Genomic DNA, 57,671 nt, shown 5'->3' on the forward strand with positions numbered 1-57,671 from the left:
ATGCTGGTTGATGAGCTGTTCGGCAGAAACAAAGGTACGATCGGCAGTGGTGTGCGCGTCGGCTGCAACGGTGATGCGATAACCGAGGCTGGCACCCACTTTGAGCGTGGTATCGACACAATAATCGGTCGCACAGCCACAGATCACAAAAGAAGTAATGCCATGCTGTTCCAGCTTTGCCGCCAGGTCGGTCTGCCAGAAGCCGTCACAGGCGGTTTTGTTGACGTAGAGAGCGTTAGCCGGTTGCTGAAGCTCCGGTACGATGCGCCAGCTTGCGCTATTGGCTTCCAGCCCGGGGCCGACGTGCTGAATGAAAATCACCTGGTCGGCGGCGGCGATTAGCTGATTAATACGTGCGCAGCGTCCGGCACGATCAAAACGCGGTGTCGCCAGCACACCGTCCTGCATGTCCACCACCATCACTACATTGTTGCCCATCATTGCCTCCTTTATATGCCTGCGTGCCAGTGTGGCGCTGAAACTCATCACAGGCAAAGCAAATCTGTTTTGCATTTCACCTGACAGGCGAGGCATGCTGGTTATCTGATTAACGATGGAGGTGTGCTGTGTCTGTGGTCCCTGCAATTTTCCCCTGTGAGCGCGATCGGGCGCAGTTCCAGCAATTTGCTGAACTGCCGGGTATTGAACTGTATCAGGCGCACATCTCCCGCTATGCCTTTGAACCGCATACCCACGAAGCCTTTGGCATCGGTACTATTGAGTCTGGAGCGCAGCGCTTCCGTTATCGCGGTACCCACTACACCGCGCCGCAGCATTCTCTGGTGATGATGAATCCTGATGAGTTGCATACCGGCGAGTCAGCCTGTGAGGAGGGCTGGCGCTATCGGATGATCTACATTCAGCCGGATGAGATGGAGAGACTCACCGGTGACCGTAGCTGGTGGTTTAGCGACGCGTTGCGTACCGATATACGCCTGGCGCAGCCCTTTTCTTTGCGGCTGGCGGCCTTATGCCAGGCTGGAACGGCTCTGGAACGTGAAGGTTTGCTGATCGAGTTGCTGGAGTTGTTGCGTCCGCTGGCTCGGCACGGGCAATCCCGCCAGGCCGAGGGGGAACACCGTTTCGATCAGGTGAAAACCTATCTGCGGGATAACCTTGCTGAGCCGGTCAGGCTGGATGAACTGGCGGCATTGGCGGGGCTATCACCGTGGCATTTTCTGCGCAGTTTCCGCCAGCAGTTTCATGTGACGCCACATCAGATGCTGATGGCATTTCGTCTTTATGACGCCAAATTGCGTCTGGCTCAGGGGGAGAGTGCGGCGGCGGTGGCAGCTGCCGTTGGCTTAACCGATCAGGCCCACCTGACGCGAGCCTTCGCCCATCGTTATGGCATTACCCCTGGCCGCTACCAGAAACAGGTCTTTCCCGCGCGCTAACAGCAATCTGCTACAAGCCTTTGCTGCGCTGTTCCGTCACACTGTGGCGGAATGGCGATAAAGGAAGAGATTATGTTAGCTGGAATATTGTTCGCGCTGGCGGCGGGATTGATGTGGGGGCTGATCTTTGTCGGCCCGCTGCTGGTGCCGGATTACCCCGGAACGTTGCAGTCCGCAGGGCGCTATGTCGCGTTTGGACTGATTGCGTTACCCCTCGCCTGGCTGGATCGGCGGCGTCTGCGTCAGCTGGCGCGCAAAGACTGGGTGGAAGCGCTGAAACTGTCGCTGGTGGGTAATCTGATGTATTACGCCTTTCTTGCCAGTGCCATTCAGCGTACCGGTGCACCGGTCTCCACCATGATTATTGGCACCTTACCGGTGGTGATGTCGGTAACTGCTAACCTCTGCTATGGGCATCTGGAAGGGCGCTTGCCATGGCGGCGTTTAACGCCCGCTTTGCTGATTATTTCTTTGGGGCTGGTATGCGTCAACGCCGCCGAGTTACAGGCGCAGGGGGCGGCGCTGGACTGGCCACGTTATCTTACCGGCCTGTTGCTGGCAGTGCTGGCGGTGGGCTGCTGGACCTGGTATCCGTTACGTAATGCTCGCTGGTTGCGCAGCCATCCTCAGCACAAACCCGGCAGCTGGGCGACAGCGCAGGGGCTGGTCACGTTACCCCTGGCGCTGGTGTTTTATTTGCTGGTGTGTGGGCAGATCCACTGGCAACAGCCGGGATTCGGGCTGCCGTTTGGCCCGCAACCCGAGGTGTTCCTGCTCCTGATGCTGGCGATTGGCCTGTTCTGTTCATGGCTTGGGACACTGTGCTGGAACGCGGCCAGTCAGCGTCTGCCTACGGTCATCATGGGGCCATTGATTGTGTTTGAAACCTTGTCCGGGCTGTTCTGGACTTTCCTGTGGCGACAAAGCTGGCCACCCGTGTTAACTGCGGTGGGGATCTGCTGTCTGATCATGGGGGTTATCGCGGCAATGCGTATCAAACCGCAGCCTGTGGTGACATCGTTGGAAATTTAAGCATATGAGGATGCCGGCTCCGATGCTGGTATCCTGAAATACCAGCATTTTTAAGAATAAGACCAGCCCGAAATCCTCTCTGTTTGCCATTTCTGCGCTAAAAAAACCGCGTCTTATAACAATCTCCCGTCTCTGTGTGGCCATTTCTACATTTAAATGGCATATCCGTACCCTGATATCAGGTTGAAATTTGTCCTGATGCTGGCTGTATTTACCCGGTAAAAGGGTTGGTGAGCGTACCCGCGCGTGCGAACCAGGGGTAAAACCCGCAGTCATCTGGGGCTTTTTAGCGCCTTTTGGCACTGATATTGTGCTGCCGGAACCATCATTTCCTTAAGGCGTTGCAGATTCGTTGAGATTCTTTCGCCATCGCTGTGCGGGAAACTGTTTAAGTTTAACGATGAATAGTGAGGTGATATTAATGCTACAGGCAGGGGGGATCACTTTATTGTTTAGTATTGATAACGTTTCTCTTCAGGATAATTCCTGGCATTGAAAGCACGAATAGTTCTTTGGCAGTGGAAGGGGGTGATCGCCAGATTCTGGCGCAGATCCAGTTTAAAAAAGAGTATGGTGAGAAGGATTTCACAGGGGTTGTTCATCAATGCTAAACAGAATAGTCTGCATTCAGTGCAGAGCATTAATGTTGATTAAGTAATAATGAAAGCCCCAATCTCACCGTAATGAGATTGGGTCGGGCGTAAATAGCTTGAATAGCGAGACTTTTGCTGATGTGAATCAATTTTACCGCAAAAAAAGAAGCAATTCCCTGATGAAACTCATCAGGAAAGCATGGTGCGAATTGTTATGTTACGAACACTGAATTAAATGACCTTCATCTCTTCTGGTAAGAACAAATCCCAGCATTAAATCAAATTACAACGGCCGCGATAGTGTTAGCGATTATCTGTACCTGAGGGATAGTGATAAACGCTACGGCTAATATCCAGCAAACGGCAGCTGCGACGGGTTCCAATGTCGAAGGTGGTTTGCAGAAAGTTAACCGCCTGGCGCTTTTCATTGGTGGTGAAGAAGTTTTTCAGTACGCTTTGCAGCATCTCCTTATCAGAACTGAGTGCCTGTAGTTCGCGGGTGAGTATCTGGAGCTTGTCCTCCAGTTCTTTGATTTTTCTACCTTCTTCGGAAGAGAGTCCGGAGAACTTTTTCTTCCAGCTATAGAAAGTGGCCTCGGAAATGCCAAGCTCCTCACAAATCTCCCTGACTTTCACTCCCGTTTCAGAAGCTTTAATGGCATTTGTGATTTGCTCTTCGCTATATCGTGACTTTCTCATAAATGCTATTACCTTTCTTATCAATTAGTGGATGAGAATTACTGTATTAATATCTGGTACTGCAAAAACACTATTAATGCAGTATTAAAGTGCGCGATTAGAATTGCGAGGATTAAATTAAGTTATTTGTAATAAATATCATCATGGGATAAGTCTTATTTTATTCTGATTGCCGTTGAACACCTTCCTGGTATTGGGTTTTTGATATAGATTTATTTCATCCCAACTGCGGAAAAATTCTACATTCATTGGAAAATCAGCATGACCTGCTTGCAAAAGTGACAGGATGTGCCAGTAAGCTTTTAGTCGAAATTGAGACTGAAATCGTTTACATCCGCAGGGTTTCGCGCCGGATTTAATCGGAATTTTCCTGAATTCATTCTCTGAATCCTGATGCGAGTCTCATTTTTCGGACCAGCATGGTCTGAAGTTATTAATTTAAGTCAGGCCCACTAAGACTTGTTTAATTCTTTTCAAGGACGTTGTACCGCTTGCAGTAGCAGTAAGTAATACTAAGGACGAGTTGATGAAATTAAGCGTAATGTCAAATGCCGCCTGGATGATGTCTGAGAAGATCGTCTCTGTTTTTGGCGTCATATTTGTTACCTCCTACGTGGCAAAATCCTTTGGCCCAACGGTGTTTGGTCAAATGGCGTTTTCGACCTCACTTTTCTCTATGGTGCAGACCGTAGCGATGTTTGGCACCGAAACGATACTGTTCAAAACCATCAGCAAGAGTGCGCCAAAAGGCGTACGGCTGATGAACGTGGCACGTACGTTACGGTTAGCGTTATTGGTGCTGACCTCGCTGCCGGTGTTGATTTGGGTCTGGTACAACATGCAGGAAAACTTCCTTGCGTTTGCGCTGGCCTCGTTCATCGCCTCGGTATTTGTCACCCAGGACACCTTCAGCGTGTATAACAATGCGCGCCTGGCTTCACGTCTCAATACCATTGCGAACTCTGTCGGTCTGCTCCTCGGCTTCGCGCTAAGTTTCGGCATTGCCTGGTTCCGGCTGAGCCCGTTATGGCTGACCCTGTCGATCGTGGCCGTGACGCTGGTTCCCTACGCCATCAAGCGCTACAACTTTTACCGCGAGAACCAGGAGCAATCACCGTCGCGCGTGAAACGTGGCCCTTATCTGCGTTATCTGCTGTATGCCGGCCTGCCATTGGCGATCTCCAGCATCTTTATTTCGGTACAGGTGAAAACCGCGCAGATGTTTCTGGTTGGTATCGCTTCAGCACGCGATCTGGGGTTGTTCGCTGCGGCCAATACCATTTCGGCTTCGTGGACCTTTATTCCACTGGCCATCATCACTTCCAGCTTTTCGGAAATATTCAGAGAGCGCGGCGAAGCGGCAATTAAGCTTACGGCGCGTCTGAATGGGTATGTGTTGGGTGTCTCACTGATTCTGTTATTCATCATCGCCTTATATGGTGAAAAAATAATCATTGCTTTATATGGTCACGATTACACGCAGTCAGGAAGTCTCATTACGTTGCTGTCGATAGCCTCCAGTTTCTCGGCGATGGGGACCGTCGCGTACCGCTATATCGTTAAAGAGGGTGGATTTAATTATCTGCTCAGGAAAATTCTCTGCCTGGTCGCCATCGGCCTTCCGATGTCGTGGTGGCTGATCCAGGGGTACGGCATTATGGGCGCTGCCTGGAGCGTTTTCCTGACGGAACTTCTGTCCCTCACCGTAATGAATTACTTCTTCAGAAACGGCGTCATTTACAAGATTCAGGTTTCCTCACTCAACTACAAAACCTACAAATGAGGTCAGATATGCTTAAGTTGAAAGATGAACTGAGAAAAAGTGTGCGGTATTTCATCAGGAAAATGCCCTGGGCTTATCAGGATCGGATTTTTTACTTTCGTAAATTCAGGCGATTACCCAATCTGCGCGAACCGAAAGTATTTAACGAGAAGATCCTGTACCGTAAGTTTGTTTATGGCGATTACCAGAATTATGGGCGCCTGTCGGATAAATATTCGGTACGTGACTACGTTGCCGAGAAGGTCGGCAGTGAATATTTGATTCCATTGCTGTATGAAACCAGCGATCCGCATTCCCTACATACGCTGCCGAGCTGGAAGAACACGGTGATCAAGCCGAATCACGGCTCCAATATGGTGGAAATCCTGCTGGAAGAACCGGATGCGCTGAAAAAGCAGCAGATCATCAGCAACTGCCAGCGCTGGCTGAAAAAAGACTATGCCGATGAGGCGCGTGAGATTCATTACCGTTACATCAAGCCGCGCATTCTGGTGGAGAAATACATTGGTGATGGCAAAACCGCGCCGGTTGATTATAAGTTCCATATGTTTAATAAACGCGATGGCAACTTCGAGTTTGTGTTGCAGGTGATTTATAATCGATGCAATCCACTGATATCAATGAATTTTTATGTGAATAACTTGAATGAGGCCTATCATAAAATCCGTGATACCGGATTGGATATCTCGTCGCAGTTGGCAGCACTGCAACATGCCTTAGCGTTAAGTAAGAAACTGGCGAGTGACTTCGATTATGTTCGTGTTGACTGGTATATCCACGAACAGCAGGTTTACTTTGGCGAGCTGACTTTTACGCCTGGCGCTGGGATGGTTACCGGACTGGATCGTGGGCTTAATCAGATGATGGGTGATATGTGGATTCAGGACCGTCTCGGTGCGAAGACGCCGGGCGGTGCGGTGGGGGATGTCAATATCCCGGCCGTGTTGAAGAAAATTTGAAATCACACAGCAAAATAAAAAACCCCGCGATGCGGGGTTTTTTATTGGTGGAAATCAGGGCATTGGCCAATCGGCAGGGGTCTGACTCATCACCTCGACGAAGGCGTTTTTGGTGATTTCCATAAAGTTATGCAGATTTTCCATGCTCAGGGTGATTCCCAGCAGGCCGGTGACAAACCAGCAGGACATGCCCAGGCCGATTCCGCCGCACATCAGCGCCATCACATGGTGGCTGTTCTGACGAAAACGAATTTTCAGGGTGCTGGCGAAAAACATCATTATTGCGCTCAGCAATTCCCAGCGCATAACGATAAGACTGGTGGTTAAAGTAGCCATCTGCAACGAACCTCTATGAATCAGTAACATCCCTGACATTCATCGGACATCACTGGCGGCAAAGAAGGAAGGTCAGGGAGGCCCTTCAGGCCGTCGTATTACGCATTATTTTGTGACTTGGGTCACATTATATCACTCGATTTGAAATTTTGAACAAAATTTATACCTGGTATGGTAGAAAAAATTTTATCGAAGTTAGATGCGGCATTTATGCGGAATGTGCAAATAATTGCACGGGTGGGTAGCGGCGCGATTTATCGCGCGCCTGACAGGCAGGGTGCGCCCGCAGGGGGGCGCGCAGACAGGATTAGCGGATCGGGCAGCACTCGCCGGTGGTTCGCTGGGTAAAGCTGGCCAGGTTTTCGTTGCAATCAAAGCTCACCAGGCGTGGACGCTGGATCATCGCCTGACGACGCATGGTGTGGCGATAGGCAGTCGGTGTTTGCGAGAACTGACGACGAAACACGCGGGAAAAAGTTTGTTGCGAGTCATAGCCGTACTGCATCGCGATATCAAATACCGGGCGTTGCGTCTGGCGCAGCGCTTCTGCTGCCAGCGTTAAACGCCGTTCGCGGATATAGCCGCCCAATGTTTGTTTCGTCACGGTACGGAACATACGTTGCAGGTGCCATTTGGAATAACCTGATTTGGCCGCTACTTCATCAATTGACAGGGTTTTATCCAGATTCTGATCGATCCAGTGCGTCAGTGAATGAATGATTTCCTCTTGCATCATAACCACATCCTTCTGAGTAGAGATTCGAAGTTTCAATGGGGAGCGAGTATAATTCCTCAAGTTAACTTGAGGTAAAGAGCCAAATGAAAAAAGAACGCAACTACCCGAAGCCGGTGTTGACGCCGGGCGAAGTCGCGAAACGCAGCGGCGTGGCCGTCTCGGCGCTGCACTTTTATGAGACCAAAGGATTGATCTCCAGCACGCGCAATAACGGCAATCAGCGGCGTTACAGCCGCGATGTGCTGCGTCGCGTAGCGATCATTAAAATCGCGCAACGTATCGGCATTCCTCTCGCCACGGTAAGCGATAGCCTGATGCATGTACCCGCCAACAAACGTATGTCTACCCAGGAATGGGATGCGCTGACCCAGCACTGGCGCGAGGAGCTGGATAAACGCATCGAAACACTTACGCGGCTGCGTAACGATCTCGACGGGTGTATTGGTTGCGGTTGTCTGTCGATGCGCGATTGTCCGTTGCGCAACCCCGGTGACCGTTTGGCAGAGCAGGGGTCGGGCGCTGTGTTACTCGATCCGCAACAGGACGAGCAGAAACGCTGAGACGCCATCATCTATACTTGCCGGGTCAATCCATTGGTCAGGAAGCCATGATGATCACCGTTCACCATCTTGAAAATTCCCGTTCACATCGGGTGCTGTGGCTGCTGGAAGAGTTATCGGTGCCTTATCAAATCAAGCGCTACCAACGTGAAGGCACCTTGCTGGCACCGGAGTCGCTGAAAAAAGTCCATCCGCTGGGCAAATCCCCGGTGATCACCGATGGCAATCGGGTAGTGGCGGAGTCCGGGGCCATCCTCGAATATCTGGCAGAAAAATATGACGCCGAGTATCGGCTGAAACCTGCCGATGAGGATGCGCAGATTCAGGCCCGCTACTGGCTGCATTACGCCGAGGGATCGCTGATGCCGTTGCTGGTGATGAAACTGGTGCTCGGCCAGTTGGGCAAAAAGCCGGTGCCCTGGCTGCTACGTCCGGCGGGCAGGGCGCTCAGTGCGGGTATCCAGAAAGCCTGGCTGAACAAGCAGCTGGCGCTGCATGGCGGCGTGATTGAGCAACATCTCAGCCAGCATCCTTACTTTGCCGGTCATCGTTTCACCATCGCCGATATCCAGATGAGTTTCCCATTGCTGGCGATGCGCGCGCGCACCGGTCTGCGCGATATGCCCGCCAGTCTGCGCTGGCTGGAAGGGATGGAACAGCGGGCAGCCTGGCAGCGGGCGCTGGAGCAGGGCGGCCCGATAAATTTCAGCGGTTAAATCCGTTATGCCAGATTATCAGTTGAAAATCGCCGGTCATTCACCGGATAATCGTTTGCCTTTTTTCTGAGTTTCCCCTTTTACGACCAGAAATACGCGGCTACGTAAACGTTTGCTTTGTTTCTTCACCAGAGAGACGTGCACCAGGACGGCGGGCAAACGGTAGCCGTGCGGCCACTCACAACACAAAAAATGCAGAGGATTAATTATGTCTGGCGATTCTCGCCCGGCCAGTGGAAAACTGGACGCCTGGTTTACTATTTCAGCACGCGGTAGCAGCGTGCGTCAGGAAGTGCTGGCAGGGTTAACCACCTTCCTGGCAATGGTTTATTCCGTCATTGTGGTGCCGGGTATGCTCGGTAAAGCAGGCTTTTCTCCGACGGCGGTCTTCGTCGCGACCTGCCTGGTGGCAAGCTTCGGTTCCATCCTGATGGGGCTGTGGGCCAACCTGCCCATGGCTATCGGTTGCGCTATCTCGCTGACCGCCTTCACCGCCTTCAGCCTGGTGCTGGGGCAGCATATCAGTGTGCCAGTTGCCCTTGGGGCGGTGTTCCTGATGGGGCTGCTGTTTACCGTGATCTCTGCCACCGGCATTCGTGCGTGGATTCTGCGTAACCTGCCGATGGGTGTCGCGCATGGCACGGGCATCGGTATCGGCCTGTTTCTGCTGCTGATCGCTGCCGATAGCATTGGCCTGGTGGTGAAAAATCCGGCGGCGGGCTTGCCGGTAGAGCTGGGGCACTTCGCCTCCTTTCCGGTGATCATGGCGCTGGTCGGGCTGGCAGCCATCTTCGGTCTGGAAAAACGCCGTGTACCGGGCGGCATCCTGCTGACCATTGTCGGGATCTCGATTGTCGGATTGATTTTCGACCCGGCGGTGAAGTACCAGGGGCTGTTTGCCATGCCGAGCCTGAAAGATGCCAGCGGCCAGTCGCTGGTGTTTAGCCTCGACATCATGGGCGCGCTGAAACCGGCAGTGTTGCCAACGGTGCTGGCGCTGGTAATGACCGCCGTGTTTGATGCCACTGGCACCATTCGCGCGGTGGCCGGGCAGGCCAATTTGCTGGATAAAGACGGGCAGATCATTAACGGCGGTCGTGCGCTGACCACCGACTCGGTCAGCAGCTTGTTTGCCGGCCTGGTAGGTGCATCTCCGGCAGCGGTGTACATCGAATCGGCGGCGGGGACGGCGGCGGGTGGCAAAACCGGTCTGACGGCGATTGTGGTTGGCCTGCTGTTCCTGGTGATTCTGTTTATGTCGCCGCTGGCGTATCTGGTTCCTGCTTACGCCACCGCGCCCGCGCTGATGTACGTGGGTTTGCTAATGCTGAGCAACGTGGCGAAGATCGATTTCAACGATTTTGTTGATGCCATGTCCGGCCTGCTGACGGCGGTGTTTATCGTGCTGACCTGCAACATCGTCACCGGTATCATGCTTGGCTTTGCTGCGCTGGTGATTGGTCGCCTGTTTGCCGGTGAGTGGCGTAAACTGAATTTCGGCACCGTGGTGATTGCTGTGGCGCTGGTGGCTTTCTACGCCGGTGGCTGGGCCATCTGATCTGAAAATCTCCTGAAGTCCGAATTATTATCTTTCCTTGCTGTGCCGCACGTCGGGTTTTCCTGTCGTGCGGCATTTTGTTTTACACTTTCCAGCGCAACATCGCTTTAACGATTACGATTCGCCTAAGGAAAGCATGGAAATCTTCTTTACTATTCTCATCATGACGCTGGTGGTGTCGCTCTCCGGCGTCGCGGCACGTATTTTGCCTTTTCAAATCCCGCTGCCGCTGGTGCAGATTGCTGCCGGTGCGATGCTCGCCTGGCCCACCTTTGGTCTGCATGTCGATTTTGATCCCGAACTGTTTCTGGTGCTGTTCATTCCGCCCTTGCTGTTCGCCGACGGCTGGAAAACGCCGATCAACGAATTCCTGCACCACGGGCGCGAGATCATCGGCCTGGCTCTGGTGCTGGTGCTGATCACCGTCGTCGGGATCGGTTACCTGATTTACTGGCTGGTGCCGGGCATCCCGCTGATTCCGGCCTTCGCCCTGGCGGCGGTACTGTCACCCACCGATGCGGTGGCGCTCTCCGGTATCGTCGGTGAAGGGCGAATCCCGAAGAAAATTATGTCGATTGTGCAGGGCGAAGCCCTGATGAACGATGCATCCGGCTTGGTGTCACTGAAATTTGCTGTCGCCGTGGCGATGGGCACCATGGTGTTCACCTGGGGCGGAGCCAGCGTTGAGTTCCTCAAAGTGGCGGTGGGCGGCCTGGTGGCGGGTGTCGCAGTCTGCTGGCTGTATGGCCGTTCGCTGCGTCTGCTGAGCCGCTGGAGTGGTGATGACCCGGCGACCCAGACCGTGTTGCTGCTGTTGCTGCCGTTTGCCTCATATCTGATTGCTGAACATCTCGGTGTGTCGGGCATCCTCGCGGCGGTGGCGGCGGGTATGACCATCACCCGTTCCGGCATTATCCGCCAGGCTCCGCTGGCGATGCGTCTGCGTGCCAACAGCGTCTGGCAGATGCTGGAGTTCGTGTTTAACGGCATGGTGTTCCTGATGCTGGGCCTGCAATTGCCGGACATCCTCGAAGCCTCGGTAGCCCAGGCGAATGCTGATCCCAATGTCCAGCTGTGGATGCTGTTCACCGATATTGTGCTGGTGTATGGCGCGCTGATGGTGGTGCGTTTTGGCTGGCTGTGGCTGATGAAACGCGGCAGTCAGCGTTTCCTGAAGAAAAAGCCGCTGGAGTTTGCCAGCTACTCGCTGCGTGAGCTGCTGATTGCCTCTTTCGCCGGGGTACGCGGTGCGATCACCCTCGCCGGTGTGCTGTCAATTCCACTGTTTCTCACCAATGGCGATGCCTTCCCGGCGCGTTACGAGCTGGTGTTTCTCGCCACGGGTGTGATTCTGTTCTCGCTGCTGGTGGGTGTGGTAGTGCTGCCGCTCTTGCTGCGTGGTATTGAAGGTACCGACAAAGCGGGGCATCGTCGCGAGGTGCAAAGCGCGCGTGCCGCGATGGCGACAGTGGCGATTGATAGCCTGCATAAGATGGAAGAACGGCTGGAAAAAGACACTGAAGAGAACATCGACCCGGAGCTGTTGAAAGAGGTGAGCCTGCGGGTGATTGGTAACCTGCGCCGTCGCGTCGTCGGTAAAGACGAGCTGGAGCAGGCGCTGTTTGCCGAAAATCTGGAACGCCGCTTCCGTCTCACGGCTATCAGGGCAGAACGCGCCGAGGTGTACCATCTGCGCGCGACCCAGCAAATCTCCAATGAAACCATGCAGAAATTGCTGCGCGATCTCGACCTGCTGGAAGCCCTGCTGATCGAGAAAGAGGAGTAACGGAGGGGCCGCGCATCACACTGAGATGCGCGGTGCATTATCCGGCCAGTGCTCACGGCAGCAGGCAATCCACGCCTGGGCACTGCGCGACAAATAGCTGCCTTCCCGCCAGATCAATCCCAGGCTCCACTTCAGCTCCGATTCCAGCGGTAGCCACAGTAACGATTGTTTATCCAGACGCTGACAAATCGGCTCCGGCAGAATCGCCAGCCCCATTTCTGCCTGTACCATCGCCGCCAGAAAATCCCACTGCCCACTGCGCACCGCGATATTCGGGGCCAGCCCCAGGCGATGAAACGCCTTCATCAGCTGCCGATTCAGGGAAAACTCTTCGTTGAAAATCAGCAGCGGATGTTCCGCCAGCTCGCCTAAGCCAAGGTGGGTACGATTGAGCCAGGGCGCGGTGCGGGGCAGCAGTACACACAAGGGATGGTGCATCAATTCCAGCGTATTGAGAGGGAGATCGGGGTCAACCGGCAGTGCGGTCAGCGCGATATCGAGGCTGCCATCCAGCACGGCCTGCTGCACAGTCAGACCACCAAATTCGGCGATCTTCAGCTCAACACCCGGATAGCGGCGGCGAAACGCCGAGATGGAACCGGCAATCTGCATCCCGACCATCGGCGGAATGCCAAGGCGCAGCTCGCCGGTCTTCAGCTGGTTGATGTCACCAATTTCAGCTTCCAGCTGATGGAACTCCTGCAAAATCGCCAGTCCACGCTGATACACCGCCTGGCCGCTATCGGTAAGGTGCAGTTTGCGCCCGTCGCGCAGCAGCAGCGTGCAGCCCAGTTCTTCTTCCAACTGGCGCAGCATTTTGCTGATGGTCGGTTGGGTGACGTAAAGCTTCTGCGCAGCGCGGGTGAAACTTTGCTGGCGCACCACTTCGGTAAAGTAGCGCAGAGCGCGGACGTCCATAAAGTATTCCTTATTGGCATAGATTGAATAATATTAATTCATTTTTTTCACACTCTGTCTGCGATTTATACTGAACGCCTGATTTATTTACCGGGGAGAGGGGAAAATGGCGTTCGCATTGAGTCCGCGCAGAACGGACATCCTGCAGCGTGTTTTCGTCCCGCTACAGCTGGTGCTGTATGTGGGCTTGTTTATGTTCAGCGATAAGCTGGTGGGCTGGCTGCATTTGCCGCTGCCCGCCAACGTCGTGGGCATGGTTTTGTTGCTGGTGTTAATCATGACGCACGTCATCCCGTTGCGTTGGGTGAAAGCCGGGGCGAACTGGCTGCTGGCCGAGATGTTGCTGTTCTTTGTTCCGGCGGTGGTGGCGGTGGTGAACTACAGCGATCTGCTGCGTAGCGAGGGCTGGCGTATCTGTGTGGTGATTGCGCTCAGTACCCTGATGGTGCTGGCTGCCACCTCGCTGGTGGTCGATCGTGTTTACCGTTTTGAAATGGCGCGCGCCGCGCGTAAGCAGGCGCGTCATGAATGACCTGATTATCAGCCTGATCTGTGTGGTGCTGACGCTGCTGGTGTATTACCTCAACAAACGGCTTTACCGTCGCTGGCGTACCTTGTTGTTGATGCCGCTGGTGATGACACCGCTGGTGTTGGTGGTGCTGCTGCTGGTAACCCATGTGAGCTGGAAAGACTATATCGCCGAAAGCCACTGGTTGCTGTGGTTGCTCGGCCCGGCCACCCTGGCCTTTGCCGTGCCGGTGTATGAAAACCAGGAGATTATTAAACGTCACTGGTTATCGCTCAGCCTGGGTGTGGCGACGGCGACGCTGGTTTCCGTTTGTAGCTCGGTGTGGCTGGCACGGCTGCTGACCTTGCCGGAATCCATCCAGCGCAGCCTGGCGGTACGCTCCATCACCACGCCGTTTGCACTGGCGGCGGCCAAACCCATCGGTGGCCAACCGGACCTGGTGGCGTTATTTGTGGTGATCACCGGGGTGTTTGGCATGGCGGTCGGGGATTTTCTGTTCCTGCGTATCGCGATTAAGCAGGGGGTGGCGAAAGGCGCAGGTTTTGGTGCCGCGTCGCACGGTGCCGGTACCGCACGTGCTTACCAAATCGGCCAGCAGGAGGGTGTCGTTTCCAGTCTGGTGATGATGCTTTCCGGTGTGGTGACGGTGATCCTCGCACCTCTGCTCGGCCACCTGATGTGGCAGGCTTAACGGCCCGTAAGGGCCGTTTTACTTCGCATCGACATCCCTGTTTACGTAAAGCTTGCCAAATAAAGTTGTGTCCTGCCGCCTGGCTGTTTACCCTTTCCGCCGAATTGATTGTCCTTCATGGAGTGGAATTACATGTTAAAGCAACTTGTTACAGGAAGCGTACTGGGTCTGGCACTGCTGAGCAGCGGTGCGCAGGCGATTGAGGGCAGTGTTGATGTGGGTGAGCACACCACCAACCTCAACCTTGGTCTCGGTACGACCTCACCGGGTCTGTTCCTCAATGGCAACTGGCTGCGCAGCGATCACGACGGCAGCAGCTACGGTCTGGGACTGGGTTATAACGTCGATTTCGGCGGCCTGCGTCTGGCACCGACAGCGAAAGCGCTGTTCACTCACCCGGAAGATGGTAAAGACGGATTTACTGTGGCAGTGGGTGCGGGTGCACAATACAATTTCAACCGTATGTGGGGCCTGTATGGTGGCTACTACTACGCACCAGAAGCGTTCTCTGATCACCTCGACAGCTACAAGGAAATGTCTGGTGGCCTGAGCTTCACCCCGATCTCCCTGCTGAACGTGCGTGTCGGTTATCAGTACATCGAGCTGAACAACAAGGGCAGCCGCAAAGACAACGTACTGGCCGATGGTCCGTATGTGGGCGCATCACTGCGTTTCTAACCGCACTGAATCGTAGCGGCGTGATTTATCACGCGGGTTTAGCTGACCAGGCTACCGCTTAAAAAGAGCGCGATAAATCGCGCCGCTACAATTTGGTTTGTCAGTGCGATTTCCCCTGCTGAATCCCCACTCCGGTCTGCGAACGAATAAACTGTCCACGGAAACGTCGCCGTTCAGCCGCTCCCTGCTCTGAACTGTCGGTGATGGAAAACAGCCAGGTACCGATAAAGGCCGCCAGCATTGAGAACAGCGCCGGATACTCATAAGGATAAATCGGCTTTGCATGTCCCAGCACCTGAACCCAAATGGTCGGGCCGAGGATCATCAGCACCACCGCCGTCAGCAGGCCCAGCCAGCCACCGACCATCGCACCGCGCGTGGTCAGTTTTGACCAGTACATCGACAGCAGGATAATCGGGAAGTTACAGCTGGCCGCAATCGAGAACGCCAGGCCGACCATAAAGGCGATGTTCTGCTTCTCGAACAAAATCCCCAGCGCAATCGCCACCACGCCGAGCACCAGCACCGTGATTTTCGATACGCGCAGTTCCTCCCGCTCGGTGGCCTGACCCTTACGGATCACGCTGGCATATAAATCATGAGAAACTGCAGAAGCACCCGCCAGGGTCAGACCGGCCACCACCGCCAGAATGGTGGCGAAGGCCACGGCAGAGATAAAGCCGAGGAACAGGCTGCCACCCACCGCATCCGCCAGATGTACCGCCGCCATATTGGTGCCGCCAATCAGCGCACCGCTGGCATCTTTAAATGCCGGGTTGGCACCCACCAGCAGGATCGCGCCAAAGCCGATAATAAAGGTGAGGAAGTAGAAATAGCCCATAAAGCCAGTGGCCCAGAACACGCTTTTACGCGCTTCGCGTGCATCTGCCACGGTGAAGAAGCGCATCAGGATATGTGGCAAACCGGCGGTACCAAACATCAGCCCCAGCCCCAGTGATAGCGCGGATATCGGATCTTTCACCAGCCCGCCCGGCTGCATAATCGCCGCCCCTTTCGGGTGCACCGCCATTGCCTCGGTAAACAGCGTATTGAAACTGAAGCCGGTGGCCTTCATCACCATAATCGCCATAAAGCTGGCCCCGAACAACAGCAGTACCGCTTTGATGATTTGTACCCAGGTGGTGGCCAGCATGCCGCCGAACAACACATACATCACCATCAGGATACCCACCAGCACCACTGCGATATGGTAGTTAAGGCCGAATAGCAGCTGAATCAGCTTACCGGCACCGACCATCTGCGCAATCAGATACAGCGCAACCACTACCAGCGAGCCGCAGGCAGAGAGGGTGCGAATGGGTTTCTGTGCCAGGCGATAAGAAGCAACATCGGCAAAGGTAAAACGGCCCAGGTTACGCAGACGTTCGGCAATCAGAAACAGGATCATCGGCCAGCCCACCAGGAAGCCGAGTGAATAAATCAGGCCGTCATAGCCCGAGGTATACACCAGCGCCGAAATACCGAGGAAAGACGCGGCGGACATAAAATCCCCCGCCATCGCCAGCCCATTTTGAAAGCCGGTTATATTGCCGCCTGCGGTGTAGTAGTCACTGCGTGAACGGGTACGTTTCGAGGCCCAATACGTGATGCCCAGCGTCGCGGCAACAAACACCACGAACATGATGATGGCTTCATAGTTGGTGGCCTGTTTTTGTACTTCGCCGGTGATGGCATCGGCAAAGGCGCTGAGTGGCGCAGCAGCGAGGAGCAGCGGGAGCAGGCGCTTCATTGTTTTACCTCGCGCAGAATCTGTTGGGTCAGGCGGTCAAATTCGCCGTTGGCGCGCCACACATAGACGCCGGTCAGCACGAAGGAGATGACAATCAGGCCCACGCCGATGGGGATACCCCGCGTCACATTGGTGCCGGGATGGAGTGGCGTGCCAAGCCAGGCGGGGGCAAAGGCGATCAGCAGGATAAAGCCAACGTACAGCACCAGCATGATCAGGCTGAGCAGTAGCGCAAAGGCCTGGCGTTTATGCACCAGTTCCTGAAAGCGCGGATTGCTCTCGATTTGCTGCCACACAGCTTCCTGAGGGTTTACGGCTTCGTTCATCACAGTTTCTCCAGAGGCAAGGCAGGCAGTAACCTCACCAAAATGTGATGTTAACCGCCTGAATGTTCTAATTATTTAATAAATGCGATGTTGAAGAGTACGACGTAAGGTAAGGCTGGCGATGAGGAGCCTTGATAAACAGGCTGAACCTCATCGCCGGGGTTAAGCTCCATCAGGGCATTTTGATGGATTGTTTCTCTTCCAGCAGCTTCTCTACCACGCCAGGATCGGCCAGAGTTGAGGTATCGCCCAGATTGCTGGTATCGCCTGCGGCGATCTTGCGCAGAATACGGCGCATGATTTTGCCGGAGCGGGTTTTCGGCAGTGAATCGGTCCAGTGCAGTACATCCGGGGTGGCAATCGGGCCAATTTCTTTACGTACCCAGTTACGCACTTCGGTATAAAGCTCGGACGACGGTTCTTCACCGTGGTTCAGCGTGATATAAGCATAGATCGCCTGGCCTTTAATGCTATGCGGAATGCCCACCACCGCTGCTTCGGCAATCTTCGGATGCGACACCAGCGCCGACTCGATCTCAGCCGTGCCGAGGCGGTGGCCGGAAACGTTCAGCACGTCATCCACGCGGCCAGTGATCCAGTAGTAACCATCTTCATCACGGCGGGCACCGTCACCGCTGAAGTAGCGATTTTTGAAGGTGGAGAAGTAGGTCTGTTCGAAACGCTCGTGATCGCCAAACAGGGTGCGCGCCTGACCTGGCCATGAATCAACAATCACCAGGTTGCCTTCGGTCGCTCCAGTCAATGTGTTGCCTTCGTTATCCACCAACGCGGGCTGAACCCCAAAGAAGGGTTTGGTGGCGGACCCGGCTTTCAACTCGATGGCACCCGGCAACGGGGTGATCATGAAGCCACCGGTTTCGGTCTGCCACCAGGTATCAACAATCGGGCAACGTCCGTCGCCAATCTTGTTGTAGTACCACTCCCAGGCTTCCGGGTTAATCGGTTCGCCCACCGATCCCATAATGCGCAGGCTGGTACGATGGGTGCCTTCGATGGCTTTGTCACCTTCGGCCATCAGTGCGCGAATCGCCGTCGGGGCGGTGTAGAGCAGCGTGACCTTATGTTTATCCACCACCTCCGCCATACGGCTCGGCTTCGGCCAGTTCGGTACGCCTTCAAACATCAGCGTGGTGGCGCCACAAGCCAGCGGGCCATAAATCAGGTAGCTGTGACCGGTGATCCAGCCGACATCGGCGGTACACCAGTAAACATCATCAGGATGATAATCAAAGACATACTTAAAGGTGGTCGCGGCATACACCAGATAACCGCCGGTGGTATGCAGCACGCCTTTCGGCTTGCCGGTGGAGCCGGAGGTATAAAGGATAAACAGCGGATCTTCCGCGTTCACCGCCACCGGTTGATGCTGATCGGAGGCGTCAGCCATCAGATCATGCCACCACAGGTCACGGCCTTCGCGCCAGCCGGTGTCTTTCCCGGTGCGCTGAAACACCACCACGTTCTTCACGCTGGTGACGCTGGGGTTGCTCAGTGCATCATCGACATTTTTCTTCAGCGGAATGCTGCGTCCGGCGCGTATACCTTCATCGGCGGTGATCACCAATTTGGCGCTGGAATCGACGATGCGTCCGGCCACCGCTTCCGGTGAGAAGCCGCCGAAAATCACCGAATGCACCGCGCCGATACGGGCGCAGGCCAGCATGGCAATCGCGGCTTCCGGCACCATCGGCATATAGATAGCGACTACATCGCCTTTCTTCACGCCCAGGCCGCTCAGTACGTTGGCAAAACGGCACACTTCCCCGTGCAGCTGGCGGAAGGTCAGGGTTTTGCTTTCGCTGGCGTCATCGCCTTCCCAGATAATGGCGGGATGGTCACCACGGGTTTGCAAATGGCGATCAAGGCAGTTGGCCGCGAGATTCAGCGTGCCATCTTCATACCAGCGAATGGAAATATTGCCTGGGGCAAAGGAGGTGTTCTTCACTTTGCTGTAGGGCGTCATCCAGTCGAGAATTTTGCCTTGCTCGCCCCAAAAGGTTTCGGGATCGTCAACCGACTGTTGATACATCTCTGCATATTGCCCAGCATTGATCAGGGCATTTTCTGCAATCGCAGCAGGAACGGGATGTTTGTGAATTTGGCTCATGGCTGACCTCCTTGAAGATGTTAATCATATGTCAATCAATAGTTAATTGAAGCCCGGCGCGAGAGCTTTGTTTCGGTTTTGCAGTCTGGATCACGGCCTAAGTGTGTGGCTATTTACGCCGTAAATTTTGTTGTGTGATCAGCAGGGAGGACAAGGCACTGGCGGCGAAGAGTGAGAAAGTTCTGAACAAAATAGCAGCAAACGCACCCGGCGGCTTTTTGTTCACTTTTGCATAGCTATGCGGAAAATTATCGAATTAAAACTTTTCATAACAGCGGGTTATGGTTATGTCAGCGGATCAGCATTTTATGCTACAGCACCGGATAAGATTTAAGCTATCCCGCCAGGGGTTGCATTTACTGTAGTGAAAATGGTACTTATCTCGCCCCTGTGAAACCAGTATCCACTCAGGTTGCATCACAGGACGCGCGCAAAACGCCCGCACAGCAGTACCGGATCTATTCCAGTATAACCCTCTATTTTATCGAGCTTTTGCTCACTTCCCTGTGTGTATCGTCTTCTGCACCTTCGCAGCAGAGCAAAGGGGTTTTAACTGAGGAAATAACGCGTTATGAAAGGTTTTAAATTCAGCCTCGCCTGGCAAATAGTGATCGCGCTGATTCTCGGCGTGGTGGTCGGCTCGGTGCTGCATAATCAGCCGGACGATCGTGAATGGTTAATCACCAATATTCTCAGCCCGGCCGGTGATATCTTCATTCATCTGATCAAGATGATTGTGGTGCCGATTGTCGTTTCATCATTGATTGTCGGCATCGCCGGTGTCGGTGATGCGAAAAAACTCGGGCGCATTGGTGTCAAAACCATCGTCTATTTTGAAGTGATCACCACCATTGCCATTGTGGTCGGCATTACGCTGGCCAACGTATTCCAACCCGGCAGCGGCATTGATATGTCAACGCTGGCAACGGTGGACATCTCTAAATATGAAGCCACCACGCAGGCGGTGCAGGGCGCACCTCACAGCCTGGTGACCACCATCCTGTCGCTGATCCCGCAGAACATTTTCGCCTCGCTGGTGAAAGGTGACATGCTGCCGATTATCTTCTTCTCGGTATTGTTTGGTCTGGGGCTGTCATCACTGCCTGCGGAACATCGCGATCCGCTGGTGGGGCTGTTCCGCTCGGTTTCCGAAACCATGTTTAAAGTGACGCATATGATCATGCGTTACGCGCCGGTTGGGGTGTTTGCTCTGATTGCCGTCACCATTGCCAACTTTGGTTTTGCTTCGCTGTGGCCACTCGCCAAGCTGGTGCTGCTGGTTTACGTCGCGATTCTGTTCTTCGCCTTTGTGGTGCTGGGCGCGGTGGCGCGTTTGTGTAAGCTGCGTATCACCACCCTGATGCGTATTCTGAAAGACGAGCTGATTCTGGCCTATTCCACTTCCAGCTCGGAAACCGTGCTGCCGCGCATTATGCAGAAGATGGAAGCCTATGGCGCACCGAAGGCCATCACCAGCTTTGTGGTGCCGACCGGTTACTCCTTTAACCTCGACGGTTCTACGCTGTATCAGAGCATCGCGGCGATCTTTATTGCCCAGCTGTACGGTATTGACCTGTCGCTGACCGATGAAATCATCCTGGTGCTGACCCTGATGGTGACCTCGAAAGGGATTGCTGGCGTACCGGGCGTCTCCTTTGTGGTGCTGCTGGCGACGCTGGGCAGCGTAGGGATTCCGCTGGAAGGTCTGGCGTTTATTGCCGGTGTTGACCGCATCATGGATATGGCGCGTACCGCGTTGAATGTGATCGGTAACGCGCTGGCAGTGCTGGTGATCGCGCGCTGGGAAAACCAGTTCGACACCGAACAGGCCGCCGCTTACGAGCTGCAATTACGCACCCAGGCGTAACCTCCTGCATAAACCCGCCGCCCGGCGGGTTTTTTCTTTCTGTCCCACAAAACTGAAAAAATCTTTTCCTGCCTGAGTGAATTAAGAATTCAATTTGATATATAGTTTCATGAATAAATTATTCTTTCACCGGAGTGTGCGCATGAAAATCGATCTTAGCCAGATGGTCACCGAAGGCCGTAACCCGGCCAGCCAGCATATTGATGAGTTATCGACGGAAGCGATGCTGCGCGTTATCAACGATGAAGATAAAAAGGTGGCGCTGGCTGTAGAAGCGATCGTGCCGCAGATTGCCCAGGTGGTGGATGCCATCACCGCTGCCTTTCGCGAGGGCGGTCGCCTGATTTACTGCGGTGCTGGCACCTCCGGGCGTCTTGGCATTCTTGATGCCAGCGAGTGCCCGCCGACCTTTGGCACCCCACGTAGCCAGGTGGTGGGCTTAATCGCCGGGGGACACACCGCAATTTTGCAGGCGGTGGAAAACGCGGAAGACAACATTGCGCAGGGCGCGCAGGATCTGCGTGATATTCAGTTCAGCGCCAAAGATGTGCTGGTGGGCATTGCCGCCAGTGGCCGTACCCCGTACGTGCTGGGGGCGCTCGACTACGCGAAACAGCAGGGTGCGTTTAGCGCCGCCTTAACCTGCAACCCGGATAGCGCGATGGCGCAGGTGGCCGATGTGGCGCTGACCCCGGTGGTTGGCCCGGAAGTGGTCACCGGCTCTTCGCGGATGAAAGCCGGTACCGCGCAGAAGCTGGTGCTGAATATGCTAACTACCGGCGCGATGATCCGCAGCGGCAAGGTGTACGGCAACCTGATGGTGGATGTGGAAGCCACCAACCAGAAGCTGGTACAGCGGCAGATTAACATCGTCCGCCAGGCGACCGATTGCGATGAAGACACGGCGCAGCAGGCGCTGGTGGCCTGTCAGGGCCATTGCAAAACCGCTATTGTGATGGTGCTGGCGGGTTTGCAGGCTGATGAAGCGCAGGCGCTGCTGGGCCAGCATCACGGCTTTATTCGTCAGGCGTTACGTGATGCAGGAGCGCAATAATGGCCGCCATCAGCGAATCCTTATTGCGCGATATTCTGCACGCCGTAGGTGGGGCGGCCAATGTGGCGCACTGCGGTAATTGCATGACGCGCCTGCGTCTGACCTTAGCGGATGCGCAGCTCGCCGATCATGCACGGCTGAAAACCCTGCCAGGGGTGCTCGGGGTGATCGACAGCGATGCGCAGTTGCAGATTGTGTTAGGCCCTGGCAAAGCGCAGAGCGCGGCGGAAATGATGCAGACGATGCTGGAGAGCACGCCGGATCTGCAATCCATTGCCTTGGCGCAAAAGCAGCAGCTTAAAGCGAAACAAACCAGCCGCCTGCATCAGTTTCTCGCACGCTTTGCCACCATCTTTACTCCGCTGATCCCCGGCTTTATTGGTGCCGGTTTGCTGCTGGGTTTCGCCACGCTGATCGAGCAGATATTTCATCTCACCACGCCGGGTGATCATCCCCACTGGCTGCTGGCGACCGTGGCGTATATGAAGGTGTTTGGCAAAGGGCTGTTCACCTTTCTCAGCATCCTGATTGGTTACAACGCGCAAAAAGCCTTTGGCGGCACCGGGGTGAATGGGGCGATTATCGCTTCATTATTTGTGCTGGGCTATGTACCCACCGCCACCGTGGGTTATTACAGCGGCATGGAGAATTTCTTCGGTCTGACTATCGATCCGCGCGGCAATATTATTGGCGTGCTGCTGGCGGCAATATTTGGTGCCTGGCTGGAACGGCAGCTGCGTAAAATCATTCCTGATAATCTGGATATGATTCTCACCTCGTTGCTGACCTTACTGATCACTGGTGCGGTGACTTTCCTGGTGATCATGCCGATTGGCGGTGAATTATTTAAAGGCATGTCATGGCTGTTTATTCATTTGAACAGCAATCCGTTTGGTTGCGCCATTCTGGCCGGATTATTTCTGATTGCGGTGATGTTTGGTATTCATCAGGGGTTTATCCCGGTTTATTTTGCTTTGATGGAAAGCCAGGGCTTTAACTCGCTGTTTCCGATTCTGGCGATGGCGGGAGCTGGTCAGGTGGGGGCGGCGCTGGCATTGTGGTGCCGGGCGGATAAACATTCGCAGTTACGCAGCCAGATAAAAGGGGCGATTGTGCCGGGCCTGTTAGGGGTCGGTGAGCCGTTAATTTACGGCGTCACCCTGCCACGTCTGAAACCCTTTATCACCGCCTGCTGTGGCGGGGCGCTGGGTGGTTTCTTTATTGGCCTGGTGGCCTGGCTGGGATTGCCCGTCGGCATGAACACAGTGTTCGGTCCGTCCGGGCTGGTGACGCTGCCGCTGATGACGTCACCGCAGGGTATCTTCGCCGGTATGGCGGTGTATCTCGCCGGATTGATGGTGGCCTGGGTAGGCGGATTCGCTTTTACCTGGTGGGGCGGCACGCGCGGGGTGGATTTGAGTTAATCGATTAACGTCAAAAAATGGCGCGATAATTCGCGCCACTACATTAAATTTAATGGGTTTTTCTCCCTTTTTGCTCCCCTGAACCTGCCAATTCCCTGCATTATGCGGATTTAAAATTAGATAACCATATTAAAGTTATGACCTTTGCCTGCCGAAAAGATAAATAAGGGTTATCAATTTTTTTCTCGCCTCTGGCTTGCAAGGACTCACTCATGCGTAACAATCAGCCCATCACTCAGCGTGAATACGTCTTTGACGATCATGCCACCCTGATGTCCACCACCGATCTCAATAGCTACATCACCTACGCCAACGATGCTTTTATTGAGGTCAGTGGATTTACCCCGGAGGAGGTGAATGGCCAGCCGCATAACATGGTACGGCACCCGGATATGCCGCCGGAAGCCTTTGCGGATATGTGGGCGACGTTAAAACAGGGTGAACCCTGGACCGCACTGGTGAAAAACCGGCGTAAAAACGGTGATCATTACTGGGTGCGCGCCAACGCCATTCCGGTGGTACGCGCGGGGCAGGTGCAGGGGTATATGTCAGTGCGTACCAAACCGACACCCGAAGAAATTCGCCAGAGCGAGGCGCTGTATCGGGATTTTCGTGAGGGGCGCAGTAAAGGCCGCCGTTTTCATAAAGGGTTAATTGTGGGGCGCTTTAGCGCGTTACTCAAAACGTTGCCGCTGCGCTGGCGGATTCGTTCCCCCTTGGCCGCGCTGCTGCCGCTGTCAGTGCTGGGGGTCTGGTTGCTTGGCCTGCCGCCGCTGGCGCTGGGCTACTTTAGTGGCGGTATGGCGCTGTTATTGTTGCTGGCCAGCCTGTGGCTGGAGCAACAGATTTCACGCCCGATGGAACGTATCTGCCGCCAGGCATTGAGTGTGGCGACCGGGGCCAGCCATAAAGTGGAGCAGATGGATCGTGTCGATGAAATTGGCGTCACGCTGCGCGCCATTGGTCAGCTCGGGCTGATGTTCCGCTGGCTGGTGGATGATGTCAGTGGCCAGGCGATTAACGTGCTGGGTGCCAGCGATGCCATTGCGCGCAGCAACGATGAACTGAGCCGCCGTACTGAGCAGGCAGCTGCCAATGTACAGCAAACGGCTGCCACCATGAACGAAATGACGGCGACAGTGAAAAGTAATACCGAAACCGCCAGCGAAGTGAATGATCTTTCGGCCAACACCAGCCAGGCGGCGGTGCAGGGCGGTAAAGTGATGCAGGAAATGGTCGGCATGATGGCGGAGATTGCCGACAGTGCTAAACGTATCGCCAATATTACCAGTGTGATTGACGGCATTGCCTTCCAGACTAATATCCTGGCGCTGAATGCGGCGGTTGAAGCGGCACGCGCCGGGGAGCAGGGCAAAGGTTTTGCTGTGGTGGCCGGTGAAGTGCGCAACCTGGCGCAGCGGAGCGCCACGGCTGCCAGCGAGATCAAAAAGCTGGTGGAAACCAGCGCCAGCCGAGTGCAGTCGGGCAGCAGCCACGCCGACGCTGCCGGGCGCACCATGCAGGACATCGTTGAACAGGTGCAGCATGTCACCGCGTTAATCGCGCAGATCAGTGCGGCGACGGCAGAACAATCCGTGGCACTGAGCGAGGTAAGCGGCGCGGTGGAGGACCTGGATGACATCACCCATCAAAACGCCGCGCGCGTGCAGGAAGGGGCAGAAGCGTCAGAACGTATGGCACGCCAGGCGAATCGCCTGGTGGAAGCGATCAGCGTGTTCCGTTAAAGCTCGGATATCACCTCCCGTCGGGCGCGCAGTGCGCCTGGCGGTTGTCCGACAATCCGCTTAAACGCCCGACTGAATGCCGCCAGCGAGCCATAACCCAGATGAAAGGCGACGCTTTCCATCGCCTCTCCCTCGTTAACGATGCGCTGCACAGCCAGACGCATACGCAGTTCGGTGAGATAGCGCAGCGGCGTCATGCCGGTGGCCGACTGAAAACGGGCAGCAAACACCGAACGCGAGCTGCCCGATTCGCGTGCCAGCCGTTCTACCGTCCAGTTTTCGCCTGGCGCGCGGTGCATGGCCGCCATCGCCAGACTGAGGCGCGGATCGCGCAGCGCCTGCACCAGCCCGCTGCCTTTGCCGCAGCCGTTTTCCACCCAGCCACGCACAATCTGTGCCGCCACCACATCCGCCAGACGTGACAAAATCCCGGCAAATCCCGCCTGGCGCAGGCGCGTTTCCCGCTCCATCGCATCGAGGATTGGCTGGATTTCCGGATATTGCGCCAGCAGCGTGCTGACCAGCATCACATCCGGCATGGTATGCACCAGCGGCTGCATCCCACCCAGTTCAAACGCCATGCAGGCGCTGAACAGCACCACATCGGCGTTATCCGGGCTGTCGCACGCGGTGCCGTCAATGGCACAGACGCTGTCGCAAATCGGTTTGCTATTGAAGGTGCTGATCGGCTCGCAGTGCGCTTCTTCGCTTGAGATCAGCGCGTGGGGGCGACCATGCGGGATCAGCAGCGCATCACCGGCCTCAAGGGGATAGATCGTCCCGGAGGCGGAGCGGATCAGCAGCGATCCTCGCCCGACAAAATGCAGCTGCGCCCGGCCAGGCGCATCGTCGTAACGCAGGCCAAACGGGGCATTCAGGGCGATACGCTGATACCTGACGCCGTACAGACGCATGCCCATCAGCAGTTCACTGGTCAGATCTTCATAGCGGCTCATACGATTCCAGACGAATTATCAAAAAACAAAGTTTCTGTATCATAGATCGTCTTGCTGTTGCTCACTATGCTCACTCTTTAATATTTTGTGATGGGGATCGCAGATGAGCCTGAATAGTGATGTCGTCGAACAGAGTTTGCCGGTGGAGAAACCCGCGTGGGGGGCGGTATTTGCCATGGCTTTCGGCGTATTCGGCCTGATTACCGCCGAGTTTTTGCCGGTAAGCCTGCTGACGCCGATTGCCGCTTCGTTGCAGGTTAGTGAAGGGCAGGCGGGACAAACCGTCACAGTGACCGCGCTGGTGGCGCTGCTGACCAGCCTGGTGATTGGCAATCTCACCCGCCGTCTTGATCGTCGCATGGTGATGCTGGCATTTACCCTGTTGTTGATCGCCTCGGCGCTGCTGGTGGCGTTTGCTGAGGATCTCACCATGATCCTGCTGGCACGTGTATTGCTGGGCATGGCGATTGGTGGTTTCTGGACGTTATCAACCGCCATCACCATGCGTCTGGTGCCGAATGACCAGGTGCCACGTGCGCTATCGATTGTGTTTAGCGGGATTTCGCTGGCGACCATCATCGCCGCGCCGCTTGGCAGCTATCTGGGCGGGCTGATTGGCTGGCGTAATATTTTCCTGCTGACCGGTGCGTTAGGTGTGCTGGCGTTGTTCTGGCAGTTCTTTACCCTGCCTGCCATGCCGCCGGAAAACAAGGCACGCAGTGGTGGCGTGCTGGACCTGCTGCGCCGTAGCGTGATGCGCTGGGGGATGCTGGCGGTGATCATGATGTTTACCGGTCACTTCGCCTTCTTTACTTACCTGCGTCCGTTCCTGGAAAGTGCTGCGCAGCTTAACGTCAATCAGCTGTCGCTGGTGCTGCTGGCGTTTGGTGTGGCGAACTTCTTCGGTACTTCGCTGGCGGGTTATCTGGTGACGCGCAGCGTGTCGCTGACCCTCAGCGGTATGGCGCTGCTGATGAGCGTCACTGCGCTGGTGCTGGTGAGCTTCGGCGGTGTCTCGTGGCTGGTGGCGGGTGGTGTCGCGGTATGGGGCCTGGCATTTGGTTCGATGCCGACTGGCTGGTCAACCTGGATTTCCCGTGCTGTGCCGGATGACGCGGAATCCGGTGGCGGCTTGCTGGTGGCGACGATTCAGCTGGCGATCACCGCCGGTGCTGCTGCGGGTGGCTGGATGTTTGATTTGCAGGGCGCAGGCGGGGTATTCCTCTCCAGTGGTGTACTGATGTTGCTGGCGGCGATAACCATTTTCACCCGTGTGCGGCATCACGGATAATCACCGTTTTTGATAAGGTCGGCATTCATGCCGACCTTCAACCAATACCACCAATCACAGCGATAAATCCTGCCTTTTAACTAAAATGCAGATTATTAACACTGCGTGCAAAAGCTAACCATAGCGTGCTTTTTATAGTCAGTTTTTTTGAATGATAACCGCAAATCTCTCCGCTTTTTGTTGATCAATTTTCGGCCTAATATTTATCTCAACAAGGCGATGACGCCTTACCTAATCAAATGTTGACCGAGGAATTGACCATGAAATCTATCAAAACTTTTGCTGCTGTTGTTGCTCTTTCCGTCCTGCCTTTCGCCAGCTTTGCTCAGAGCGTGACCGCTACCGCGTCAACTCTGGACGGTGCTGAAGCGAAAATTGCTGCTCAGGCACAAGAAGCTGGTGCTTCCTATAAAGTGACAGAAGCCACCTTCAACAACGGCGTGCACATGACCGCTGAACTGACTAAATAAGTTAGTTAACAATCTGTGCTGACAGGGCGCCTCCGGGCGCCCTGTCGGCGTTTAAGTCGATAAAATCCTGTCACTTTCCTTCGTAAATGATTACTATTCGCAAAAATAAAATCCTTCGTCGGCCTGCCTCGGGCTGCTTTTAACCATCTGGTTGCAATGTCGGGCTTTCATTCACTGCCGTGAGGCGGTGGCTTTGCTATGGAGAAGTCATGAAAGCGAATAAAACTGTGCAGTGGGCGCTGCGTCCACTGTTTCTGGCGACAGCCCTGTTTTCTACCTCTGCGGTAATGGCGGCAGAGGCTCAGGAATTGAATCAGCCGATCTCGAAAGGTGCCTATGAACTGGCGTTCAGCAACAGCGATAACGCGCTGTTCCTGGCGACGTCACAAAATGCCACCAACGAAAAAGGCGGCACCGTCTATCGTCTCGACCCGCAAAATCTGGCGGTAAAACAAACCATCGATACCGACCTGAAAGCCTTCGGTGCCACCATCAACCCCAAAACCAACGTCCTCTACATCGGTAATACCGTGAATGCGGCGGTGACAGCGGTGGATGCCACCAGCGGCAAGGTACTGAATACACTGGTGCTGGATGGCCGTAAGCGCAGCGAAGATGTGCGTCCGCTGCAACCGCGTGAGCTGGTAGCCGATGCGGCGACTGACCGCGTTTATATCACCGGTCTGGGCCCGCAAAGCGTGGTCTGGGTGGTGGATGGCAAAACGCTGCAACTGATTAGCACCGTGCCGAACACCGGCAAAATGGGCACCGGCCTGGCGCTGGATTCCGCTGCGCAGAAACTCTACGTCACCAACGGCGACGGTGAGCTGGTCACCATCAATACCCGTCTGAATGCGATTGAAAAGCGTCAGAAAATCGACGCGGATAAAGATCATTTCTTCCTGAATATCGCGCTGGATACCCAGGGACATCGCGCCTTCCTCAGCGATTCCAAACAGCCGCAGGTGCTGGTGCTGGATACCCGTAGCCAGCAGGTCATCCACCGGATTGATGTCCCTGAATCGCTGGCGGTGCTGTTCAATGCTGAGCGTGATGAACTGTACGTGACGCACCGCAAAGCGGGTGAAATCAGCATCATTGACGCCAGCAACTACAAAGTGAAACGCACCGTCAAAGCACCGGGCCTGCCGAACAGCCTGGCGCTGTCGGCGGATGGTAAAACGTTGTTTGTCAGCATTAAACAGCCTAGCTCACGTAAAGAACCACCGAAAAATCCGGATAGCGTGCTGCGCATCGCGCTGTGATCACATTTATCTGAATTTGCAGGGCGGCTTGTGCCGCCCTTTGCATTTCCTGCCTTTGCTCTGCGTTTCTCTGCGCTTACTGCGCTACCTTTAAGTACCACAACACCAAAAGGGAGAACGCAATGAGCCAGTTTTTTATGCATAAGAAGGTCGATCTGGTTAACGAAGCTATCGAAGGGATTCTGTTGAGTACCCCATGGCATAACCTCAGTCGGCTGGATCTCGGAGATGAGATCCGCGTCGTGGTGCGCAATGACTGGGACAAAAGCAAAGTCGCGCTGATCTCCGGGGGTGGCTCCGGCCATGAACCGGCCCATGCCGGATTTGTCGGTAAAGGGATGCTGACGGCGGCAGTGTGCGGCGATATCTTCGCCTCGCCGAGTGTTGATGCGGTGCTGAGTGCCATTATCAATGTCACCGGCGACGCGGGCTGTTTGTTAATTGTGAAAAATTATACCGGTGACCGCCTCAATTTCGGGCTGGCGGCGGAGAAAGCGAAAAAGCTCGGCTACAAAGTGGAGCTGGTGATGGTGCAGGACGACATCGCCCTGCCAGAGAACCCGCAGCCGCGGGGCATTGCCGGGACCGTGCTGGTGCATAAAATTGCCGGTTACGCCGCCGAACAGGGCAAACCGCTCAGTGCCGTCAAAGCGTTAGCGCAGCAGACGATAGAAGCCATCTCGTCGATTGGCCTGGCGTTTGGCACCTGTCATATTCCGGGTGAAAAACGCGATGATCGCGTGCGGGAAGGGCACAGCGAGCTGGGCATGGGCATACATGGCGAACCGGGCGTAGTGACGCTTGATACGCAAAATAGCCGGAAAATCAGCAGCATCATGACGGATAAACTGGCCCAGACGCTGCCAGACGGCAAACAGTCGCTGCTGCTGATCAATAACCTCGGCGGTTTCTCACAACTTGAGCTGGCGCTGCTGACGCGTGAAGTGTTGCAGTCACCGCTGGCGGCACGCATCACTCATCTGATTGGCCCGGCTACCTTGGTGAGTGCGCTGGATATGAAAGGCTTTTCACTGTCGCTGCTGGCGCTGGAGCCGCACTTCATCGAAGCGTTGAGCGCCCCGGTGCAGGTGATGGGCTGGGTGCCGATGTATGATTTTGCCCCGGTCAGCCTGCAAACCGCGACCGTTCCCCTCAGTGAGCTGGAAGTGACGCCATCGCAGGACAAGGCCGTGGCGGAGGTGGTGAAACGCATTACACAAACGCTGATCGAGCTGGAAAGTGACCTGAATGCGCTGGATGCCAAAGTGGGCGATGGCGATACCGGCTCCACTTTTGCTGCCGGGGCGAAGAAAATCCAGCGTGGTTTGCGCGAACATCAGCTGCCGCTGGCGGAGTTGTCAGTGCTGCTGGCGCTGGTGGGTGAGCAGCTCTCCACGGTGATGGGCGGTTCGAGTGGTGTGCTGATGTCGATTCTGTTCACTGCCGCCGGACAGCGGGTGGACGAGGGTTATGAGTTGCCGGAAGCGCTGATGTACGGGCTGGAACGCATGAAACATTATGGTGGTGCTCAGCCAGGGCACCGCACGATGATCGATGCGCTGGAACCGGCACTCTGGGCGCTGGTGGCGGGGCAAACCATGCAGGATGCCGCCGATGCGGCGAAGAAAGGCGCGGATGCCACGGCGCAGATGTCGAGTGCCAAAGCCGGACGCTCGGCCTATCTCAACCAGCAAAGTTTACATGGTGTGAAAGATCCAGGTGCATTTGCGGTTGAGCAGGTGTTTGCGGCATTGGCGCGGTGATAGCGTACGGTGCGCATTGATGCGCACCGTATCCAAAATCACACCGTTATTCTGCCGCTTCGCGCATCATCTCTTCGTGCGGGATATCCTGCAAAATCTGTTCAAAACTGCGCAGACGTTTGTAGATCGACATCAATTCCACCAGCGTTGACCACGAGGTAATCAGGTACTGGAACGACGAACGTACCTGGTCAAACACGTTGGTGATCTGGTTTAGCAGACCGAGCGTAATGGTGCCCGCCACAATCGACGGGAATAGCAAAAACAGCCCGAACACGTTATCTACTTGCAAATAAAGAATGCGGGTGATGTTGAAGTACAGATAGTGGAAATAGAGGCGGAAATAGTTAAAACGCACCCGGCCAAACAGCTCGGTGACGGTCGGTGGTGAGGCACGCGCCGCATCATCTTCGCCGTAAACCAGCTCTTTACGATAGGCCGCTTCCACCCGCTGGTTACGGAATTCCAGACCCGGCAGCTTGATACCCACCAGCGCCAGCAGACCGGTACCGAAAATCGACCACAGCACCGCCGCGATCACCAGCGCGTAAGGAATATTGCCCAGCAGCGGGATATCTTTCACATGATGCGACAGGGTGATCAACACCGGCAGGAAGGCAATCAGCGTCATGATCGCCTGAATAAAGCTGACGCCCCAGTCTTCCAGCGTGCTGGCGAAACGCATGGTATCTTCCTGCACACGCTGCGCCGCACCTTCCACATGACGCAGGCGTTGCCAGTTGTGCATGTAGTAGTTATTCATCGCGGTACGCCAGCGGAACACCCAGTGGCTGATGAAGAAGGAGTTCATCACACCAATCACCACGGCGATCAGCGCGATGCCTAAAAAGGCGACTACCTGCTGATAAAATTCACCGATCTGCACCGAACCGGCTTTAGTGAGCGCTTTCTGAATCAAATCATAGAACGGGCCATACCAGGCATTGACCGCCACCCCGACCTGCACACCAAACCAGGTAACGAAGATAATCAGCGCGGAACCCCATACTGACCAGCGCTGCCACGGATGGTTATCGGCGATGCGCCAGGCGATGGCAAACAGCGCCACGACCAGCCAGTAATAGGCGTAAAACCACAGTTGGCTGGCGGCGATAAAACGCAGCGCGTTATCAGGCAACGGTTTACTCATGGCTGCGGCAATATTGGGCCACATAGAAGGTAAGTCGCTGGCAAAGCCAAACCAGGCAAAAATCGCCAGCAAACTCCAGATGGCCACCGTGCTGAAAAACAGCGCTGGCCGGGGAAAATAGGACTTAAACATAGACACTCCGCTGTTATCAGATCCCTTTATACCGTTTAGGGGCCTTAACTGTCTGTAGGCTGTTGTATCAGACCATGACAATGTCGCGCCTGCGGTGTAAAGCCGCTGCGCAAAATGTTAATTATTTTGTGCGATTTTGTGTCCTTACGCTAAATCTTTGTCAGCAACGGTGTTACACTGCGGCGCAATGTTACCGGTAACGGTGGCGCTGTATCCTTAAGCCCGCACATAAAAATCATTACAACGCAATCAGTTAACCTTTCATGCCACATTATATGCGGCACTGAGGCAATGTCATGTCAGAACACAAAAATGGTCACACACGCAGGGATTTTCTGCTGAGAACCATCACCCTGGCGCCAGCAATGGCGGTGGGTTCCACGGCGATGGGTGCACTGGTTGCGCCAATGGCTGCCGGAGCAGCAGAACAAAGTGGCGCGCCACAAAAAGCCCGCGACTATCAGCCGACCTGGTTTACGGCTGAAGAGTTCGCCTTTATCACCGCTGCGGTGGCACGTTTGATCCCCAACGATGAACGCGGTCCTGGCGCACTGGAAGCCGGGGTACCGGAGTTTATCGATCGCCAGATGAACACCCCGTACGCCCTCGGCAGCAACTGGTACATGCAGGGGCCGTTCAATCCCGATCTGCCGAAAGAGCTGGGTTATCAGCTGCCGCTGGTGCCACAGCAGATCTACCGCCTGGGCCTCGCCGATGCTGATAGCTGGAGCAAAAAGCAGCACGGCAAAGTGTTTGCTGAGCTGAGCGGCGAACAGCAGGATGCGCTGCTGGGCGACTTCGAAAGCGGTAAAGCGGAGTTCACCCAACTCCCGGCCAAAACCTTCTTCTCCTTCCTGCTGCAAAACACCCGTGAGGGTTACTTCAGCGATCCGATCCACGGTGGCAATCAGGGCATGGTGGGCTGGAAGCTGATTGGCTTCCCCGGCGCACGCGCTGATTACATGGATTGGGTGGAACGCGGTGAACGCTATCCGTTCCCGTCAGTGGATATTCGCGGGGAGAGGGCGTAACCGTGGCAAATGAATTGAAGAAAGTGGATGCGGTAGTAGTGGGTTTCGGCTGGGCTGGAGCCATCATGGCAAAAGAACTGACCGAAGCCGGGCTGAATGTGGTGGCGCTGGAACGCGGTCCGCACCGTGACACCTACCCGGATGGCGCGTATCCGCAATCCATTGATGAACTGACCTACAACATCCGTAAAAAGTTGTTCCAGGATCTGTCAAAAAGCACCGTCACCATTCGTCACGACGCGTCACAGACGGCAGTGCCTTATCGTCAGCTGGCGGCGTTTCTGCCCGGCACCGGCACCGGCGGCGCGGGCCTGCACTGGTCGGGCGTACATTTCCGTGTCGATCCGGTCGAGCTGAATCTGCGCAGTCATTATGAAGCGCGTTACGGCAAAAACTTTATCCCGGAAGGCATGACGATTCAGGATTTCGGCGTCAGCTATAACGAACTGGAACCCTTCTTCGATCAGGCGGAGAAAGTCTTTGGTACCTCGGGCAGTGCCTGGACCATCAAAGGCAAGATGATCGGCAAGGACAAAGGCGGCAACTTTTACGCGCCGGACCGCTCCAGCGATTTCCCGCTGCCCGCACAGAAGCGTACTTACTCGGCGCAGCTGTTTGCCCAGGCGGCAGAGTCGGTGGGCTATCACCCGTACGATATGCCATCGGCCAACACCTCAGGTCCGTACACCAACACCTACGGCGCACAGATGGGCCCGTGCAACTTCTGCGGCTATTGCAGCGGCTACGCCTGCTACATGTATTCCAAAGCCTCGCCTAACGTGAACATCCTGCCCGCGCTGCGTCAGGAGCCGAAGTTTGAGCTGCGTAACAACGCCTATGTGTTGCGCGTCAATCTGACCGGCGACAAAAAACGCGCCACCGGCGTGACCTATCTCGATGGTCAGGGCCGTGAAGTGGTGCAGCCTGCGGATCTGGTGATCCTGTCGGCGTTCCAGTTCCACAACGTGCATCTGATGCTGCTGTCCGGTATCGGTCAGCCGTATAACCCGATCACGAACGAAGGTGTGGTCGGCCGTAACTTCGCTTATCAGAACATCTCGACGCTGAAAGCGCTGTTCGATAAAAACACCACCACCAACCCGTTTATCGGTGCGGGTGGTGCAGGGGTAGCGGTGGATGATTTCAACGCCGATAACTTCGACCACGGTCCGTACGGTTTCGTCGGTGGCTCGCCATTCTGGGTGAACCAGGCGGGTACCAAACCGGTTTCCGGTCTGCCGACCCCCAAAGGCACACCGAACTGGGGCAGCCAGTGGAAAGCGGCGGTAGCGGATACCTACAACCACCATATTTCGATGGATGCCCACGGTGCGCACCAGTCATACCGCGCTAACTACCTCGATCTCGATCCGAACTACAAAAATGTCTACGGCCAGCCGCTGCTGCGTATGACCTTTGACTGGCAGGACAACGACATCAGGATGGCGCAGTTCATGGTCGGCAAGATGCGCAAAATCACCGAGGCCATGAACCCGAAGATGATCATCGGCGGCGCTAAGGGGCCAGGCACCCACTTCGATACCACCGTGTATCAAACCACGCATATGAGCGGCGGGGCGATCATGGGTGAAGATCCGAAAACCAGCGCAGTGAACCGTTATTTGCAGAGCTGGGATGTGCCGAACGTGTTTGTGCCGGGGGCGTCTGCGTTCCCGCAGGGTCTGGGCTACAACCCAACCGGCATGGTGGCGGCACTGACCTATTGGTCGGCGAAAGCCATCCGTGAACAGTATCTGAAGAACCCTGGTCCACTGGTGCAGGCATAAGGAAAACGGCGATGATGAAAAGCATTCTGGCCCTGGTTTTGGGCACGCTGTCGTTCGCCGCGCTGGCGGACGATCAGGCAAATGATGCCCTGGTAAAACGGGGTGAATATCTGGCGCGCGCCGGTGACTGCGTGGCCTGCCACAGCGTCAAAGGTGGGCAGCCTTTTGCCGGTGGTTTGCCGATGGCGACGCCAATTGGCACCATCTATTCCACCAACATCACCCCGGATAAAACCACCGGGATTGGCGACTACAGCTACGACGACTTCCAGAAAGCGGTGCGTCATGGCGTGGCGAAAAACGGTGACACGCTGTATCCGGCGATGCCGTATCCATCTTACGCGGTGGTGAGCGACGAGGACATGAAGGCGCTGTACGCGTACTTTATGCACGGCGTGGCACCGGTGGCGCAGGCCAATAAAGACAGCGATATTCCGTGGCCGCTGTCGATGCGCTGGCCGCTGGCCATCTGGCGCGGCGTGTTTGCGCCGGACGTGAAAGCGTTCCAGCCTGCTGCCCAGGAAGATCCGGTTCTGGCACGGGGTCGTTATCTGGTGGAAGGTCTGGGTCACTGTGGCGCCTGCCATACGCCGCGCAGCATCACCATGCAGGAGAAAGCCCTCAGCAATGATGGCGCGCATGATTACCTCTCCGGCAGCAGCGCACCGATTGATGGCTGGACCGCAAGCAACCTGCGTGGCGACAACCGTGACGGCCTGGGACGCTGGAGCGAGGACGATCTGCGCCAGTTCCTGCGCTATGGCCGTAACGATCACACCGCCGCGTTCGGGGGTATGACCGATGTGGTAGAGCACAGCCTGCAACACCTGAGCGATGACGATATCACGGCAATTGCCCGTTACCTGAAGTCGCTGGGGGCGAAAGACGCCAGCCAGACGGTGTTTACCCAGGATGACACGGTGGCGAAGGCGCTGTGGAAAGGTGATGACAGCCAGACAGGCGCGTCGGTGTATGTTGACAGCTGTGCTGCCTGCCATAAAACCGACGGCAGCGGTTATCAGCGCTTCTTCCCGGCGCTGCGTGGCAACCCGGTGGTGCTGGCAGACGATCCGACGTCGCTGATCCACATCGTGCTGACTGGCGGAACGCTGCCAGGCGTGCAGGGTGCACCTACGGCGATCACCATGCCGGCATTCGGCTGGCGTCTGAATGATCAGCAGGTGGCAGATGTGGTGAACTTTATTCGCGGCAGCTGGGGCAACGGTGCCAAAGCCACGGTGACGGCGAAAGATGTCGCCTCCTTACGTAAGGATGAAACCGTGCAGGCGCATCAGGGCAACGCGGATATTAAGGTGCTGGAGCAGCAGTAACATTACGTTCGCATCCGAGGGGATTTCGTTCGCCTCGGGCACCGGTAGTTGCAGTTCGCCGGTGCGGCGACCGAGCAAAGGGGGCCAGGCCGCCGCCCCCTTTGCATTCCCCGGCCCTGCGCCGCCTTCCTCGCCGCTTCGCGGCTTTTTCGCGCGATAAATCGCGCCGCTACAACTTCCGACGGACCGGCGTCGATTCGCTCCTGCTCAACGCCGCCTTTCGCCGCATCCATGCGGCTCATCCTGGAATCGTTCCCGCGCTCAGCGAGTCCGGATGGCGCGTCAGCACCGCTGCCACATCGATGATTTCCTGTGTTTTTTCTTTTGCTGTTGGTTTTTCTTTTTTCTGCGGGTTTTCAGGCGGGGGTGTTGGCGGCATTCGCAGCGCCGAGTGCAGAGGGAAGGCCAGGACGAGCCGCATGGATGCGGCGAGAGGGCGGCATGAGCCATGGATGGCGAATCCGCGTGGTCCGTCAGGCCTGAGAGATAAGCGAGGGAACAGCGCGAAGCGCTGCGCGAGGACGCCGCAGGGCGCGGATTGCAAAGGTCCGCGCCCTCGGACCTTTGCCCGTCCGCCTGCACGGCGGCCCTGAAACTGCCTAAAGCCTGGCGGGCGGAACCCCTGCGGAGCCAAACCGCTGCTGGCGGGCGGCTTTAAATATTCTCCAAATCAATCCCGCGTGTTTTCGGACCGTAAATCCCCACCGACAGCATCACCATCAACATACTCAGCACAATAAAGGCAATCACCCCCTGGCTACCGGCATATTGCAGAATCAGGCCGATGAGAATGCTGCTGAACGCCGTTGACAGGCGGCTGAACGAATAACAAAAACCAACGGCGCGCGCACGAATGTGCGTCGGGAAAATCTCGGTCTGATACGCGTGGTAGCTGAAGGTCAGCCAGGCATTGCTGTAGGTAATCAGGAAGCCACAGATAATCATCAGCACCGGGCTGGTCATAAAGGCGAACAGCGTGCCGAACACCACCGTCATCAGCGATGACAGAACGATCTGCCACTTGTTCTCGATCTTATCGGCGTAGCGGCTGCAAATCAGCGAACCCAGCGGGTAGGCCAGCGTAATGAAAAACGCGTACAGCAGGCTATGCGTCACCGTTGCACCTTTACCTGACAGCAGGGCGGGCAGCCAGTTACCAAAACCGAAGAAACCAATCGCCTGGAAGAAGTTCATCACCACCAGCATCAGGGTGCGTTTGCGATACGCCGGTGCCCAGATCTCGCTGAAGCGGCCTTTTTTCGGCAGCTGTGCGGCGGCGTCGCGGTCGGAGAAGTCTTCGCCCGGCGCGATACCGCAGCGTTTTTCCATCTCGCTCAGGACGCGATGCGCCTCCTGATGACGGCCCTGCTGCGCCAGCCAGCGTGCCGATTCCGGCAGGTTCTTACGAATAAACCAAATCACCAGCGAGCAGAGCGCACCGGCAATCACCACCCAGCGCCAGCCTTCAAGGCCGAGGATGGTTTGCGGCACCAGCCACCAGGACATCAGCGCCACAGCGGGCACTGACAGAAACTGAATAAAAAACGAGAAGGCAAAAGCGCGGCTACGCAGATGAGTCGGCACCCACTCGGAAAGATAGGTATCAATGGTTACCAGCTCGATACCGAGGCCAATCCCCACCAGAAAGCGGCACAGGATAATCATCTCGGCACTTTGCTGAAACGCCATCAGCAACGAGAACACGCCGTACCACGCCAGCGCGCACATAAAGGTCAGGCGACGACCAAAACGGTCCGCATAGGGAGCCAACAGGCTGGCACCGACAAACAAGCCAAGAAAGGTGGCGGAGGCAAAAGCAGCCTGATCGGCAATGCCGAACACGCCCGCGCTGCCGGTGTGGAACACACCCGCCGCCAGTAGCCCGGAACTGATATAGCCGGTTTCAAACAGGTCGTAGAGTTCAAAAAAACCGCCCAGCGCCAGTAGCGTGATAAAACGCCACAGGCCAGCGGAAGAAGGAAGCGCGTCGATGCGCCCGGCTAAGGTACGGCGATCCGCAGCGATAATATCGCCAGCCACCCCGGTTGTGCAGGCAGTTGTCATTGTTGTATGAACCTCGGTATGACGGTGTTTGCAAAACTCACCAACGGCAGAGATTGGTTTTAAAAATAATTAACCGTTAGCAAGCGAAGGAACAGCAGAATAATCAATTACGGCGGGGATGCCGAGAGGTGAAGCGGTGAGATTTTAGCAATGTACGTTGCAATTCGCGTAAGTGTGATCGCCGTCCCTGGCGATGTGGTTAATGCAGGCTGGGATAAACCCCTGGGCCGATGGGTAAACCCAGTGCGTACCAGGCAACCAGCAGCACAATCCAGGTGATAAAGAACACCACCGGATAGGGGAAGATCAGCACATAATAGGTGCCAAGTTGCGCATCTTTCTGGTATCGCTGCAGGAAACCGAGGAACAATGGCAGGAACGGCGACATCGGTGCCAGTGGCAGCACGGCCGAATCAGCGATACGGAAGATCATCTGGGCAAACGCCGGGTGGAAGCCGAGCAGCATAAACATCGGCACAAACACCGGGGCGAGAATCGACCAGATGGCGGAGCCGCTGGCGATAAACATGCACAGAAATGCCGACAGGAACATCAGACCGAGAAACGCCGGTGCGCCGCTGATGCCCGCGCTTTCCAGCATATCGGTCAGACCAATCGCCATAAACTTGCCCATGTTGCTCCAGTTGAAGAAGGCGACGAACTGCGACAGCGGGAACACCATCACAATAAAGCCTGCCATGCTCTTCATCGGATCGACCAGCAATTGCGGAATATCATCCGGGCGACGGATCTGCTTCGTCACTGCACCATAGGCAATCGCCACCACAAAAAAGAACAGGATGATGATCGGCACAATCCCCTGAATAAACGGCGACGGGATGATGCCACCGGTTTTCGGGTTGCGCAGCGGCGCATGCTCCGGCACCACCAGCAGCGCCATCAGCGCGATAAACACCAGGGCGGCAATGCCAGCGGCTTTCAGGCCACGGTTTTCCTGCGCGGTGAGCGGTGGCAAGCGATCCTGATGGCCGCCGTTCCAGGCGGGCAGGCGCGGCTCGATAAACTTATCGGTCAGCAGCGCACCGGCAATGGTCAGCACCACCACGGAAGTCGCCATAAAGAACCAGTTATCGATCACGCTGACGTGTACCGTGTCGCTCACCGCTTTCGCCGCTTCGGTGCTGATGCCTGACAGCAACACATCGGTAGTGACAATCAGCAGGTTAGCGGTAAACCCGGATGCCACACCGGCAATCGCCGCCAGCAGGCCCGCCACCGGATGACGTCCCACGGCGAGGAAGATCAGCGCGCCGAGCGGTGGCATCACGACCAGCGCTGCATCGGAGGAGATGTGGCTAAAGAAGGCGATAAACAGCACCATATAGCTGGCGTAGCGACGGCTGACGCGGGATGCCATCTTCACCATTAGCGATTGCAGCAGGCCGACTTTTTCCGCCAGACCGGCACCAATCACCAGCGCCAGAATCGATCCCAGCGGCGTGAAGCTGCTGAAGTTTTTGATGATGTTGGGCAGAATCCACTGCAACCCGGCGACGCTGAGCAGGTTATTCACCCGCACCAGCTCGCCATTGGTCGGATTCTTCACCGCCACGTCAAAACTGCTGAGAATGGCGGTGGCGACCATCAGCACCACGATCAAATATACGAACAGTAAAAAAGGGTTTGGGACTTTATTCCCGACCCGCTCAATCCAGCCAAACAGCTTCCCTGGGCTGCGATTCTCCGTGGTGGCTTCCATCGGCATTTCCTCGTCTCGTTATGTTGTGTTTGCGTATAACTTTTATTTTTTTATTGGCTACAGCATCCCGCGCCTGCGTGGGCGCGGGTTTATTATCAGGACGCCAGCTTTGAGGGCTGCACGTCGGGTGGAATCGGACACTGATACGGTTGTTCGCTGCGCACGCGGGTAAACTCCTCGCGGCAGCGTGCCAGGGCGTCGCTATCGTTGAGCAGGGTGAGGGCGGTGGCGGCCAGCACTTTCGCCGCCAGGCACATCCCTTTATGGGCGATGGCGGTGCGGCCCTGTGCCACCAGCTGCCAGGTATGCAGCGGCGTGCCGAAGGCAAAGCAGGGGGTGAAGCACTGCGCGGTCGGCGTCACCCAGCTGACATCGCCGACATCGGTGGAGCCATACAGCAACTCACGCGTCACCGCATAAGGGGCCACTTCATCCATCAGCACCTTATCACCCAGCGCTTCAGTCCAGGCCACGCCTGCCTCACCGCCAGTGCGTGCTGCATTGAGCCGCGCATTGCGCAGATCGTCTTTGGATAGCGTGGCGCGGATCTGCGTGGCAAAGGCGCGCTCCTCCGCACTGTATTCCGGCAGGCCGAACTGGCGCAGATAACCGTCCATCACCGCTTCGAGCGCGCGGTTAGGAACATAGTTGGAACAGGCTTTATCGAAACGCACCGTCATTTGCGTGTCGGTCATCAGCGCGGCACCTTTGGCGATATTGATAACCCGTTGATAAATATCCTGTGCCTGGTCGAGCTGCGGGGCGCGAATCAGATACAACACTTCGGCATCGGCCTGCACCACGTTGGGCGACACGCCGCCAGCGTTGGTCACCGCATAATGAAGACGCGCTTCCTGCACGATATGTTCGCGCAGAAAGTTGGCCCCGGTGTTCATCAGCGTTACGGCATCGAGGGCGCTGCGGCCCAGATGCGGTGAATTCGCCGCGTGCGCCGCCACCCCTTTGAAGTGGAATGCCGCCTGGATATTGGCGAGGGTGCTGAGGTTAAACATGCCGCTAAAACCTTCCGGGTGCCAGGTCACGGCGGCATCGACATCATCAAACAACCCTTCGCGCACCATATAGGTTTTGCCGGAACCGCCTTCTTCGCCGGGGCAGCCGTAAAAACGCAGGGTGCCGCGCTGACCCTGCTGTGCCCACCAGGCTTTGATGGCAAACGCCGCCGCGAGGCCCGCGGTGCCCAGCAGGTTATGGCCGCAACCATGACCGTTGCCGTTTTCCACCAGCGGCTGCGGCTCGGCGCAGGCGGCTTGCTGGCTCAGCCCGGCCAGAGCATCAAACTCACCGAGAATGGCGATCACCGGCTTACCGCTGCCGATGCTGGCGATAAAAGCGGTGTCGATACCGCCGACGCCACGCTCAACGGCGAAACCCTCCTGCTCCAGCGCGTCGGCCAGCAGGGCGGAAGACTTCGTCTCTTCGAAGCGAGTTTCTGGCACATCCCAGATGGCGTCGCTGATGGCGCTGAAGCGTGCCTGATGTTGGTTAATATAGTTATCGATAAAGTCGCGATGACTCATTGCTGGCCCCCGAACTGCGCCTGATTGAGCGCCAGTGTCGCCAGGGTTTGTACCGCCGTTGCCATAATCGCTTCGTCGAAATCAAACTTCGCGTTGTGATGGCCTGCTGCCAGCTCACAACCAAAAATCACATAGGATGCCTGGCCGCCGCGCTGCTGTACGCGCTCCAGCATATAGGTGGCATCTTCGGAACCGGCTGCCTGTTGTTTGGTATCGACGACCGAGTTGAACAGGCCCAGCGCGTCGGCCTGCTGGTGGATAAATGCCACCCACGGCTGGCTTGGCGTGCAGCTGCGCGCGCCTCCCATCAGTTTTACCTCAGATTCAACGCCGTACATCGCCGCTGCCCCGGCAATCACGCGCAGCGCCTGCTGATAAATATCGTCGTTCACCTGGTTGCTGACGCCACGCGTTTCCACCTTCATCAGCGCGGTATCAGCCACCACGTTGCGGCCGGTGCCCGCCTGCAATACGCCGACGTTAACGCGCGCCACGCCACCGCTATGCTGCGGCAGATTATGCAGTGCCAGCGTTGCCTGGGCGGCAGCCAGTAACGCGTTGCGACCCTCTTCAGGACGGCCCCCGGCATGCGCACCGACGCCGGTAAACTGCACATCAAGCTTGGTGGTGGCGAGGAAGCTGTCGCTGCCGCAAACGATTTCGCCGGCGGGCACGCCAGTGCCGAGGTGGATAGCAGTAAACAGATCCACATCATCAACCACGCCCGCCGCCACCATGGCTTTTGCGCCGCGCACGCCTTCTTCGGCAGGCTGGAAAATCAGTTTGATGGTGCCGCTCAGTTGATCTTTCATCGCCATCAACACTCTGGCGAGGCCGAGGCCAATGGTAGTGTGACCGTCGTGACCACAGGCGTGCATCATGCCGGCATTGCAGGAGGCAAAACCTTCGCGTTGTGGCAGATGATCCACCGCGCTGCTTTCATTCAAATCAAGCGCGTCCATATCGACGCGAAATCCCATCACCGGACCCGGGCGACCGGTTTCCAGCGTGGCAACAATGCCGCAAAAACCGCCGGAGAAGTGGCTGAGCCACTGCGGCAATGCGCCCTGTTCCAGTGCGCGCGCTTCCTGTGCCGCCAGCACTGTGTCAGACGGCAGTCCCATGCGCGCATCGGCATCGATGACTTCCCGGCCCAGTTTCAGCGGATAACCCAGGCGATGGAGTTCCTCAGCCACCAGGGTGGCGGTTCGAAATTCCAGCCAGCCTGATTCGGCAAACTGGTGCAGGTCGCGTCGCCAGGTTTGCATCTGCGGTACCAGTGCGCTGACGTGGGCGGAAAGGGTTTTCATCGGCATATCCTTCATGTTGGTTTTTTATGCATTCTCCCGAATCTACACAATGGTATTGGCGCGCATAAGATGGGAATATCTTATGCCTGATAAACAACAGTTATCACTGGGTCACTATGTCCGCTAATTTAAAACTGCATCAGCTGCGCGCCTTTGTCGATGTGGCCCGCCAGGGGAGCATCCGCGCCGCCAGCCGTCTGTCAGGCGTTTCACAGCCTGCGCTGACCAAGGCGATCCAGGAGCTGGAGTTATCACTCGGCGCGCGTTTATTTGAGCGGCGGCATCAGGGGGTAACGCTAACCGATATCGGTGATAACTTTTTCCGTCATGCCAGCCTGGTGCTGGAGGAGCTGCGCGTGGCGCAGGAAGATATTCAGCAGCGGCTGGGTCTGGCGGGCGGCAGGGTGAACATTGGTGTCGGTGGCAGCATTGCGCGCACCGTGATGCCGCAGGTGATTAACCATTTTCACCGTGAATATCCACTGGTGAAAGTGCGTATCGTGGAAGGACAGCTGGTGGCGATGGTGCACGAGCTGCGTCAGGGCGCGCTGGATTTCACCATCAATACTTACGATCAAAGCCACCTCGACCAGGAGCTGACTTACGAAAGGTTGATGGAGCGTGATTACCAGGTGGTGGTACGTAAAGGGCATCCGATGGCCCATGCGCGCTCGCTGGCGGAATTGCAGCATTGTGACTGGACCATGCCAACGCCGCAGGGAAGTTATTATCGTCTGCTGCACGATATGTTCGGTGAGCGTGGCATGGCACCGAAAATCGTGGTCACCTGCGAAACCTTTATGGCCTGTACCAGCCTGGTGGCAAAGACCGATTTTGTCAGCATCATCTCACGTGATGTGATTGAAGATCCGACACACGGCGGCCAACTGCTGGCGCTGGAGCTGGACGATCCGCTGCCCAAAGCAACCTTCTATCTGATTCAACGCAAGGACACCGCGCTGACGCCGATGAGCGCCTATATGGCGCAGCTGTTCCGCCGCTATTGTCAACAAAGGTAAGAGTGCGGCCCGGCTCGCGTCCTGTTTTCCTGCCACGCACTACACTTGGCATCGGGCGTTCATTGTGGAGAACAGACCATGCAAATTACCCCTTATTTGTTTTATGACGGCCGCTGCGAAGAGGCCATCGCATTTTACCTTGCGGCTACTGACGGCGAATTGCTGTTTAAAATGACCTTTGGCGATATGCCGGAGAGCGAATCAATGGAGGGTTGCCCGTCAGGTATGACGTTTCCCCCGGAGCACATCATGCATGCGCATCTGCGCATCGGACAGGGCGAAATCATGCTGAGCGACGGCAACCGCGAGACGCATTACAGCGGGTTTGCGGTGAGCCTTTCCACCCCGGATGAGGTACAGGGCAAACGCTGGTTTGATGCGTTGTCGGCAGGAGGACAGGTGACGAAAAACTGGGAGCCAACGTTCTGGGCGAACGGCTTTGGCATGTTTACTGATAAGTTCGGCGTGCCCTGGATGGTGAATGCATACAAACCAAGGGTTTAGCCAGCGTTATCAACCCGTAGCGGCGCGATTTATCGCGCAATTCCGTGTGCTGTGCCGGAAAACATTGCGCGATAAATCGCGCCGCTACGGGAGATGTACTGACTTAGAAGTTGTAGCCTACGACCAGGTAGTAACCCCAGCCGGTAGATTTCACTTCAAACGGACCGTTGCCGAAGTTCAGCTCCTGGCCATCCGCCCATTGCCCGCCGTTATGGAACCAACGCGCCACGGTTGAAACGTGCCAGTGGTCATAATTCAGCGACAGGATATGGCTGGAGGCAATTGAGTTGCTGGTACGTGATGGTCCGGTCTCGTCGCGCAGATCAGAACCCCAGTCAAAGTTGGTGAAACCGATGTAGCTCAGCTTACCGCCCCACAGGTCGGTAATCGGCACAAAGTATTTCACTTTGAAGCGATAGCCATCCCAGCTGTTTTCGTTCGCCGCACCGTAGTTCTGCCACTGGTATTTGGCGTACACGTTCAGCGACAGACCAACGTCAGAGTGGGTGTCGATATCGGTACCCAGACCCATATACCAGGTGTTCTGACGCTGTGACGCGTTACGACCCATGTCATAGATGTAGTTGTTGGCGAAGTACCACTCTTTAAACGGACCAAAAGCCAGGCTGGTGCCGGTCAGTTTATCGATAGAGAAACGTGGCTCAATTTCCATGAACATCGGCGAACCGTGGTCGAAAATGCCGTTGGCATTGCTGTTGCCCAGACCGAAGAAGTTGGTCAGGTCGAGGTAGCCGTAGAAATCAAACCAGTCCTTTTTCGCAAAGGCTTCGTATTCCAGATACACGTCGTTATTAAACTGTGGTCCGAAACGGGTGTGGTAACTGCCCACTACGTTAACGCTCTGATGCCACCAATCTGAAAGGTATTGCGGGTTGCTGTCTGCCGCTTGTGTCGCGCCGGTCCAGCTGCTGGCCAGTAAGGCCCCTGCTATCAATGCTTTATATTTCATTATTGTTAACCACATGCTCGTGATCGCGATAAAAGTGCACGATCGGTGTCAGTCGATCCCAGGGGTGGGCGGTAAATTGTTTTAGCCGGTCTGAGCCGCCGGTTTCTAAAGCTCGCGTAGGGTGCCTGTATCAGTCGGATAGAAAATAGATTTTGATCACGTTTGTCAAAAAGTGTTGCAATTCCATTCACCAAAAATGTGAGTTATGTCACATTATTGTCATGAAACGAACGGAACCCCGCAACCGTTTACGTTGTCGTGAACTGCCGCAAAATGCTTATGGAGGAATCGGATGTAGCGGCGCGATTTATCGCGCATCTTTTTGCATGGAGGGGCGGCTACCCAAAAAAACAGCGCGATAAATCGCGCCGCTACGGGAAGGATAGGAGGTTAAGGTAAGGTTACGCGCACCTGCAAGCCGCAGATCTTGCCCTGCGGACTCAGGCAGTTCGACAGCGCCACCTGCATACGATGTTTTTGCGCCACGCTGCGCACAATCGACAGACCCAGGCCGCTGCCCTGTGCCTGCACATCGGGTGAGCGGGTGAAGCGGTCAAACGCGCGTTCGATAAAGGCTTCCGGCATGCCGGGACCGTTATCGACGATATCCACCACGGTATGGTTGCCGACGCGATGCAGCAACACATCCACCAGGCTGCCTTCGGGGGTGTGCAGCATGGCATTGCCGATCAGGTTATCGAACAGGCTGCGTAAATCGGAGCGGCTGGCCTGAAGGCGATAATGGGTGGTGCCATTAAAGCCGATATCGATACCACGTTTGTCCGCCACCACCATCAACTGTTCGATGCTCTCTTTCAGCAGGTCTTCCAGCTCGATATTCTCAACCGTCACCACCACTGACTGATCTTCCTGGCGTGAGATATTCAGCAGCTGCGTCACCAGATGGCGCGTGCGCGTAACACCCGCTTCCAGCTGATCAAACTGGCGACTAGCCTCACCCGGCTGGATATGCTGACGCAGGTTTTCCAGTTGCAGCGTCACCGCCGTCACCGGGGTACGCAGCTCATGCGCAGCATCTTCGAGGAACTGACGCTGTGACGACCAGGCAGCACGCAGTTTATCGAGCAGAGAATTGTAGGCATCGACCAGCGGCAGGATCTCGTCTGGCAGGCCATCCGGCGGTACGCTGTCGGGATGCAGCATCTCCTGTGCGGCAATCTGACGGGAGGCGACACGTAAATCACGCGTAATGGCGCGCACCACCAGCCAGATCACCAACAGGGAGAGCGGCATCATTAAAATCAGCGGAATAATCGCCGACATGGCGCGCTTCACCATCACGCTTTTCATATAGCCGATGTTGTAGAGCACCTGAATATTGGCGATATCGCTGCCCGGTTCGCCAGGACGGTTGAACACCCGCCAGTTGCAATCTTCACAATCGCCGATTTTTACATCGTTCCAGCCCTTTTTATTTTGCAACGGCGCGCGCAGCTCCGGCCATGAACTGGCACGCAGCTCGTTATTGGCATCCCACAGTTGCACCACGTAGGCGCTTTTCAGTTTGTCGGCGTTGAGCATCAGCGGCATCAGCGCCGGAATGCGTTTGCTGCTGGCCCAGGCATCGGCAATTTTCGCCAGCTGATCGTCTTTCATCGTACCGATCATGTCGCCGTAGCAGCTGTAAAAATAAGAGGTCACGCCGCCGATCATCGCTAAATGCATCAGCAGCAAAGTAGTGAGCAGTTTATTACGCAGCGAGCGCATAAAAGTGAAGGGTTTCATATTGCAGGAACTCGCCAGCCAAGACCGCGCACGTTGCGAATCACTTCGTTATCCAGCTTACGACGCATGCCATGAATCAATACATCAACGGCGTTGCTGGTCACTTCTTCACCCCAGCCGTAGATGCGGTTTTCCAGTTGTTCGCGCGAAAGAATCGCCCCCGGGCGCTCCAGCAACGCATAGAGCAGGGCATATTCACGTGCGGTAAGTTGCTCACGCTGGCCTTTGTACAGCACTTCACGCGTCATCATATCGAGCTGCACGTCGCCACTGCCTAACAGGGAATCCGCCGCACCGTGGCGGCGTCGGGTAATCGCTCGCATTCGCGCCAGCACCTCTTGCAGATCAAAGGGTTTCAACAGGTAATCATCGGCACCACTGTCGAGGCCCTGGATGCGTTGTGCGACAGTATCGCGTGCCGTCAGCACCAGCACCGGCGTCATATCACCGCGCGTGCGTGCGCGACGCAGCACATGGATACCATCTTCGCGTGGCAAACCGAGATCCAGCAGTACACAGCTGTAACCGCCTTCGGCCCAGGCGTTGCTGGCAAAGACGCCATCCCGCACCCAATCCACCGACCAGCCAGCCGCCTCCAGCGCCTGCTGCAGGTTAGCGCCAATCATTTCATCATCTTCAACCAGCAGCACACGCATGGTATGAGGTCCTCTAAAATCAATACAAACAGTGTAGCGCTGCAAAATTAGCGCAGAATTACACCCGTTTTCCCCCTTGCTAATTCTGCGCTAATTTTCTGCTAATTAAGGGATAAATTTAACGCGCTAAAGTGGCTTCACTGGACATCACGTCGTATCTGGAGGAGCCATGAATCAGAGTCAATTTATCCGCAGTTTGCTGGACTGGATAGAAGACAACTTAGGACACGATTTACATCTGGATGAAGTAGCACGCCGTTCGGGTTATTCCCGCTGGCACCTGCAACGTCTGTTTCGTCAGCACACCGGATTTTCACTGGCCGAGTACATTCGCCAGCGCCGGTTGACGGAATCGGCGCTGACGCTGCTTAACAGTGATGAGGCGATCCTGCAGGTGGCGATGAGCTACGGCTTTGACACCCAGCAGGCGTATACCCGCACCTTTAAAAACTACTTCCGCGTGACACCGGGCCAGCTGCGTCGTCAGCGCCGCGTGGAACCGGATCGTCTGCTGTTTCCACTGGCGGTGGCCAGTTGAGTCGCTAGCCTGATTTCCCGTTGTTACGTCGTCGCGGGAAATCAGGTGCTATTGTGCACCAATCCTTTTAAGCTGCTGTTTTCCCCTCCTCTGTCGGTTATGGACAATGGACAACAGCGACAATCTCACCGCCATGATGCTGTTTGCGCGCGTGGTGGAACGGCAAAGTTTCAGCGAAGCTGCCCGCACGCTCGGCGTATCAAAATCCTATGTCAGCCGCGAAATCGCCCGGCTGGAAATCCGCCTCGGGATCAAATTGTTGCAGCGCACCACGCGTAAGGTAGCGCTGACGGAACTGGGGCAGGCGTACTACCCGTTTTGTACCCGCTTACTCGACGAGATGCATCGTGCTGATGCTTTTGTGCAACAGGTACACCAGCTGCCTGCCGGTAACGTGCGTTTACAGGCCCCGGTGACGTTCGGTTGCCAATGCGTGGTGCCAACGCTGAATCACTTTATCCGCCGTCATATTCATATCAACGTCGACCTGGAACTGACGGACCGCATCAACGAGGACCCGCAAAGCAGCGCCGATGTGGCGATTGTGATCCGTCAGCGTGCCCCGGAAGTGCCTGACTATCGTGAGTTGAATACCATCGACTGGGGATTGTATGCGGCACCGGATTACCTGGTGGCGCATCCGCCTATCGACCATCCCGAACGCTTAACTCGCCATGATCTGCTGTTGTTTCACGGCCCGGCCCATACGGCAGCTCTGCCGTTCCGGCGCGATAAACAGCGTCTGGCGCTGGATGTGCGCAGCCGTTTTCGCGCCAATAACAGTATGGCGTTGTTGAATGCGGCGCTGGCCGGAACCGGTATCGCCTACCTGCCCGCCTATATGACCCAGGAGTCGCTGGCGCGGGGTGAGATTGTGCAAGTGCTGCCGGAGTGGCAGATGGATCGCCTGCACAGTTACTTGCTGCTAAAAAACCAGCCTGAGCCGTCGTCACCCGTCACCCTGTTGTGCGATGCGTTAATCACCGCATTAGGGGATGGCTGATTGTTGCCTTTTGGCAACAATGGCAACCTGTGTGGCAAATATTCCCGCTGGTATGTTATCGAGGCAGCACCACTGTTAGCCTGAATGTCAGTTCAAAACAGGGATATCATCATGCAGCAACCTCCAATGGCGTTAGCGCCTGAACAGCAACACTGGAAGCGCAATCTGTACGTCTGCGTACTTGGCTCTTTCAGCACCATTGTGGCGATGACGCTGCTGCTGCCGTTTCTGCCGTTATATGTGCAGCAGCTCGGCGTGCAGGAACCGGCAGCGATTGCACGCTGGTCGGGAGTGGCTTACGGCGCAACCTTTTTCAGCGCCGCACTCACCGCGCCGCTGTGGGGCAAACTGGCGGATCGCTATGGTCGTAAGCTGATGTTGATCCGCGCCAGTCTGGGCATGGCGATTGCCATGTCGCTGATTGGCATGGCGACCGCTCCCTGGCAACTGGTGGCGCTGCGTTTGCTGGCCGGGCTGTTGGGGGGCTATGCCTCGGGATCGACCATTCTGGTGGCAGCGCAAACGCCGAAAGAGCAGACCGGCTGGGCGCTGGGGGTGCTGTCTTCCGGCATTATGGCAGGCAATGTGGTGGGGCCGTTGCTGGGCGGGGTGCTGCCACCATTGATTGGTATTCGTCACACCTTCTGGCTGACCGGTGCGGTGATTTTTCTCGCTTTCCTTGCCACCACCTTTTTACTGAAAGAAGCGCCTCGTCAGGCTAAAAAGGCCGCGCAAAGCAGCAGTATCGAGGAGAAACCGGTAAATCTGCCGGTGGTACGGTTGATGTGGTTGTCGGGGATGTTGCTGATTTTCGCCAATATGTCGATTGAACCGATTATCACGCTGTATGTCGGGCAGTTTGTCACTGGCGATCACGCGATTACCGTCACGGCGGGCCTGGTGATGGCGGCGGCGGCACTGGGCAGTATTGTTTCTGCTCCACGTCTTGGACGGCTGGCGGATCGCATCGGTCATGGCCGGGTGCTGGTGTATGGCCTGATTGCCTGTGCGTTGCTGCTGATTCCGCAGGCCTTTATCACCGCGGCCTGGCAATTGGTTGTGTTGCGTTTCCTGATGGGGATGGCGTTGGGTGGCTTGATGCCGTGCGTGACCGCCCTGATTCGCCACAATGTCCCGCAGGCACAAGTGGGAAAAATGCTGGGATATTCGACTTCAGCGCAGTATGTCGGGCAGGTGAGTGGGCCGTTGTTTGGCGGTTTTGTCGGCGGGGCTTTTGGTATGCGTCCGGTGTTTTTGGCGACCTGTGTGATTATGGCGCTGTGCGCATTATTAAATGCGCGGGTGTTGCGGAGGAATTGATCCGTAGCGGCGCGATTTATCGCGCAATTCCGCACACGGTGCCGAAAAAAACGCGCGATAAATCGCGCCGCTACAGACGCAGGTATAAAAAAGCGGACCTAAGTCCGCTTTATTTATAGCTATTTTTCGTCCGGCAGTGCATAGGCAATCACGTAATCGCCCAACTTGGTACCAAACGAACCGTGACCACCTGCAGCGATAACAACGTACTGCTTGCCATCCACTTCATAGGTCATCGGCGTTGCCTGGCCGCCAGCAGGCAGACGCGCCTGCCACAGCATTTCACCGGTGTTGGTGCTGAAGGCACGCAGGTAGTTATCTGCGGTGGCACCGATGAAGAACACGTTACCGGCTGTGGTGATCGGACCGCCGAGCATCGGCATACCCATCTTGAACGGCAGCGGAACCGGTGCGCTATCGCGAACCGTACCAATGCGTTTTTTCCACACGGTTTCGTTGGTTTTCAGGTCAACAGCTGAGACATAGCCCCATGCCGGTTGTTTACACGGCAGACCAAACGGTGACAGGAACGCGTTCAGTTCCACGCCATACGGCACGCCGTACTGTGGCTGAACACCGCTTTCGGTACCCGAACCACCTTCCGCACCTTTCGGTGGCTCGATCGGGTTGCCCGGACCGCGCGGAATCAGTTTGGAAACGAACGGCAGGGCCATCGGGTTAGCGATAGCGATCTGACGATGCGGATCGACCGCAATGCCACCCCATTCGAACATACCGAGGTTACCCGGGAACACCAGCGTACCCTGCTCAGATGGCGGCGTGAACGGACCGTCATAGCGCAGGCGCTTGAAGATCACGCGGCACACCAGCTGGTCATACATGGTCGCGCCCCACATATCCTTATCAGTCAGATTCTGCTTCGGACGGAAGGTCAGTTCTGAGTAAGGCTGGGTCGGTGATACATGGTCACCTTTAGCAGCACCCTGCGGAACCGGAGTTTCCGGGGCAGGCACGACAGGTTTACCGGTGCGGCGATCCAGTACAAAGATGTTACCGGTTTTCGCCGGAGCATAAATCACCGGTACGGTGTTGCCATCTTTGTCAGTGATATCGGCCAGCGTCGGCTGAGATGGCAGATCCATATCCCACAGATCGTGATGCACAGTCTGATACGACCACACCAGCTTACCGGTGGTGGCGTTCAGCGCCAGTACGCTGCTCGCATAGCGCTCCTGGTCTGGCGTACGGTTGCCACCCCAGATATCCGGAGTCGATACGCCCATCGGCAGGTAAACGATATCCAGTTTCGGATCGTACACCGCCGGTGCCCAGGAGTTCGGCGAGTTCATGGTAAAGGTGTGTTCATCGTCAGGAATCGCGTTAGGATCTTTCGCGCCCGGATCGAAGACCCACAGCAGTTTACCGGTGTTGACGTCAAAGCCACGAATGACCCCTGACGGCTCACGGGTGGAGTAGTTATCCGTCACCGCACCGGCAATAATGATGGTGGTATCTGTGATGATCGGTGGTGAAGTCGGCTCATACTGGCCCGGCGTCAGCACTGGCTGTTTGTGTTGCAGATCCAGCTCGCCGTTGTTGCCAAAAGAGGCACAACGCTCGCCAGTTTCTGCATCCAGCGCGAACAGACGACCGTCGTTTACCGGCAGGTAAATACGGCGTGAGCACAGCGCAGGCTGGGTGTTGGACGCATCAGCAGCGGCCGGAACTTCGTGGTAAGACACGCCACGGCAGGTTACGTGCTGGAAAGTCGGGTTAGGCTTAAGGCCCGGATCGAATTTCCACTTCTGCTTACCGGTTTTCGCATCCAGTGCAAACAGGATTTGGTGCGGTGAGCAGAGATACAGTGTGTCGCGGATTTTAATCGGGGTCACTTCATCAGTGATTTCACCCGGATCGTTCGGGGTCTTCAGGTCGCCAGTCTGGAACTGCCAGGCTACCTGCAGATTTTTCACGTTATCCGCATCGATTTGCTTAAGCGGTGAGAAGCGGGTGCCTTGCTGATCACGCGCATACGCTGGCCAGTCGCCATCGGCGATGTTGCTCAGCGGCTGTGCCTGCGGTGCGTTGGCCGCCGCGTCCGGCAGGGTGCCATTCAGCTCCTGCGGATCATGGAAGACGGCCCACGCCAGCACCAGGGCGCTGGCGATCAGGGCAATACCCATCGCGCTCAGTGCACCTTTACTGGCGTTGTTGAGTTTGCGATACACAAACGGCAACACCAGCCAGATACCAAAAATCACCAGTACGTCGGTACGCGGTGCCAGCGCCCAGAAGTCGAAACCGACTTCCCACACGCCCCACACCAGCGTGGCCAGCAGCAGCAGGGCATACAACACCAATGCTGAACTGCTACGACGCCACAACAAAATAGCGGTGATTAACATAACCACACCGCCAATTACGTAGTACCAGGAACCTCCAATGGCGGCTAACCAAATGCCACCAACCAGCATAAACGCCCCTGTCAGCAGTGCGAACAGCACTGTCAGGAAGCGAATTACGCCAAAAGATGAGGAAGCTTTCCCCATAATATTGACCTCTTTTTTCGCCATAAATCTAAAAGGAAACAACGTGTTGCGCTGTTCCCCCATATAAAGTACGAGGTGATGTAAATGTTTGCTGCTGAACTCTTCCGTTAAGTCAGATGATCCTTGTGCGTTAAATTTTATCTTAAAAACGTTAACAGGTTTGACTTTTTTAGTGCTTTTAAGCGCTGGAATGGTAGTAGTGCGACATTTTATGAGGGAATTATGGCATTAGGCCCGGGGATATCGGGCCATAAAGGGAAAACGCGCTATTTTGTGTAACCGTTTACACTTCGAATAAATTGCTGCTGGTTCGCTGTTCCTGCCAGCCGCTGATATGCAGTCGAGTATAGCTTTCTTCAGGCAAAGCCAGGCGTGATGTGCGTAATATCACCTCTGCTTCTCTTTCGCGGAAGGAAGAGAGCATAAATGGAAAGCTGAACTTGAGATAATTTTCGCTGAAAAACTCGTCAGTCAGAACAATGCCGCTTAAGGGAAAGTTCTCAATATTTTGCCAGCGTGTCCCCGGTGATGCCAGGTCATAGAGCCAGAAGCGGAAATCTGACGCTCGTGACTGCAACTCAGGCCCGGCCTGTTCTAACGCATCATAGTTGATGGCCAGCCGGACATTGTCGGATTGCAAAAAGGAATAATTATCCGTTTCCTGTAAAAACTGCGTCAGCATATTTCCCTGTAAAGGGATAATTATTAATTCTGGCATAGTTGGCAGATGGTTTTGCAAAGTAATTATGTTGCATTCATTAAGTAATGTATGACTACCTTGCTCACAATGCATAAAGGGTGCTGAATAACAGATACCCGTCAGCGCGCCATCAAAGCGGCGGATACGCTCGGTAACATAAGGGTTATATGCGTTATTTTTCATTTATCTCTATGAATAAATTAATTATCTGGAAGGATAGAGTTATTATAATGATGGTCGATCTACTGCCATAATCCGTTTGCTAATATAAAACGTTTCCTTTGCAAAGATCATCTTTTTTATCTGTTTCTGCTAAAGAGATATTAGGCAGTATTACCGCAGTAATTAACGCTTTATTGTAACGTTCTGGAAGTCGCGCTATTTTCAACATAAAAAAATAAGCCTGCTAATATTCAGAACTCTACCTTTAGACTTTTCCCCTATAAGCGGCTGTTTTTAAAGCGCACGGCTTGCCGTTGCCTGGCACGGTAAAATCCCGCACTCTGTGGCCTGAAAAAAAAGATAAGGAAAACCGTATTGCGGTTTTTCATCAGGCCAGGTCCATGACGGCCTGGCGGCAACAGAATTCAGGATGGGATAAATATGGGTTTACTGGCAACAGCTGCGGATGACTCGCTGCTGCGACACAGGTCGTTTGTCGCCTTCTGGCTGGCGCGGACCTGTTCTTCGTTTGGTTTTCAGATGTTCTCGGTTGCCGTCAGCTGGCAGATCTACTCGCTGACTAACAGCGCGATGGCGTTGGGGATGATTGGTCTGATGCAGTTTCTGCCCTCGGTGCTGCTGGCGCTGCCCGCCGGGCATCTGGCAGATCAGTTTGATCGTCGCCGAATTGTGTTGTTTGGTCAGCTGGTGGAGTGGGGATCGTTGCTGGCGCTGGTGGCGCTGACGCTATTCCACTGGGCGGATAAAACCGCCATCTGGAGCCTGGTGTTTTTAATTGCGGTGGCAAAGGCCCTGGAATGGCCCGCGTTGTCATCGATGTTACCGGCGCTGGTACCGCCAGAAATTCTGGCGCGCGCGACAGCAGCGAATGCGGTGGGTGGTCAGGCGGCGGTGATCATTGGTCCCACGCTGGGTGGGTTGCTGTATGTCGCCGGGCCGGATGTGGTGTACGGCGTAGCCGCCTTGTTCTATTTATTCTCGCTGCTGCTGGTCAGCCGTATCCGTTATGAGCGCCCGCCACAGACGCGCCTGCCGATGAACCTCACCAACCTGTTTGCCGGTGTCCATTTCATCCGCGAACGCAAAGATGTACTCGGGGTGATTTCGCTCGATTTATTCGCGGTGCTGCTCGGCGGTGCGACGGCGCTACTGCCGATTTTTGCCAAAGATATTCTGCATACCGGTCCCTGGGGATTGGGCATGTTACGCGGCGCACCGTCGGTGGGGGCGCTGCTGGTCGGCGTGTGGCTCAGTCGTCACAAGCTGGAAAAGCATGTCGGGATGATCATGTTTGGCGCGGTGGCGGGTTTTGGGGTGGCCACATTGATTTTCGCGCTTTCCAGCCAGCTGTGGCTGTCGTTGCTGGCGCTGGCGGCGCTGGGCGCTTTTGATATGGTCAGCATGGTGATTCGTGGCTCGCTGGTGCAGCTGGATACACCGGATGATATGCGCGGACGCGTCAACGCGGTCAACGCCATTTTTATTAATACTTCTAACCAGCTGGGCGAATTTGAATCCGGCATGCTGGCGGCGTGGCTCGGTGCGGTGCCCGCTGCGGCGCTGGGTGGCATTGGTACGCTGGTGGTGGTGGCTCTCTGGATGACGCTGTTCCCGCATCTGCGTAAGCGGCAGAAGCTGGAGAACGAACCCGCAGCTGTGCCGCCAACAAAAACCGGCCAACAGGCCGGTTAAGGGTATTGCCAGTCCGCACTGCCATGACAAAGCTCGCGATCAGGGGGGCAGGGATCGCGAGCGGTGGCCGTTAAACGGCCGCTATTTTCCCCAGGCTGGCGTCAAATTGTTTCCAGCTTTCTGTCATATCCACCACGGTTTTCGATTTTCGCGCTTCGTCGATTTTAATCGCGGTGAGCCCGGCTTCCAGTGCGTCCACCACCGTCACTTTCAGCGGCGTTCCCTGTTTAATGTGTTTCACAATCTCTTCGGCCATCAGCGCATCAGCGCCATAGTGGCCATCGTAAGCGTTGCCGCTGTAAGTGGTGTCCACTTCACGCTCACCGGTCCGGGCGTTATGCACGCGGAAGTAGTTGCGCACAAAGTCGCCCTCCGCCATGCCGTCCGTTCCCATCACGCAGAAGCGGCGGAACTCATCCGGCACGTTGAGGTTGGCGTGGAAGGCCAGAGTGGCGCCACCGGCGTATTCAATGATGGCCGTCTGGTAATCGACGATATCGGCATCGCTATCAAACACCGCGTCGGTGCTTGACCAGCCGCTCGGTTTGACGTGATACACCTCGGAAGCGGGGGTGATGGCACCCTGTGGCGCGTGCTGCGGCGTAAAGGATTTGCGGCCACCAAAGCTGGCGACGCGCACCGGGCGTTCACCCATCAATCCCTGATAGAGATCGATATCGTGGCAGCATTTTTCCAGTATGTACGGACCGGCGTATTTCTCCAGACGACGCCAGTCGCGCTGGAAGAAAGCACCGTGGTACGGCTTGATATGTTCGGTTGCTTCGATTGAGGTGATCTCGCCCAGGCGTTTATCATCGCGCGCTGCCAGCAGGTCGTGATACAGCGGTGAATAACGCAGTACCAGACCGACCAGAATGCGCTCGTGGCCATACTGCTGTACCAGCTGCGCCATCGCCATGGTCTGTTCTTCATTGATCACCACCGGCTTCTCGGTGAACACGGTATAACCCGCAGCCAGCCCCTGACGAATATGGTCGAGATGCATAAAGTTCGGTGAACCGACCAGCAGCAGATCAAAGCCGCCGTGATTCAGCAGTGCGTCGATACTGTCAAACGCCTGACCAGGATCGATACCAAAGGTGTAGAGATTGGGTAAACCCGCTGGAGCCGGATCGACATAACCCACGACGGAGAACTCTGTATCGGCTTTGCTGAACTCTTTCACCACATGGGAAAGACGAAAGCCAAGACCAATAATGCCCACTTTCATGTTATACCCCTGAAGCCCGTTGCCTGTTAGCTGCCCGACCCATCAGGCTGCTGATAATCTGACCGCTAACTTATTACGGCAGAAAAACTAATGTCAATTAATATCCTGGGTGTAAAAATCCTATAATCTGTTATTTGTATGATTTTAATCATTTTTATTTTATGTTGTGGCTTCCATATTTATTTGTTATTGCGATTTAAGTTTTTTTACCCTATCTTTCGCACATCTATAAAGAGTCATTCCGAGCGGTGCAGGGCAGGAGGAAGCGCGTGCAGTCACTTATGCTAGGTATCGATGGGGGTGGTACGCACTGTCGCGGACGCCTCACCGACGCTCAGGGGCAACTGCTGGCGGAAGCGCGCGGCGGGCCAGCCAACGTCTGGTCGCAGTTTGAAGCGGCGATTGACGCCATCGATCGGGTGATTGACGATCTCTTCACTCAGGCGGCATTACCGACGGCGGCACGAGCGCAAACCGTGCTGGTGGCGGGGCTGGCGGGAGCGAATGTCGCTTCGGTCAAAGC

General features: G+C 55.8%; 50 protein-coding genes (2 of these 50 only partly in view). 29 read left to right on the top strand and 21 right to left on the bottom strand.

The features are described 5' to 3' along the window. Positions 1-438: the 5' portion of an isochorismatase family protein gene (locus AC6I8X_RS01820; protein WP_313683179.1), read on the bottom strand. Its footprint begins 102 nt before the window's first position; only the first 438 of its 540 coding nucleotides appear in the window; its start codon is at positions 436-438; its stop codon lies off the left edge, out of view. 128 nt (positions 439-566) lie between these two features. Here AC6I8X_RS01820 and AC6I8X_RS01825 point away from each other — a divergent pair, with 128 nt between their 5' ends. Together AC6I8X_RS01825 and AC6I8X_RS01830 are read left to right on the top strand one after the other, a co-directional pair. Next, positions 567-1,397, top strand: coding sequence for an AraC family ligand binding domain-containing protein (locus tag AC6I8X_RS01825; protein ID WP_497840451.1), 831 nt, complete (start codon positions 567-569; stop codon positions 1,395-1,397). 72 nt (positions 1,398-1,469) lie between these two features. Further along, positions 1,470-2,429 (top strand): DMT family transporter, encoded by a 960-nt coding sequence (locus tag AC6I8X_RS01830; RefSeq protein ID WP_299458218.1) that lies wholly within the window; start codon positions 1,470-1,472, stop codon positions 2,427-2,429. 896 nt (positions 2,430-3,325) lie between these two features. On the opposite strand, the gene AC6I8X_RS01835 is transcribed toward AC6I8X_RS01830, so the two are convergent. After that, positions 3,326-3,721: a transposase gene (locus tag AC6I8X_RS01835; protein ID WP_084871852.1), complete on the bottom strand. Its 396-nt coding sequence runs from the start codon at positions 3,719-3,721 to the stop codon at positions 3,326-3,328. Positions 3,722-4,247: 526 nt separating this feature from the next. On the opposite strand from AC6I8X_RS01835, the gene AC6I8X_RS01840 reads away from it, so the two are divergent. Both AC6I8X_RS01840 and AC6I8X_RS01845 read left to right on the top strand, forming a co-directional pair. Then, on the top strand, positions 4,248-5,504 hold the full coding sequence (locus AC6I8X_RS01840; protein ID WP_497840452.1) for an oligosaccharide flippase family protein: 1,257 nt from the start codon (positions 4,248-4,250) through the stop codon (positions 5,502-5,504). An 8-nt stretch (positions 5,505-5,512) separates the two neighbouring features. After that, the gene (locus AC6I8X_RS01845; protein WP_313683173.1) at positions 5,513-6,463 is read left to right on the top strand and encodes an ATP-grasp fold amidoligase family protein; all 951 of its coding nucleotides are present in this window, start codon (positions 5,513-5,515) and stop codon (positions 6,461-6,463) included. 54 nt (positions 6,464-6,517) lie between these two features. Here the strand turns inward: AC6I8X_RS01845 and AC6I8X_RS01850 are convergent, their stop codons facing one another. Further along, entirely contained in the window at positions 6,518-6,799 is a 282-nt protein-coding gene (locus tag AC6I8X_RS01850; protein ID WP_084871855.1) for a YjcB family protein, read from the bottom strand. A 307-nt stretch (positions 6,800-7,106) separates the two neighbouring features. Next, a complete protein-coding gene (soxS, locus tag AC6I8X_RS01855) occupies positions 7,107-7,535 on the bottom strand; it encodes a superoxide response transcriptional regulator SoxS (RefSeq protein WP_084871856.1) in 429 nt (142 codons plus the stop codon). Between the two features lie 83 nt (positions 7,536-7,618). Here soxS and soxR point away from each other — a divergent pair, with 83 nt between their 5' ends. From soxR to AC6I8X_RS01875, 4 genes are all read left to right on the top strand, one after another. Beyond that, entirely contained in the window at positions 7,619-8,095 is a 477-nt protein-coding gene (soxR, locus tag AC6I8X_RS01860; RefSeq protein ID WP_084871857.1) for a redox-sensitive transcriptional activator SoxR, read from the top strand. Positions 8,096-8,145: 50 nt separating this feature from the next. Continuing rightward, positions 8,146-8,811, top strand: coding sequence for a glutathione S-transferase family protein (locus AC6I8X_RS01865; protein WP_497841009.1), 666 nt, complete (start codon positions 8,146-8,148; stop codon positions 8,809-8,811). A 208-nt stretch (positions 8,812-9,019) separates the two neighbouring features. Then, a complete protein-coding gene (locus AC6I8X_RS01870) occupies positions 9,020-10,369 on the top strand; it encodes an NCS2 family permease (protein ID WP_299458203.1) in 1,350 nt (449 codons plus the stop codon). 136 nt (positions 10,370-10,505) lie between these two features. After that, positions 10,506-12,155, top strand: coding sequence for a Na+/H+ antiporter (locus AC6I8X_RS01875; RefSeq protein ID WP_313683172.1), 1,650 nt, complete (start codon positions 10,506-10,508; stop codon positions 12,153-12,155). 15 nt (positions 12,156-12,170) lie between these two features. On the opposite strand, the gene AC6I8X_RS01880 is transcribed toward AC6I8X_RS01875, so the two are convergent. Beyond that, positions 12,171-13,073: a LysR family transcriptional regulator gene (locus AC6I8X_RS01880; protein ID WP_299458199.1), complete on the bottom strand. Its 903-nt coding sequence runs from the start codon at positions 13,071-13,073 to the stop codon at positions 12,171-12,173. Between the two features lie 106 nt (positions 13,074-13,179). On the opposite strand from AC6I8X_RS01880, the gene AC6I8X_RS01885 reads away from it, so the two are divergent. From AC6I8X_RS01885 to AC6I8X_RS01895, 3 genes are all read left to right on the top strand, one after another. Then, positions 13,180-13,605, top strand: coding sequence for a CidA/LrgA family protein (locus AC6I8X_RS01885; RefSeq protein WP_313683171.1), 426 nt, complete (start codon positions 13,180-13,182; stop codon positions 13,603-13,605). Next, positions 13,598-14,293: an LrgB family protein gene (locus tag AC6I8X_RS01890; RefSeq protein ID WP_313683170.1), complete on the top strand. Its 696-nt coding sequence runs from the start codon at positions 13,598-13,600 to the stop codon at positions 14,291-14,293. Before AC6I8X_RS01885 ends, AC6I8X_RS01890 begins: the two co-directional genes overlap by 8 nt. A 132-nt stretch (positions 14,294-14,425) precedes the next feature. After that, positions 14,426-14,971: a YfaZ family outer membrane protein gene (locus tag AC6I8X_RS01895; protein WP_084871864.1), complete on the top strand. Its 546-nt coding sequence runs from the start codon at positions 14,426-14,428 to the stop codon at positions 14,969-14,971. Positions 14,972-15,071: 100 nt separating this feature from the next. On the opposite strand, the gene AC6I8X_RS01900 is transcribed toward AC6I8X_RS01895, so the two are convergent. The 3 genes from AC6I8X_RS01900 to acs form a co-directional block, all read right to left on the bottom strand. After that, positions 15,072-16,721 (bottom strand): cation acetate symporter, encoded by a 1,650-nt coding sequence (locus AC6I8X_RS01900; protein WP_313683169.1) that lies wholly within the window; start codon positions 16,719-16,721, stop codon positions 15,072-15,074. Further along, positions 16,718-17,047, bottom strand: a complete 330-nt coding sequence (locus AC6I8X_RS01905) for a DUF485 domain-containing protein (RefSeq protein ID WP_084871866.1) — start codon at positions 17,045-17,047, stop codon at positions 16,718-16,720. The genes AC6I8X_RS01900 and AC6I8X_RS01905 overlap by 4 nt, the downstream gene beginning before the upstream one ends. A gap of 172 nt (positions 17,048-17,219) precedes the next feature. Further along, a complete protein-coding gene (gene acs / locus AC6I8X_RS01910) occupies positions 17,220-19,175 on the bottom strand; it encodes an acetate--CoA ligase (RefSeq protein WP_497840453.1) in 1,956 nt (651 codons plus the stop codon). Positions 19,176-19,746: 571 nt separating this feature from the next. On the opposite strand from acs, the gene gltP reads away from it, so the two are divergent. From gltP to AC6I8X_RS01930, 4 genes are all read left to right on the top strand, one after another. Further along, complete coding sequence (gltP, locus tag AC6I8X_RS01915; protein WP_310618010.1) at positions 19,747-21,042, top strand: glutamate/aspartate:proton symporter GltP; 1,296 nt, start codon at positions 19,747-19,749, stop codon at positions 21,040-21,042. Between the two features lie 142 nt (positions 21,043-21,184). Then, complete coding sequence (gene murQ, locus AC6I8X_RS01920; RefSeq protein WP_497840454.1) at positions 21,185-22,096, top strand: N-acetylmuramic acid 6-phosphate etherase; 912 nt, start codon at positions 21,185-21,187, stop codon at positions 22,094-22,096. Beyond that, positions 22,096-23,520 carry a PTS N-acetylmuramic acid transporter subunit IIBC gene (gene murP / locus AC6I8X_RS01925; protein WP_497840455.1) on the top strand — a complete coding sequence of 475 codons (1,425 nt, stop codon included), beginning with the start codon at positions 22,096-22,098 and terminating at the stop codon, positions 23,518-23,520. The genes murQ and murP overlap by 1 nt, the downstream gene beginning before the upstream one ends. Positions 23,521-23,732: 212 nt before the next feature. Then, on the top strand, positions 23,733-25,265 hold the full coding sequence (locus tag AC6I8X_RS01930) for a methyl-accepting chemotaxis protein (protein WP_299458183.1): 1,533 nt from the start codon (positions 23,733-23,735) through the stop codon (positions 25,263-25,265). Here the strand turns inward: AC6I8X_RS01930 and AC6I8X_RS01935 are convergent. Further along, positions 25,262-26,221 (bottom strand): AraC family transcriptional regulator, encoded by a 960-nt coding sequence (locus AC6I8X_RS01935; protein WP_299458181.1) that lies wholly within the window; start codon positions 26,219-26,221, stop codon positions 25,262-25,264. The two genes, AC6I8X_RS01930 and AC6I8X_RS01935, sit on opposite strands and share 4 nt — an antisense overlap. A 103-nt stretch (positions 26,222-26,324) precedes the next feature. Between AC6I8X_RS01935 and AC6I8X_RS01940 the strand changes: the two genes are divergently transcribed. The 4 genes from AC6I8X_RS01940 (at position 26,325) to AC6I8X_RS01955 (ending at position 31,010) form a co-directional block, all read left to right on the top strand. After that, positions 26,325-27,512 carry an MFS transporter gene (locus AC6I8X_RS01940; RefSeq protein ID WP_313683164.1) on the top strand — a complete coding sequence of 396 codons (1,188 nt, stop codon included), beginning with the start codon at positions 26,325-26,327 and terminating at the stop codon, positions 27,510-27,512. A 260-nt stretch (positions 27,513-27,772) separates the two neighbouring features. After that, entirely contained in the window at positions 27,773-27,982 is a 210-nt protein-coding gene (locus tag AC6I8X_RS01945) for a YdgH/BhsA/McbA family protein (protein ID WP_084871874.1), read from the top strand. A 209-nt stretch (positions 27,983-28,191) separates the two neighbouring features. After that, complete coding sequence (gene yncE, locus AC6I8X_RS01950) at positions 28,192-29,247, top strand: 7-bladed beta-propeller protein YncE (protein ID WP_497840456.1); 1,056 nt, start codon at positions 28,192-28,194, stop codon at positions 29,245-29,247. A gap of 122 nt (positions 29,248-29,369) precedes the next feature. After that, on the top strand, positions 29,370-31,010 hold the full coding sequence (locus tag AC6I8X_RS01955; protein WP_313683161.1) for a dihydroxyacetone kinase subunit DhaK: 1,641 nt from the start codon (positions 29,370-29,372) through the stop codon (positions 31,008-31,010). Between the two features lie 46 nt (positions 31,011-31,056). Here the strand turns inward: AC6I8X_RS01955 and sbmA are convergent, their stop codons facing one another. Then, the gene (gene sbmA, locus AC6I8X_RS01960) at positions 31,057-32,292 is read right to left on the bottom strand and encodes a peptide antibiotic transporter SbmA (RefSeq protein WP_497840457.1); all 1,236 of its coding nucleotides are present in this window, start codon (positions 32,290-32,292) and stop codon (positions 31,057-31,059) included. A 296-nt stretch (positions 32,293-32,588) separates the two neighbouring features. On the opposite strand from sbmA, the gene AC6I8X_RS01965 reads away from it, so the two are divergent. From AC6I8X_RS01965 to AC6I8X_RS01975, 3 genes are read left to right on the top strand one after another with little or no spacing between them, the layout of a single operon-like run. Beyond that, entirely contained in the window at positions 32,589-33,323 is a 735-nt protein-coding gene (locus AC6I8X_RS01965; protein ID WP_497840458.1) for a gluconate 2-dehydrogenase subunit 3 family protein, read from the top strand. 2 nt (positions 33,324-33,325) lie between these two features. After that, positions 33,326-35,110 carry a GMC family oxidoreductase gene (locus AC6I8X_RS01970; RefSeq protein WP_497840459.1) on the top strand — a complete coding sequence of 595 codons (1,785 nt, stop codon included), beginning with the start codon at positions 33,326-33,328 and terminating at the stop codon, positions 35,108-35,110. Positions 35,111-35,121: 11 nt separating this feature from the next. After that, positions 35,122-36,441, top strand: a complete 1,320-nt coding sequence (locus tag AC6I8X_RS01975; protein WP_313683158.1) for a c-type cytochrome — start codon at positions 35,122-35,124, stop codon at positions 36,439-36,441. A gap of 238 nt (positions 36,442-36,679) precedes the next feature. Here AC6I8X_RS01975 and AC6I8X_RS01980 read toward each other — a convergent pair whose 3' ends face one another. From AC6I8X_RS01980 to AC6I8X_RS02000, 5 genes are all read right to left on the bottom strand, one after another. Continuing rightward, the gene (locus AC6I8X_RS01980) at positions 36,680-36,862 is read right to left on the bottom strand and encodes a hypothetical protein (protein WP_497840460.1); all 183 of its coding nucleotides are present in this window, start codon (positions 36,860-36,862) and stop codon (positions 36,680-36,682) included. Between the two features lie 233 nt (positions 36,863-37,095). Next, positions 37,096-38,505: an MFS transporter gene (locus AC6I8X_RS01985; protein ID WP_299458165.1), complete on the bottom strand. Its 1,410-nt coding sequence runs from the start codon at positions 38,503-38,505 to the stop codon at positions 37,096-37,098. A gap of 199 nt (positions 38,506-38,704) precedes the next feature. After that, positions 38,705-40,225: a p-aminobenzoyl-glutamate transporter gene (abgT, locus tag AC6I8X_RS01990; RefSeq protein ID WP_497840461.1), complete on the bottom strand. Its 1,521-nt coding sequence runs from the start codon at positions 40,223-40,225 to the stop codon at positions 38,705-38,707. A gap of 95 nt (positions 40,226-40,320) precedes the next feature. Beyond that, on the bottom strand, positions 40,321-41,766 hold the full coding sequence (locus tag AC6I8X_RS01995; RefSeq protein ID WP_497840463.1) for a M20 family metallopeptidase: 1,446 nt from the start codon (positions 41,764-41,766) through the stop codon (positions 40,321-40,323). Continuing rightward, a complete protein-coding gene (locus AC6I8X_RS02000) occupies positions 41,763-43,076 on the bottom strand; it encodes an amidohydrolase (protein ID WP_497840464.1) in 1,314 nt (437 codons plus the stop codon). Before AC6I8X_RS02000 ends, AC6I8X_RS01995 begins: the two co-directional genes overlap by 4 nt. Before the next feature lie 116 nt (positions 43,077-43,192). Here AC6I8X_RS02000 and AC6I8X_RS02005 point away from each other — a divergent pair, with 116 nt between their 5' ends. Both AC6I8X_RS02005 and yjdN read left to right on the top strand, forming a co-directional pair. Further along, on the top strand, positions 43,193-44,095 hold the full coding sequence (locus AC6I8X_RS02005) for a LysR family transcriptional regulator (RefSeq protein ID WP_310618275.1): 903 nt from the start codon (positions 43,193-43,195) through the stop codon (positions 44,093-44,095). 78 nt (positions 44,096-44,173) lie between these two features. After that, positions 44,174-44,599: a VOC family metalloprotein YjdN gene (yjdN, locus tag AC6I8X_RS02010; protein WP_313688640.1), complete on the top strand. Its 426-nt coding sequence runs from the start codon at positions 44,174-44,176 to the stop codon at positions 44,597-44,599. A gap of 103 nt (positions 44,600-44,702) precedes the next feature. Here the strand turns inward: yjdN and AC6I8X_RS02015 are convergent, their stop codons facing one another. The 3 genes from AC6I8X_RS02015 to AC6I8X_RS02025 all read right to left on the bottom strand — a co-directional run bounded on the left by AC6I8X_RS02015 (position 44,703) and on the right by AC6I8X_RS02025 (position 47,971). Then, positions 44,703-45,569, bottom strand: coding sequence for a nucleoside-specific channel-forming protein Tsx (locus tag AC6I8X_RS02015; RefSeq protein ID WP_313688638.1), 867 nt, complete (start codon positions 45,567-45,569; stop codon positions 44,703-44,705). Between the two features lie 390 nt (positions 45,570-45,959). After that, positions 45,960-47,315, bottom strand: coding sequence for a sensor histidine kinase (locus tag AC6I8X_RS02020; RefSeq protein WP_313688636.1), 1,356 nt, complete (start codon positions 47,313-47,315; stop codon positions 45,960-45,962). After that, positions 47,312-47,971 carry a response regulator gene (locus AC6I8X_RS02025; protein ID WP_084871889.1) on the bottom strand — a complete coding sequence of 220 codons (660 nt, stop codon included), beginning with the start codon at positions 47,969-47,971 and terminating at the stop codon, positions 47,312-47,314. Before AC6I8X_RS02025 ends, AC6I8X_RS02020 begins: the two co-directional genes overlap by 4 nt. A gap of 169 nt (positions 47,972-48,140) precedes the next feature. Here AC6I8X_RS02025 and AC6I8X_RS02030 point away from each other — a divergent pair, with 169 nt between their 5' ends. The 3 genes from AC6I8X_RS02030 (at position 48,141) to AC6I8X_RS02040 (ending at position 50,832) form a co-directional block, all read left to right on the top strand. Further along, complete coding sequence (locus tag AC6I8X_RS02030; protein ID WP_013507554.1) at positions 48,141-48,509, top strand: helix-turn-helix domain-containing protein; 369 nt, start codon at positions 48,141-48,143, stop codon at positions 48,507-48,509. 106 nt (positions 48,510-48,615) lie between these two features. After that, positions 48,616-49,512 carry a LysR family transcriptional regulator gene (locus tag AC6I8X_RS02035; RefSeq protein ID WP_313688632.1) on the top strand — a complete coding sequence of 299 codons (897 nt, stop codon included), beginning with the start codon at positions 48,616-48,618 and terminating at the stop codon, positions 49,510-49,512. Positions 49,513-49,623: 111 nt separating this feature from the next. Further along, positions 49,624-50,832: an MFS transporter gene (locus AC6I8X_RS02040; protein ID WP_497840466.1), complete on the top strand. Its 1,209-nt coding sequence runs from the start codon at positions 49,624-49,626 to the stop codon at positions 50,830-50,832. A 119-nt stretch (positions 50,833-50,951) separates the two neighbouring features. Here AC6I8X_RS02040 and AC6I8X_RS02045 read toward each other — a convergent pair whose 3' ends face one another. Both AC6I8X_RS02045 and AC6I8X_RS02050 read right to left on the bottom strand, forming a co-directional pair. Next, entirely contained in the window at positions 50,952-53,342 is a 2,391-nt protein-coding gene (locus tag AC6I8X_RS02045) for a glucose/quinate/shikimate family membrane-bound PQQ-dependent dehydrogenase (protein ID WP_416410428.1), read from the bottom strand. 283 nt (positions 53,343-53,625) lie between these two features. Then, positions 53,626-54,225, bottom strand: a complete 600-nt coding sequence (locus AC6I8X_RS02050; protein ID WP_313688924.1) for a hypothetical protein — start codon at positions 54,223-54,225, stop codon at positions 53,626-53,628. 420 nt (positions 54,226-54,645) lie between these two features. Between AC6I8X_RS02050 and AC6I8X_RS02055 the strand changes: the two genes are divergently transcribed. Next, the gene (locus AC6I8X_RS02055) at positions 54,646-55,917 is read left to right on the top strand and encodes an MFS transporter (RefSeq protein WP_313688926.1); all 1,272 of its coding nucleotides are present in this window, start codon (positions 54,646-54,648) and stop codon (positions 55,915-55,917) included. Between the two features lie 70 nt (positions 55,918-55,987). Here the strand turns inward: AC6I8X_RS02055 and AC6I8X_RS02060 are convergent, their stop codons facing one another. Then, positions 55,988-57,148, bottom strand: a complete 1,161-nt coding sequence (locus tag AC6I8X_RS02060) for a Gfo/Idh/MocA family protein (protein ID WP_497840468.1) — start codon at positions 57,146-57,148, stop codon at positions 55,988-55,990. Positions 57,149-57,429: 281 nt separating this feature from the next. Here AC6I8X_RS02060 and AC6I8X_RS02065 point away from each other — a divergent pair, with 281 nt between their 5' ends. Beyond that, positions 57,430-57,671: the 5' portion of a glucosamine kinase nucleotide-binding domain-containing protein gene (locus AC6I8X_RS02065; RefSeq protein WP_497841010.1), read on the top strand. It continues 625 nt past the right edge of the window; 242 of the gene's 867 nt are visible here — the first part of the coding sequence; its start codon is at positions 57,430-57,432; the stop codon falls past the right edge of the window.

This window comes from Pantoea sp. X-Soil-TKNS-1280, from assembly GCF_059730475.1.

Bases quoted from the DNA above. Each gene is read 5' to 3' on its own strand.
- AC6I8X_RS01830 (WP_299458218.1), top strand. From the start codon at position 1,470: ATGTTAGCTGGAATATTGTTCGCGCTGGCGGCGGGATTGATGTGGGGG.
- AC6I8X_RS01835 (WP_084871852.1), bottom strand. From the start codon at position 3,721: ATGAGAAAGTCACGATATAGCGAAGAGCAAATCACAAATGCCATTAAA.
- AC6I8X_RS01840 (WP_497840452.1), top strand. From the start codon at position 4,248: ATGAAATTAAGCGTAATGTCAAATGCCGCCTGGATGATGTCTGAGAAG.
- AC6I8X_RS01845 (WP_313683173.1), top strand. From the start codon at position 5,513: ATGCTTAAGTTGAAAGATGAACTGAGAAAAAGTGTGCGGTATTTCATC.
- AC6I8X_RS01850 (WP_084871855.1), bottom strand. From the start codon at position 6,799: ATGGCTACTTTAACCACCAGTCTTATCGTTATGCGCTGGGAATTGCTG.
- soxS (WP_084871856.1), bottom strand. From the start codon at position 7,535: ATGATGCAAGAGGAAATCATTCATTCACTGACGCACTGGATCGATCAG.
- soxR (WP_084871857.1), top strand. From the start codon at position 7,619: ATGAAAAAAGAACGCAACTACCCGAAGCCGGTGTTGACGCCGGGCGAA.
- AC6I8X_RS01865 (WP_497841009.1), top strand. From the start codon at position 8,146: ATGATCACCGTTCACCATCTTGAAAATTCCCGTTCACATCGGGTGCTG.
- AC6I8X_RS01870 (WP_299458203.1), top strand. From the start codon at position 9,020: ATGTCTGGCGATTCTCGCCCGGCCAGTGGAAAACTGGACGCCTGGTTT.
- AC6I8X_RS01875 (WP_313683172.1), top strand. From the start codon at position 10,506: ATGGAAATCTTCTTTACTATTCTCATCATGACGCTGGTGGTGTCGCTC.
- AC6I8X_RS01880 (WP_299458199.1), bottom strand. From the start codon at position 13,073: ATGGACGTCCGCGCTCTGCGCTACTTTACCGAAGTGGTGCGCCAGCAA.
- AC6I8X_RS01885 (WP_313683171.1), top strand. From the start codon at position 13,180: ATGGCGTTCGCATTGAGTCCGCGCAGAACGGACATCCTGCAGCGTGTT.
- AC6I8X_RS01890 (WP_313683170.1), top strand. From the start codon at position 13,598: ATGAATGACCTGATTATCAGCCTGATCTGTGTGGTGCTGACGCTGCTG.
- AC6I8X_RS01895 (WP_084871864.1), top strand. From the start codon at position 14,426: ATGTTAAAGCAACTTGTTACAGGAAGCGTACTGGGTCTGGCACTGCTG.
- AC6I8X_RS01900 (WP_313683169.1), bottom strand. From the start codon at position 16,721: ATGAAGCGCCTGCTCCCGCTGCTCCTCGCTGCTGCGCCACTCAGCGCC.
- AC6I8X_RS01905 (WP_084871866.1), bottom strand. From the start codon at position 17,047: ATGAACGAAGCCGTAAACCCTCAGGAAGCTGTGTGGCAGCAAATCGAG.
- acs (WP_497840453.1), bottom strand. From the start codon at position 19,175: ATGAGCCAAATTCACAAACATCCCGTTCCTGCTGCGATTGCAGAAAAT.
- gltP (WP_310618010.1), top strand. From the start codon at position 19,747: ATGAAAGGTTTTAAATTCAGCCTCGCCTGGCAAATAGTGATCGCGCTG.
- murQ (WP_497840454.1), top strand. From the start codon at position 21,185: ATGAAAATCGATCTTAGCCAGATGGTCACCGAAGGCCGTAACCCGGCC.
- murP (WP_497840455.1), top strand. From the start codon at position 22,096: ATGGCCGCCATCAGCGAATCCTTATTGCGCGATATTCTGCACGCCGTA.
- AC6I8X_RS01930 (WP_299458183.1), top strand. From the start codon at position 23,733: ATGCGTAACAATCAGCCCATCACTCAGCGTGAATACGTCTTTGACGAT.
- AC6I8X_RS01935 (WP_299458181.1), bottom strand. From the start codon at position 26,221: ATGAGCCGCTATGAAGATCTGACCAGTGAACTGCTGATGGGCATGCGT.
- AC6I8X_RS01940 (WP_313683164.1), top strand. From the start codon at position 26,325: ATGAGCCTGAATAGTGATGTCGTCGAACAGAGTTTGCCGGTGGAGAAA.
- AC6I8X_RS01945 (WP_084871874.1), top strand. From the start codon at position 27,773: ATGAAATCTATCAAAACTTTTGCTGCTGTTGTTGCTCTTTCCGTCCTG.
- yncE (WP_497840456.1), top strand. From the start codon at position 28,192: ATGAAAGCGAATAAAACTGTGCAGTGGGCGCTGCGTCCACTGTTTCTG.
- AC6I8X_RS01955 (WP_313683161.1), top strand. From the start codon at position 29,370: ATGAGCCAGTTTTTTATGCATAAGAAGGTCGATCTGGTTAACGAAGCT.
- sbmA (WP_497840457.1), bottom strand. From the start codon at position 32,292: ATGTTTAAGTCCTATTTTCCCCGGCCAGCGCTGTTTTTCAGCACGGTG.
- AC6I8X_RS01965 (WP_497840458.1), top strand. From the start codon at position 32,589: ATGTCAGAACACAAAAATGGTCACACACGCAGGGATTTTCTGCTGAGA.
- AC6I8X_RS01975 (WP_313683158.1), top strand. From the start codon at position 35,122: ATGATGAAAAGCATTCTGGCCCTGGTTTTGGGCACGCTGTCGTTCGCC.
- AC6I8X_RS01980 (WP_497840460.1), bottom strand. From the start codon at position 36,862: ATGCGGCTCGTCCTGGCCTTCCCTCTGCACTCGGCGCTGCGAATGCCG.
- AC6I8X_RS01985 (WP_299458165.1), bottom strand. From the start codon at position 38,505: ATGACAACTGCCTGCACAACCGGGGTGGCTGGCGATATTATCGCTGCG.
- abgT (WP_497840461.1), bottom strand. From the start codon at position 40,225: ATGGAAGCCACCACGGAGAATCGCAGCCCAGGGAAGCTGTTTGGCTGG.
- AC6I8X_RS01995 (WP_497840463.1), bottom strand. From the start codon at position 41,766: ATGAGTCATCGCGACTTTATCGATAACTATATTAACCAACATCAGGCA.
- AC6I8X_RS02000 (WP_497840464.1), bottom strand. From the start codon at position 43,076: ATGAAAACCCTTTCCGCCCACGTCAGCGCACTGGTACCGCAGATGCAA.
- AC6I8X_RS02005 (WP_310618275.1), top strand. From the start codon at position 43,193: ATGTCCGCTAATTTAAAACTGCATCAGCTGCGCGCCTTTGTCGATGTG.
- yjdN (WP_313688640.1), top strand. From the start codon at position 44,174: ATGCAAATTACCCCTTATTTGTTTTATGACGGCCGCTGCGAAGAGGCC.
- AC6I8X_RS02015 (WP_313688638.1), bottom strand. From the start codon at position 45,569: ATGAAATATAAAGCATTGATAGCAGGGGCCTTACTGGCCAGCAGCTGG.
- AC6I8X_RS02020 (WP_313688636.1), bottom strand. From the start codon at position 47,315: ATGAAACCCTTCACTTTTATGCGCTCGCTGCGTAATAAACTGCTCACT.
- AC6I8X_RS02025 (WP_084871889.1), bottom strand. From the start codon at position 47,971: ATGCGTGTGCTGCTGGTTGAAGATGATGAAATGATTGGCGCTAACCTG.
- AC6I8X_RS02030 (WP_013507554.1), top strand. From the start codon at position 48,141: ATGAATCAGAGTCAATTTATCCGCAGTTTGCTGGACTGGATAGAAGAC.
- AC6I8X_RS02035 (WP_313688632.1), top strand. From the start codon at position 48,616: ATGGACAACAGCGACAATCTCACCGCCATGATGCTGTTTGCGCGCGTG.
- AC6I8X_RS02040 (WP_497840466.1), top strand. From the start codon at position 49,624: ATGCAGCAACCTCCAATGGCGTTAGCGCCTGAACAGCAACACTGGAAG.
- AC6I8X_RS02045 (WP_416410428.1), bottom strand. From the start codon at position 53,342: ATGGGGAAAGCTTCCTCATCTTTTGGCGTAATTCGCTTCCTGACAGTG.
- AC6I8X_RS02050 (WP_313688924.1), bottom strand. From the start codon at position 54,225: ATGAAAAATAACGCATATAACCCTTATGTTACCGAGCGTATCCGCCGC.
- AC6I8X_RS02055 (WP_313688926.1), top strand. From the start codon at position 54,646: ATGGGTTTACTGGCAACAGCTGCGGATGACTCGCTGCTGCGACACAGG.
- AC6I8X_RS02060 (WP_497840468.1), bottom strand. From the start codon at position 57,148: ATGAAAGTGGGCATTATTGGTCTTGGCTTTCGTCTTTCCCATGTGGTG.